At 30.6% G+C, this 51,545-nt stretch carries 49 protein-coding genes; 3 read left to right on the forward strand and 46 right to left on the reverse strand.

What is annotated here, in order from left to right; all coding sequences use genetic code 11:
• Positions 1–59: 59 nt before the first annotated feature.
• The 18 genes from rplS to pta form a co-directional block, all read right to left on the reverse strand.
• Positions 60–410, reverse strand: a complete 351-nt coding sequence (rplS, locus tag CLCHR_RS03530; RefSeq protein ID WP_079438305.1) for a 50S ribosomal protein L19 — start codon at positions 408–410, stop codon at positions 60–62.
• Between the two features lie 130 nt (positions 411–540).
• Positions 541–1,260: a tRNA (guanosine(37)-N1)-methyltransferase TrmD gene (gene trmD / locus CLCHR_RS03535; RefSeq protein WP_079438306.1), complete on the reverse strand. Its 720-nt coding sequence runs from the start codon at positions 1,258–1,260 to the stop codon at positions 541–543.
• Positions 1,250–1,747 (reverse strand): ribosome maturation factor RimM, encoded by a 498-nt coding sequence (gene rimM / locus CLCHR_RS03540; protein ID WP_079438307.1) that lies wholly within the window; start codon positions 1,745–1,747, stop codon positions 1,250–1,252. Before rimM ends, trmD begins: the two co-directional genes overlap by 11 nt.
• Positions 1,748–2,199: 452 nt before the next feature.
• Positions 2,200–2,427, reverse strand: coding sequence for a KH domain-containing protein (locus tag CLCHR_RS03545; RefSeq protein ID WP_008424797.1), 228 nt, complete (start codon positions 2,425–2,427; stop codon positions 2,200–2,202).
• A gap of 48 nt (positions 2,428–2,475) precedes the next feature.
• A complete protein-coding gene (gene rpsP, locus CLCHR_RS03550; RefSeq protein ID WP_079438308.1) occupies positions 2,476–2,721 on the reverse strand; it encodes a 30S ribosomal protein S16 in 246 nt (81 codons plus the stop codon).
• A 99-nt stretch (positions 2,722–2,820) separates the two neighbouring features.
• Complete coding sequence (ffh, locus tag CLCHR_RS03555; protein ID WP_079438309.1) at positions 2,821–4,173, reverse strand: signal recognition particle protein; 1,353 nt, start codon at positions 4,171–4,173, stop codon at positions 2,821–2,823.
• 13 nt (positions 4,174–4,186) lie between these two features.
• Positions 4,187–4,516: a putative DNA-binding protein gene (locus tag CLCHR_RS03560; RefSeq protein ID WP_079438310.1), complete on the reverse strand. Its 330-nt coding sequence runs from the start codon at positions 4,514–4,516 to the stop codon at positions 4,187–4,189.
• Between the two features lie 456 nt (positions 4,517–4,972).
• Complete coding sequence (ftsY, locus tag CLCHR_RS03565; RefSeq protein ID WP_079438311.1) at positions 4,973–5,881, reverse strand: signal recognition particle-docking protein FtsY; 909 nt, start codon at positions 5,879–5,881, stop codon at positions 4,973–4,975.
• A gap of 133 nt (positions 5,882–6,014) precedes the next feature.
• Positions 6,015–9,572 carry a chromosome segregation protein SMC gene (smc, locus tag CLCHR_RS03570; RefSeq protein ID WP_079438312.1) on the reverse strand — a complete coding sequence of 1,186 codons (3,558 nt, stop codon included), beginning with the start codon at positions 9,570–9,572 and terminating at the stop codon, positions 6,015–6,017.
• Positions 9,573–9,583: 11 nt separating this feature from the next.
• Positions 9,584–9,682 carry a DUF4044 domain-containing protein gene (locus CLCHR_RS25070; RefSeq protein ID WP_207652301.1) on the reverse strand — a complete coding sequence of 33 codons (99 nt, stop codon included), beginning with the start codon at positions 9,680–9,682 and terminating at the stop codon, positions 9,584–9,586.
• Positions 9,683–9,818: 136 nt separating this feature from the next.
• The gene (locus CLCHR_RS03575) at positions 9,819–10,847 is read right to left on the reverse strand and encodes an elongator complex protein 3 (RefSeq protein ID WP_079438313.1); all 1,029 of its coding nucleotides are present in this window, start codon (positions 10,845–10,847) and stop codon (positions 9,819–9,821) included.
• Positions 10,840–11,538 (reverse strand): ribonuclease III, encoded by a 699-nt coding sequence (gene rnc / locus CLCHR_RS03580; RefSeq protein ID WP_079438314.1) that lies wholly within the window; start codon positions 11,536–11,538, stop codon positions 10,840–10,842. The genes CLCHR_RS03575 and rnc overlap by 8 nt, the downstream gene beginning before the upstream one ends.
• A gap of 427 nt (positions 11,539–11,965) precedes the next feature.
• Complete coding sequence (gene acpP, locus CLCHR_RS03585; RefSeq protein ID WP_079438315.1) at positions 11,966–12,196, reverse strand: acyl carrier protein; 231 nt, start codon at positions 12,194–12,196, stop codon at positions 11,966–11,968.
• A gap of 80 nt (positions 12,197–12,276) precedes the next feature.
• The gene (gene plsX, locus CLCHR_RS03590; RefSeq protein ID WP_079438316.1) at positions 12,277–13,278 is read right to left on the reverse strand and encodes a phosphate acyltransferase PlsX; all 1,002 of its coding nucleotides are present in this window, start codon (positions 13,276–13,278) and stop codon (positions 12,277–12,279) included.
• A gap of 205 nt (positions 13,279–13,483) precedes the next feature.
• On the reverse strand, positions 13,484–13,666 hold the full coding sequence (gene rpmF, locus CLCHR_RS03595; RefSeq protein WP_079438317.1) for a 50S ribosomal protein L32: 183 nt from the start codon (positions 13,664–13,666) through the stop codon (positions 13,484–13,486).
• Positions 13,667–13,669: 3 nt separating this feature from the next.
• The gene (locus CLCHR_RS03600) at positions 13,670–14,176 is read right to left on the reverse strand and encodes a YceD family protein (RefSeq protein WP_079438318.1); all 507 of its coding nucleotides are present in this window, start codon (positions 14,174–14,176) and stop codon (positions 13,670–13,672) included.
• A 290-nt stretch (positions 14,177–14,466) separates the two neighbouring features.
• Positions 14,467–15,669, reverse strand: a complete 1,203-nt coding sequence (locus tag CLCHR_RS03605; protein WP_079438319.1) for an acetate kinase — start codon at positions 15,667–15,669, stop codon at positions 14,467–14,469.
• An 85-nt stretch (positions 15,670–15,754) separates the two neighbouring features.
• The gene (gene pta, locus CLCHR_RS03610; RefSeq protein ID WP_079438320.1) at positions 15,755–16,759 is read right to left on the reverse strand and encodes a phosphate acetyltransferase; all 1,005 of its coding nucleotides are present in this window, start codon (positions 16,757–16,759) and stop codon (positions 15,755–15,757) included.
• A 658-nt stretch (positions 16,760–17,417) separates the two neighbouring features.
• Between pta and CLCHR_RS03615 the strand changes: the two genes are divergently transcribed.
• Positions 17,418–18,623, forward strand: coding sequence for a nucleotidyltransferase (locus tag CLCHR_RS03615; RefSeq protein WP_079438321.1), 1,206 nt, complete (start codon positions 17,418–17,420; stop codon positions 18,621–18,623).
• 52 nt (positions 18,624–18,675) lie between these two features.
• On the forward strand, positions 18,676–19,857 hold the full coding sequence (gene ylbJ, locus CLCHR_RS03620) for a sporulation integral membrane protein YlbJ (RefSeq protein WP_079438322.1): 1,182 nt from the start codon (positions 18,676–18,678) through the stop codon (positions 19,855–19,857).
• Here the strand turns inward: ylbJ and CLCHR_RS03625 are convergent.
• The 6 genes from CLCHR_RS03625 to CLCHR_RS03650 form a co-directional block, all read right to left on the reverse strand.
• Positions 19,837–20,379, reverse strand: a complete 543-nt coding sequence (locus tag CLCHR_RS03625; RefSeq protein ID WP_079438323.1) for an ATPase — start codon at positions 20,377–20,379, stop codon at positions 19,837–19,839. The genes ylbJ and CLCHR_RS03625 overlap by 21 nt on opposite strands.
• An 11-nt stretch (positions 20,380–20,390) precedes the next feature.
• Positions 20,391–20,870: a pantetheine-phosphate adenylyltransferase gene (coaD, locus tag CLCHR_RS03630; protein WP_079438324.1), complete on the reverse strand. Its 480-nt coding sequence runs from the start codon at positions 20,868–20,870 to the stop codon at positions 20,391–20,393.
• A gap of 2 nt (positions 20,871–20,872) precedes the next feature.
• Positions 20,873–21,430, reverse strand: a complete 558-nt coding sequence (gene rsmD / locus CLCHR_RS03635; protein WP_079438325.1) for a 16S rRNA (guanine(966)-N(2))-methyltransferase RsmD — start codon at positions 21,428–21,430, stop codon at positions 20,873–20,875.
• A 301-nt stretch (positions 21,431–21,731) separates the two neighbouring features.
• A complete protein-coding gene (recG, locus tag CLCHR_RS03640; RefSeq protein ID WP_079438326.1) occupies positions 21,732–23,765 on the reverse strand; it encodes an ATP-dependent DNA helicase RecG in 2,034 nt (677 codons plus the stop codon).
• A gap of 773 nt (positions 23,766–24,538) precedes the next feature.
• A complete protein-coding gene (locus CLCHR_RS03645) occupies positions 24,539–26,182 on the reverse strand; it encodes a DAK2 domain-containing protein (RefSeq protein ID WP_079438327.1) in 1,644 nt (547 codons plus the stop codon).
• Positions 26,183–26,195: 13 nt separating this feature from the next.
• Complete coding sequence (locus CLCHR_RS03650; RefSeq protein ID WP_079438328.1) at positions 26,196–26,546, reverse strand: Asp23/Gls24 family envelope stress response protein; 351 nt, start codon at positions 26,544–26,546, stop codon at positions 26,196–26,198.
• Positions 26,547–26,813: 267 nt separating this feature from the next.
• On the opposite strand from CLCHR_RS03650, the gene rpmB reads away from it, so the two are divergent.
• On the forward strand, positions 26,814–27,005 hold the full coding sequence (gene rpmB / locus CLCHR_RS03655) for a 50S ribosomal protein L28 (RefSeq protein ID WP_079438329.1): 192 nt from the start codon (positions 26,814–26,816) through the stop codon (positions 27,003–27,005).
• A 407-nt stretch (positions 27,006–27,412) separates the two neighbouring features.
• On the opposite strand, the gene CLCHR_RS03660 is transcribed toward rpmB, so the two are convergent.
• The 22 genes from CLCHR_RS03660 to CLCHR_RS03765 form a co-directional block, all read right to left on the reverse strand.
• Positions 27,413–28,048, reverse strand: coding sequence for a thiamine diphosphokinase (locus tag CLCHR_RS03660; protein WP_079438330.1), 636 nt, complete (start codon positions 28,046–28,048; stop codon positions 27,413–27,415).
• 1 nt (position 28,049) lies between these two features.
• Positions 28,050–28,697, reverse strand: a complete 648-nt coding sequence (rpe, locus tag CLCHR_RS03665) for a ribulose-phosphate 3-epimerase (protein ID WP_079438331.1) — start codon at positions 28,695–28,697, stop codon at positions 28,050–28,052.
• Complete coding sequence (rsgA, locus tag CLCHR_RS03670) at positions 28,691–29,563, reverse strand: ribosome small subunit-dependent GTPase A (RefSeq protein ID WP_079438332.1); 873 nt, start codon at positions 29,561–29,563, stop codon at positions 28,691–28,693. Before rsgA ends, rpe begins: the two co-directional genes overlap by 7 nt.
• 136 nt (positions 29,564–29,699) lie before the next feature.
• Complete coding sequence (pknB, locus tag CLCHR_RS03675) at positions 29,700–31,613, reverse strand: Stk1 family PASTA domain-containing Ser/Thr kinase (protein WP_079438333.1); 1,914 nt, start codon at positions 31,611–31,613, stop codon at positions 29,700–29,702.
• Between the two features lies 1 nt (position 31,614).
• Positions 31,615–32,334: a Stp1/IreP family PP2C-type Ser/Thr phosphatase gene (locus CLCHR_RS03680; RefSeq protein ID WP_079438334.1), complete on the reverse strand. Its 720-nt coding sequence runs from the start codon at positions 32,332–32,334 to the stop codon at positions 31,615–31,617.
• On the reverse strand, positions 32,328–33,380 hold the full coding sequence (gene rlmN, locus CLCHR_RS03685) for a dual-specificity RNA methyltransferase RlmN (protein ID WP_079438335.1): 1,053 nt from the start codon (positions 33,378–33,380) through the stop codon (positions 32,328–32,330). Before rlmN ends, CLCHR_RS03680 begins: the two co-directional genes overlap by 7 nt.
• Positions 33,381–33,394: 14 nt before the next feature.
• Complete coding sequence (rsmB, locus tag CLCHR_RS03690; protein ID WP_079438336.1) at positions 33,395–34,711, reverse strand: 16S rRNA (cytosine(967)-C(5))-methyltransferase RsmB; 1,317 nt, start codon at positions 34,709–34,711, stop codon at positions 33,395–33,397.
• 12 nt (positions 34,712–34,723) lie between these two features.
• Positions 34,724–35,416 (reverse strand): zinc metallopeptidase, encoded by a 693-nt coding sequence (locus tag CLCHR_RS03695; RefSeq protein ID WP_079438337.1) that lies wholly within the window; start codon positions 35,414–35,416, stop codon positions 34,724–34,726.
• 15 nt (positions 35,417–35,431) lie between these two features.
• On the reverse strand, positions 35,432–36,358 hold the full coding sequence (gene fmt, locus CLCHR_RS03700) for a methionyl-tRNA formyltransferase (protein WP_079438338.1): 927 nt from the start codon (positions 36,356–36,358) through the stop codon (positions 35,432–35,434).
• Positions 36,359–36,389: 31 nt separating this feature from the next.
• Positions 36,390–36,833: a peptide deformylase gene (gene def, locus CLCHR_RS03705; protein ID WP_079438339.1), complete on the reverse strand. Its 444-nt coding sequence runs from the start codon at positions 36,831–36,833 to the stop codon at positions 36,390–36,392.
• A gap of 12 nt (positions 36,834–36,845) precedes the next feature.
• Positions 36,846–39,041 carry a primosomal protein N' gene (priA, locus tag CLCHR_RS03710; RefSeq protein WP_079438340.1) on the reverse strand — a complete coding sequence of 732 codons (2,196 nt, stop codon included), beginning with the start codon at positions 39,039–39,041 and terminating at the stop codon, positions 36,846–36,848.
• Positions 39,042–39,297: 256 nt separating this feature from the next.
• Positions 39,298–40,482, reverse strand: a complete 1,185-nt coding sequence (coaBC, locus tag CLCHR_RS03715) for a bifunctional phosphopantothenoylcysteine decarboxylase/phosphopantothenate--cysteine ligase CoaBC (RefSeq protein ID WP_079438341.1) — start codon at positions 40,480–40,482, stop codon at positions 39,298–39,300.
• A gap of 1 nt (position 40,483) precedes the next feature.
• Entirely contained in the window at positions 40,484–40,702 is a 219-nt protein-coding gene (gene rpoZ / locus CLCHR_RS03720) for a DNA-directed RNA polymerase subunit omega (protein WP_079438342.1), read from the reverse strand.
• Positions 40,683–41,321, reverse strand: a complete 639-nt coding sequence (gene gmk / locus CLCHR_RS03725; protein WP_079438343.1) for a guanylate kinase — start codon at positions 41,319–41,321, stop codon at positions 40,683–40,685. Before gmk ends, rpoZ begins: the two co-directional genes overlap by 20 nt.
• Positions 41,321–41,596, reverse strand: coding sequence for an extracellular matrix/biofilm regulator RemA (remA, locus tag CLCHR_RS03730; RefSeq protein ID WP_079438344.1), 276 nt, complete (start codon positions 41,594–41,596; stop codon positions 41,321–41,323). Before remA ends, gmk begins: the two co-directional genes overlap by 1 nt.
• A 14-nt stretch (positions 41,597–41,610) precedes the next feature.
• Positions 41,611–42,492, reverse strand: coding sequence for a YicC/YloC family endoribonuclease (locus CLCHR_RS03735; RefSeq protein ID WP_079438345.1), 882 nt, complete (start codon positions 42,490–42,492; stop codon positions 41,611–41,613).
• A 1,054-nt stretch (positions 42,493–43,546) separates the two neighbouring features.
• Positions 43,547–43,972, reverse strand: coding sequence for a PBECR3 domain-containing polyvalent protein (locus tag CLCHR_RS03740; RefSeq protein WP_079438346.1), 426 nt, complete (start codon positions 43,970–43,972; stop codon positions 43,547–43,549).
• A 202-nt stretch (positions 43,973–44,174) separates the two neighbouring features.
• Positions 44,175–45,653, reverse strand: coding sequence for a stage IV sporulation protein A (spoIVA, locus tag CLCHR_RS03745; protein ID WP_079438347.1), 1,479 nt, complete (start codon positions 45,651–45,653; stop codon positions 44,175–44,177).
• Between the two features lie 843 nt (positions 45,654–46,496).
• Positions 46,497–47,489 (reverse strand): NAD(P)H-dependent glycerol-3-phosphate dehydrogenase, encoded by a 993-nt coding sequence (locus tag CLCHR_RS03750; protein ID WP_079438348.1) that lies wholly within the window; start codon positions 47,487–47,489, stop codon positions 46,497–46,499.
• A gap of 2 nt (positions 47,490–47,491) precedes the next feature.
• Positions 47,492–48,808 (reverse strand): ribosome biogenesis GTPase Der, encoded by a 1,317-nt coding sequence (gene der, locus CLCHR_RS03755; protein WP_079438349.1) that lies wholly within the window; start codon positions 48,806–48,808, stop codon positions 47,492–47,494.
• Between the two features lie 56 nt (positions 48,809–48,864).
• Positions 48,865–50,199: a DUF512 domain-containing protein gene (locus CLCHR_RS03760; RefSeq protein ID WP_079438350.1), complete on the reverse strand. Its 1,335-nt coding sequence runs from the start codon at positions 50,197–50,199 to the stop codon at positions 48,865–48,867.
• A gap of 184 nt (positions 50,200–50,383) precedes the next feature.
• Complete coding sequence (locus CLCHR_RS03765) at positions 50,384–51,172, reverse strand: phage replisome organizer N-terminal domain-containing protein (protein WP_169896757.1); 789 nt, start codon at positions 51,170–51,172, stop codon at positions 50,384–50,386.
• Between the last annotated feature and the right edge of the window lie 373 nt (positions 51,173–51,545).

Here is a 51,545-nt window from a genome sequence, read left to right on the forward strand (position 1 = left end):
TATTTTTTTGAATATGCGTAAATATAAAAAAAGGACTGAAACAGTCCCCTTTTTAAATACTATCTAGTTAATAATTCTTTAACTTTAGCAGCCTTACCAACTCTATCTCTTAAGTAGTAAAGTTTAGCTCTTCTAACTTTACCTTTTCTTGTGATTTCAATTTTGTCGATGATTGGTGCATTCATTGGGAATGTTCTTTCAACTCCAGTTCCTAAAGCAACTCTTCTTACAGTGAAAGTTTCTCTTAAACCACCATTTTGTTTTTTGATAACAGTACCTTCGAACATTTGAATTCTTTCTTTGTTACCTTCTTGAATCTTTACGTATACCTTTATAGTATCACCGATTTTGAAGGCAGGTAAGTCAGTTCTAATTTGTTCAGCTTCTATAGCTCTTATTATTTCGTTCATTGTGCATTCCCTCCTTGTATAGATAATTTGACGTTCTTAACATATGTAAGTGACAGAGGAACGCCCGTACTAGCACAAATTTAATAATATCACATCTTTTTTTATATTTCAACAAAAATTATTGATTATTTTATTTCTGTGTATTATTCTTCAATAACTTTATATCTTCTTTAGTCAAAGTTATGTTTTTATATAAATCCAGCCTATTCTTTTTAGTTATTTCAAGAGACTTAAGCCTTCTCCATTTTCGTATATTTTCATGATGTCCAGATAGTAATATTTCAGGTACTTTATCCCCTTCAAATTCTTCTGGCCTAGTATACTGCGGATACTCTAAAAGTCCATTATAGAATGATTCCTCTATAAAGCTTTCTTCTTTTCCAAGAACACCAGGTATAAGCCTCAATATACAATCAATAACTGGAATTGCCGCCATCTCCCCTCCAGTTAACACAAAGTCCCCGAGAGAAATTTCCATATCTATATGTTTATACACTCTCTCGTCTATCCCCTCATAGTGACCACATAAAAATATAAGATTCTCTTCTTTTGAAAGTTCTTTTGCTGCCTCTTGATTAAATGTCTTTCCCCTTGGTCCTAGAAATACAACTTTCCCTTTATTGCTTTCCTTAACCTTCCTTATAGTGTCTACTATAGGCTGAGGTGCCATAACCATTCCAGCTCCTCCACCGTATGGATAGTCATCAACTTTCTTGTGCTTATTTAAAGTGTAATCTCTTATATTTAATACATCTATATCTATTATATTATTATCCCTTGCTCTACCTATAATACTATGATCAAAAATCGAAAACATTTCCGGGAATAATGTTAATATACTAATCTTCATCTTGCCATTCCCCTACAGGCTTTATAATGATTTTTTTTGATTCTATATCAACACTAAGAACTATATCTCTAAGAACTGGTATCAATAGTTCCTTAGGCTGTTTGATCCAATATACATCATTATTTGGAGTGCTTATAACATCAAAAACTCTTCCAAGTTCTTTCTCATTAGTATCAAATACCGTGCACTCTTTAAGGTCTGAAACATAATAAGTATCTGGTGGAAGACCTGGCTCATTATCACGAGATATTTCAATATACTTCTGTTTGTAAGTTTCAGCGTCATTCATAGAGTCTATACCTTCAATTTTTAATATAACTCTATCTTTTTGAAACTTAACTCCTAGGATTTCTTTTTCTACTCCATCAACCAATACAGTTTTTAGTTGCTTAAATTTATTAACATCTTCTGTTAATGGATAAACTTTAACTTCACCTTTGATTCCATGAGTATTTACAATCTGCCCAATTTTAAATAATATTCCCACTCTCTTCACCTCAATTGTATATATTTAATCTTAAAATAAAAACACATAAGATTAACATGACTCCACTTAAACATAATTTATTAAATATTTATGTATTAGAAATAATAAGCAAATAACATATAAAATATACATGATATCTGACATTATTTATTTTATATATTTTTCTTTCTATATTAAGATATACGAAATTTTTTTCATATATCAATAATCATTTTTATAATTCACACATTTTATATAAATAAAAGAATTTTGTTGCGCTAAAAAGTTCTTGATTACACTTTGCGCTTTTTTATATGCGAAATGAACTCAATTGTGCTAACGCACCTTTTAATATGTGCAGGATCTTAGTTGCGCTGCGCGCTTTTTTATATGTGAAGGATCTCAATTGTGCTAACGCACCTTTTAATATGTGCATATTTAAAAAAGAGTTAGGTTACCCTAACTCTAAATTTTTAGATGATTTCTACTATAACTCGTTTATTCTGTTTAACTGCTGCAGCTTTTATAACTGTTCTTATAGCCTTCGCAATTCTTCCTTGCTTACCTATAATCTTACCCATATCTTCTGGTGCAACTTTTAACTCAAGTATAATGGATTGCTCTCCATTAACTTCATTAACAGTAACTGCATCTGGGTTATCAACAAGGGATTTAGCCATAAATTCAACTAATTCCTTCATAAACGTCCACAATTAGTATGTACTAATTGTAGAATTCACCTCCAAAAATTACTTAGTAAGACCTGCATTATTGAAAAGTCTTTTAACTACGTCTGTTGGTTGTGCTCCATTAGATAACCATTCATTAGCTTTTTCTTCGTTGATCTTAACTTCAACTGGTTCAGTTAATGGATTGTAGTATCCAATTTCATCGATGAATTTACCATCTCTTGGTGATCTTGAATCTGCAACAACTATTCTATAGAAAGGAGCTTTATGAGCACCCATTCTTCTTAATCTGATTTTTACTGCCATTATTATTTCACCTCCTTCAAAGGATAATTATATATTTTAACTCTGACGCACATTCAAAAACAATAAGTAAATATACTAGTATATTTTTTATTGAATGTACTAGAAAGGTAACTTTCCAAACAGTCCGCCCTTCTTTGCTTGCTTTTGAAATGACTTCATTTGTTTCATGTTCTTTTTCATCATTTCATAGCCTTTCATGAGTTTATTAACTTCTTGTATGTTGGTCCCTGATCCTCTAGCTATTCTGCCTTTTCTTGACGGAGACTTCAATATAAGGCTCGGATTTCTTCTTTCTTTTGCTGTCATAGATTGAATAATCGCCTTAGTCCTATCAAGTGCTTCTGTCCCTTTATCAAAGTCAACTCCTTGAAGTTCCTTTGAATTTAAGCCAGGTATCATTTCCATTATTTTATTTAAAGGCCCTAACTTTTTCATTTGTTCCATAGCCATTAGGTAATCTTCAAAGTTAAATTCTTGATTTAACATTCTTTTACCTAAATCAGCAGCTTCCTTTTCATCAATAGCTTCCTGAGCTTTTTCAATAAGTGATAATACATCACCCATTCCCAAAATTCTTGAAGCCATTCTATCTGGATGGAAAACTTCAAAGTCATTCATTTTTTCACCGACACCAGCATATTTAATTGGTTTATTAATTATACTTTTAATTGAAAGTGCGGCTCCGCCTCTAGTATCACCATCTAATTTTGTTAATATTACACCACTTAAATCTAAGTCGTTATTAAAACTTTCTGCTACATTAACTGCATCTTGACCAGTCATAGAATCAACAACTAATAATATTTCTGATGGTTTTACATTTTCTTTTATCTCTTTTAATTCATGCATTAATTCTTCATCAATATGAAGTCTACCTGCTGTATCTATAATAACTACATTATTTCCATTATCTTTTGCGTGAGCTACTCCATTTTTAGCAATCTCAATTGGACTAACTTTATCGCCCATTGAAAATACCGGAATTTCAATCTGCTTTCCTACAACCTCTAATTGTTTTATAGCTGCTGGTCTATAGATATCACATGCTACCAATAATGGTTTTTTATTATCTTTTCTAAGATTTAATGCAAGTTTACCACACATGGTAGTTTTACCTGCCCCTTGTAATCCAACTAACATTATAACTGTAAGTCCTGAACTACTGTAGTTAAGTTTACTTTCACTTCCACCCATAAGATCAGTAAGTTCTTCATTAACTATTTTTATTACATGTTGACCTGGTGTTAAGCTTTCAAGAACTTCGCTTCCAACACACTTGGTACTAACAGATGAAATAAATGTTTTAACAACTTTATAGTTAACATCAGCTTCTAGTAAGGCAAGCTTTACTTCTCTCATGGCTTCTTTTATATCTTTTTCATTTAACTTTCCTTTACCTTTTAGTTTCCTGAAAGTCTCCTGTAATTTTTCGCCTAATCCTTCAAAAGCCATGGTTATATCCTCCTTATAAATTTTCTAGCTTTTCTTTATATTTTATAATATCCTCACCATCAATGGAATATTTATTCTTCAAGTGTTCTAAAAAATTCATAATTTCTTTTTCCCTATTAATACTCTTCTCAAGTAAGTGAAGCTTACTTTCATAGGATAGAAGCTGTTTATAACATCTTTTAATCAAATCGTGAATGGCTTGGCGACTTGTTTTATTAATTTCTGCTATTTCAGCTAAAGATAAATCATTATCATAATACCATTGCATGATTTCAACTTGTTTTTCTGTTAATAGCGAACCATAAAAATCCATCAACAATGAAATTTCAACTCTATCTTCCATTTTTAATCACCTTACCCACAAAAGAGATTTTAACAGGATTTTTTATAAGTGTCAAGTACTTTTACTTAACACTTGTAAAATTCTTATAAAGAAATTGCAACACTTTAAATCCACGCGTATTTTTTCAATATTTTATCAGTTCATTTTAATTTTTCACATTAATAAATAATACTCTCACCACTGATGTTTACTATAAATATTTATATATTTTCATATTTATCTACGAAAATATATATCTACAAAACTATTTTCACAGGAAACTATATATGTTCAAAAATATATTTATTTAAACATATTTTTATATGAATATACTTTTATTCAAACATATTTTTATTTAAATAAATTTAAATATTATTCTTCCTACAAATATTCAGAAATGGTGATATACAAATAAACGAAAAAGAAAAATTCCATCAGGAATTTTTCTATGTTTAAATTTCAACTTGTAGTTCTCAACTAAATTAAAGCTTCAGCAAAGCTTTCTGCATCAAATTCTTGAAGATCTTCTATACCTTCTCCAACACCTATGTATCTAACAGGAATTTTTAGGCTTTGCTTTATAGATAGAACCACCCCGCCTTTTGCCGTTCCATCTAATTTAGTTAATATAATTCCATCTATAGGGCATGCCTCCATGAATTGCTTTGCTTGTATGACAGCATTTTGACCTGTGGTAGCATCTAATACAAGTAATGTTTCTTTTTTGTATCCTACTAATTCCCTATCAATAATTCTGTTTATCTTTTCAAGCTCATTCATTAAATTCTTTTTATTATGAAGCCTTCCAGCTGTATCACATATTAATAAATCAACATTTCTAGCTTTAGATGCTTCTATTGCATCAAAAACTACTGCTGCTGGATCAGAACCTTCTTGATGTTTAACCATATCAACACCTGCTCTAGAACTCCAAACTTCAAGCTGATCTATTGCAGCTGCCCTAAACGTATCAGCTGCCGCCAACAATACTTTTTTACCACTTTCTTTATTTTTAGCAGCAAGCTTTCCAATAGATGTAGTTTTTCCAACCCCATTAACTCCAATTACAAGCATTACTCTTTTATCTTCTTCATTATGTTCATAAGAACCTTCAAGTAATAAATCTCTTATTACTTCTTTTAACGCCGGTTTAACTCCTTGAGGATCATTTATCTTTTCTTTACGAATTTTACTTCTTAATCTTTCTATAATATCGACTGTAGTATCCATCCCTATATCTGATACTATAAGTATTTCTTCTAATTCCTCATATAAATCTTCATCAATGGTTATTGCCAAATTCAGCGCTTCATTGATTTTATCAGTTAATCCATCCCTAGTTTTTGTTAACCCGTCTTTTAGTTTATTAAATAAATTTCCAAACAAATTCATTTCCTCCTAATTAAAATTTTCTGTTCAAGTGAAACTTGATTTAAGATGGGCGTTCCCATCTTAAATCTTAGTTGAACCAATCCAGGAACGTGCAGCCGTCAGCTCCTAAAGAGGAGCGTTACAGATGCTAGTTATCGGATAAGTCTACTGATACCACTTTTGATATTCCTTTTTCCTCCATAGTCACTCCATAAATAATATCACTAACTTCCATAGTACCCTTTCTGTGAGTGATAATTATAAATTGAGTATTTTGAGAAAACATCTTTAAAAATTCTGCATACCTATATACATTAGCATCATCTAGTGCCGCTTCTATTTCATCGAGTATACAAAACGGAGTTGGTTTCATTTTTAATATGGCAAAAAGAAGTGCTATTGCTGATAAAACTTTTTCTCCACCGGACATTAAGTTAATATTTTGAAGCCTTTTACCCGGCGGCTCAACATTTATATCTATATTTGCTGTAAGTTCATCACCCTCACCTAAAATAAGCTCTGCACTTCCACCTTTAAATAAATCTTTAAATGTTTCATTAAAGTTATAATTTAAAACCTTAAAATTCTCTTTGAATAAAATTTTCATTTCACTAGTCATTTCTTCAATAACACCAATTAATTCTTTTTTTGCATTTTCTAAGTCTTCTGCTTGAGTAGACATAAATTCATATTTTTCTTTTATCTCTTCATATTCCTCAATAGCAGCTAGATTTACTAATCCAAGTTTTGTTATCTTTCCTTTTGTAATACTAATTTCTTGCCTTAATGCCTCTTCATCAGTTACTGATTCACATATATCTAATGCTTCTGCATATGTTAATTCTAGTTCTTCATTAAGTTTTTTATAGATATGTTCCTTATCAGCTTCTTTTTTTGCTTTTACTATCTCTTTTTTGTTAACTTCCATTTCTTTAACACTAACTTCGTCTAAAATTCCACTTATTAGATTATCTTTATCTTTAAAATCTTGTTTTAATTTTTCTTTTAGTATTTCTTCATCTTTAAAATTTAATTCTAATTTATTAATTATAATAGTATTATCATTTATATTTTTATTTTTAACCTCTATATCTAAATTTAAACCTTCAATACTATTTCTGCTTTCAGCATTTTCCTTATTCAATAATTCATTTTTAACTTTAAAATCATGAATTTCTTTTTCCATTCTTGAAAATTCATTCTTTTTATTCTCAATAGCTTCATCTAACGTTGCCTTATTTATTTTCATTTCTGTGAGATTAGATTCACAATCATTTACTTCTTGTAATTTTGCTTTTATTAAATTTTCCAATTCGGTGCTTTTACTCTTATTAGATGTATTCTCATTTTCTATTGATTTTATTTCATTTTCTTTTATCATAAGCTTTTGTAAATACATCTCTTTTTCATTTACCGTTCTTTTAAGTTCCTCTTTCGCCATCTCAAGATTTCGCTTTAAAGTATCAGTATCGCTTTGTAATCCGTTCATTTCACTTTCTTTTTTAGTTAACTCAATGTTTCTTTCGTGAACTTCATCTCTTTGATTTAATATACTTTCATCTAAATTTTTAATTTCATTTTTAAGAGCTTGTACTGTATTAGCTAGTTCTTCACAATGCTTTTTCTTTTCGCTTATATTTTCTATTAATTCTTCTATTTCTCTTTTTCGGCCTAATACATTAGAATTTTTACCTTTTATGCTACCACCCGTTAAAGCTCCACCTGGATTGATAACTTCTCCTTCAAGGGTAACAATCTTGTAATTATATTTACCTATACGAGCTATATTAAGAGCCGAATCCATATTGCTACAGATTATTGTTCTTCCAAGGGCATAATCTATTATATTGCTATACTCTTTATTGTAAGAAATTATATCACTTGCAATACCTATATAACCATTAGCTGAAGTAATATTTCTATCTAACTCTAATTTTCTACCTTTTATTATGTTTAACGGTAAAAAAGTTGCTCTTCCTAAATTGTTTTTTTTCAAGTAACCAATTAATACCTTTGCTACTTCCTCATTTTTAGTAATCACATTAGAAATTGCTGCACCTAATGCTATCTCTATAGCTGTTTCATATCTTTTATCAACAGTAAAAATTTCTCCTAAAACTTTAGTATCATCTGCTTCAGCAATTCTTTCCTTGTGAATAGACTCCATTAATGATTTTACGGATCTATTATACCCTTCATAGTGCTTTTCTAAATTTTCAAGCATAGATCTATTTGCATCAAGTTTTGTTAAAACTCTATTTAATTCTCTTAATTCATTTTCTTTCTTTGTCAAATTTGCAGATAAAATACCTAATTTCTTCTTATCATCTATTATTTTTAAATTTAGAAGTTTGATCTTATCCTTCTTACTTTCAATATCATTACTTAAGTCTTTATATGTAGCTAAGTTAATTACTATATTATTCTCTAAAGATGATATAGATGAGTTTAAAGTCTCTTTTTTCTCTTCTCTAAGAGAAATATCCTTATTCAATATGGTTATTTCATTCTTTATATCTGAATTACTTCTTAATAATTCAAATTCACCTTCTCTTAAAGATTTTAGTTGTTCTTCAATCTTTTTAAGTTCCATTGAATTTTGTGTATTATATTCTTCTAGATTTAATATATCTTGGTTTTTTAATTTCTGTTCTTCTAACCTATTAGCTAATTCTTCTTTTAATACTATTTTATTTTCACTTATTTGATTTATTTTTATTGAAATATCATTCAACTCATAATTATTTCTATTAATTTTTTCTTCAAAACTCTTGATTCTCTCATGATAAAGCTGAATGCCTTTTTCATTTTCGCTTATTAATTCTTTTAGGCTATAATATTGTTCTTTGTCTTCTAAATTCTTTTTTTCTAATTTCTCTATTTCATTTTCTAATTCTTTAAGCTTTAATTTATCACTAGATATCTCTTTTCTCTTTTCTTCAATTTCCTTAGTTCTTGATTGTAAATCCTCGTTGAAGTTTTTTAATTCTTCTTCCATCTTGTTTATAGTATGAACTATAATTGACACTTCTTTTTTCTTTAAGTCTTTAGATAATTCATTAAATTCTAATGCTTTTTCTCTTTCAATCCTTAATGGTTCTATTCTATCTTTATAGGTTGATAGTATATCATTTATTCTAACTAAATTATCATCAGTATTACTTAATTTCTTTTCCGCTTCTTCTTTTCTATTTTTATATTTTACAATTCCAGCTGCCTCTTCTAAAAGAGATCTTCTATCTTCCGGTCTCCCACTTAGTATGGCCTCAATTTTACCTTGTCCAATTAATGAATAACCCTCTTTACCAATTCCAGTATCCACAAAAAGATTAGTTACATCTTTAAGTCTGCATTTTGAATTATTTATTAAATACTCAGATTCTCCTGATCTAAATATTCTTCTTGATACTGTTACTTCATTATATTCTGTCGCAAGCTTTTCATCACTATTATCAAGAGTTAATGAGACTTGTGCTAAACCAACAGGTTTTCTAAACTGAGTTCCTGCAAAGATTACGTCTTCCATCTTTCCGCCTCTTAAAACCTTAACACTCTGCTCTCCAAGAACCCATCTTACAGCATCAGAAATATTACTTTTTCCACTCCCATTAGGCCCTACAACAGCAGTAACACCTTTTCTAAATTTTAATTCTGTTTTATCCGCAAAGGATTTAAATCCTCGTATCTCTAGAGATTTTAAAAACATGTGCCCACTCCTTACAAATAAAGTATAGTAGGTATTAATCCTAAAATAAATATTATTATAATAAAAATCGCCATTGCAATTTTCATTTTTTCTCTATTCTTTTTCTTCATTTAAAACACTCCTTATTATATTTCAGTTTATAGTATACATAATTAAATATCAATAATGCATCTGAATAAATATCATATGGATAGACATTAATAACTATCTCAATTGCAGAATATTAAAAGCGAGAGTTTCCTCTCGCTAATATATTATATCTAAATTTCTATCTTTTAGACAGAGTTTTATTCGGCCTCTTTCAATAGTGTCATCTTGGCTCACTATTATAATTTTATTTTCTTCTTTCAACTTATTAAAGTATATTTTTTTATTGGCATAAAGTTTGCTTAAGTCCTTAGGATTTATATGAATCGCAGCACTTTTCTCTTCTCTCATGTTTTCTAATATCATATCTACTAGCAAACTTCCCTCAACTAATTCTCTAAAGGATGGATGAAATGGACCTGCCACTATATCTTTTCCCTCGTTTATACTTTCAGTTGGCTGAAGCCCGATTCTTATTACATTAATCCCATTTCTTCTATACATATCATACATAACTTTACTTACGTTTACTGCTTCTTCTAGCGAGTATGGGATGTATTTATTAGAAATGTACATTTTCTCCATTGGTGTATCTTTTATTACAAGCGATGGATATATTCTGCAGATATCAGGCTTAATCTTAATTGATTCTTTAGTCGTGTTGATGTCTTTTTCATACGTATCCCCTGGCAATCCCGGCATTATTTGATGCCCTAAAACGAATCCGTATTCTTTTATCAATCTGGATGCCACTATAACATCATTTACATTATGTCCTCTGCCAGCTTCTTTCAACACTTCTTCATCTAACGATTGAACTCCTAGCTCTATTATATCCACTCCATACTCTTTAAGATAACTTAGTATATAATCATTAATATAATCTGGTCTTGTAGAAAGTCTTATGTTATTAATAAGTTTTCTATCTTTAAAATCCTTAGCAACCTTTAAAAGTTCTCTTTGTTTCTCTTCTCTTATACCAGTAAATGTTCCACCAAAGAACGAAACTTCAATAGTAGCCTCTTTATTTACTATAGTGCTTAAGTAATCATCAATAGTATTTTCTACAGTTTCGGCTGTAACTTCCTCCTCAGCCCCTGTTATCCTATCCTGATTACAAAACACACAATTATGAGGGCATCCTTCATGTGGTACAAATATAGGTATAATATAATAATTTTTACTCATGTACACCTTCCAACATATCTAAAGCTTGCTTAGCAGCATTTTGTTCTGCCTCTTTTTTGCTATATCCAGAACCTTCACCCATAAACTTTTTATCTATAATTACGTTAGTAAAAAATTTTCTTCTATGTGGCGGGCCTTCATATCTTGTCAATTCGTATTGAATCGCAACCTCTCCATCTTTTTGAAGCAGCTCTTGAAGCTTAGTCTTAAAATCTAACACTATCTCATTATTTATAGCCTTTTTTATTACTTCTTCAAAATGAAGTAGTATAAAATCCCTTACAAACCCAATTCCCTTGTCTAAATAAACTGCAGCAATTACAGCTTCAACCGCATCCGCTTGTATAGAAATTCTTTCTCTTCCTCCAGTTAATTCTTCACCTTTACTCATTCTAATATAATTACCAAGGTTTATTTTTTTAGCTATTTCATAAAGAGAATTTTCACAAACTATTAAACTTCTTATTTTTGTTAACTCCCCTTCACTTTTATGTTTATAGTTATTAAATAAATATTCTGTAATACATAGTTGTAAAACCGAATCGCCTAGAAATTCAAGCCTTTCATTATACTCAGCATCCTTGAATTGATTCCCAAACGAACTATGTGTAAGCGCTGTTTTTAGCAAAGTAGGATTATTAAAACAAACTCCTAAGTTTTCTTCTATTTCTTTAAGTGTATATCTATTCATCTATTCCACTCCTCGAAGTTTATTCTTCAACTTGCTAAACACCTAATATAACAAATTCAAGAATAAACTAATTAATATTATGTCATAACCTTATTAGCATCTCATAATATGCTAGCCTGAGAACAGTCTAATACTATATATTTTCATTGCAGTATATCATCAAGATATTATTTTAATCAACTTCAGCCGAAATATAAAACATTACTGAAAATGTAATGCCTGCAATTTTTTATCCGATAGCTAGCATCCGTAACACTCCCACGCACTGTGTGAAAGCGACTATGCCAAATATAAAATTTGGAATATCTGCTTTTCTTCAAGTGGGGGATAACGGCTGCACACTCCTGGACTAGGTACCCCTTGAGGGTATAAGTTCAACTAAGATTCACTTGATAAAATATAAAATCCCGCAAAATGCGGGATTATTTTATTCTTCGTGATGAGCTTTTACGTAATTGACAACATCTCCAACTGTTTTAAAGTTTTCAACATCTTCGTCTGGTATTTCAAGATCTAGTTCATCTTCTAGAGCCATTATAAGCTCAACTATATCTAACGAGTCCGCATTTAAATCTTCAATAAATGACGCTTCCATAACAACGCTTCCTACATCGATACTTAATTTATCAGCAATAATTGCTTGGATCTTTTCAAACATTTGTTTCACCTCCCAAGTTCTACATTTAGATAATATTATATATTGTTAAAATCGTCAATATTAGTTTCAATAAATTTTAATTAATTTTCTATAGAAAATTCATTTCTTATATCTTCTAATACATTATTTTCATAAAAAAGTTTAGTTTGTTTAATAGAATTCTTAAAAGCTTTCGCATCTGAACTTCCATGAGCCTTTATACATATTCCATCAACACCTAGGAATGGTGCTCCTCCAACTTCTTTATAATCAAATTTCTTCATTATACTTTTAAGCACAGGTTTTAACAGTAGGATTCCTAATTTAGAAATAACTGATGACTTGAGTATTTCGTCTTTTATTATTCCTAAAATACTTGATGCTGAACCTTCATACATTTTCAAGGCAGTATTCCCTACAAACCCATCACTAACCAAAATATTAGTGTCACCAGTGGGTATATCTCTAGGCTCTATGTTCCCTTTAAAATTAATTGAAACTTCTGCTTTTAAAAGCTTAAAAGCAGCCTTTGTAAGCTCATTTCCCTTTTCTTCTTCCTCACCAATATTTATTAGACCTATACTTGGACTTTCCACATTGAAAACCTTTTGATAATATATCTTCCCCAATTTTGCAAATTGCACTAAAAATGCCGGTTTGCAATCAACATTAGCACCAACATCTACTATCATAAAGTTTCCACGTCTACCTGGCATTATAGGTGCAAGCGCTGGTCTTTCCACCCCTTTTACTCTGCCTATTATCAAAGTACATCCCGCTAAGAACGCTCCCGTGCTGCCTCCAGATATTATTGCATCACAAGTACCTTCTTTAACTAAATTTAAAGCCTTAACTATGCTAGAATCTTTCTTTTTTCTCAATGCCATTACAGGGTGCTCACTTGGTGATATAACTTCTTTAGCGTCAACTACTGTAATTCTATCCTTTGGGTACGTATACTTACCTAACTCCAAGTCTATAATTTCTTTTGGACCTGCAATAAATAATTCAACATCATCATACTCACTCAAAGCCTGAATCGCTCCATCTACTACGGCTGCTGGTGCATTGTCTCCCCCCATGCCGTCTATTGCTATCTTCATCCTAATCCCTCTTTCATCCATGTTATAAAATCGAACTCATAGAGCATTTCCAATTTAATATTATCACCTTAAGCATAATTTTAATAGTATATATTAATTACAAAAAACTAGTTTCTATATAAATATATTATTTTATTCGTCATATTTTATATTATAAAAATATTCTTTTACATATAAATAAAAGAAAGTCCTAAAGACTTTCTTTTTATTTTGCAGAAGCTACAACTTCCTTACCTTTATAAAAACCACAGACTTTACATACTCTATGAGCAAGTTTCATTTCGTGGCATTGTGGACATTCAACTATGCCAGGTAAACTAGCTTTAAAAGTTTGAGATCTTCTTGCTCTTACTTTTGATTTTCCTGATTTTCTTGCTGGACAACCCATTCCTTACACCTCCTTATTATCAAACAAACCTCTTAAGGCTTCAAAACGTATATCTACATCTTCTTTCTGACATGAACATGAATCATAATTTAAATTACATCCACATTCCTGACACAGCCCTTTACAGTCGTTCTTGCAAACTCTTTTGATAGGTAAAGTTGAAATTATACTCGTTTCAACTATTTCCGTGATGTTTAAAACATCATCCATTACAACAATAGCCTCATCATTTTCACTGTTTCTATTTGTTGTAAACCTTTCTTCTATATCAATATCTATTGGATAGATAAAGGTATCTAAGCATCTTGAACATATCATTTCTAAATCAGCTTTAATTTTAGCATTTAATACTAATATATCACTATCAGATGAAATAGCCCCAACAACTTCGCAGAAACCTAAAGATTTAATAGTATCTCCTTCAAAGTCAAATGCAGGTATCTCAAATGTGTAATCAATTTTCTTGCCTCTATCTTTGCCTGAAACAATATCAGAAATTTGTACTTTCATAAAACTCCAGGATTATAACATAACAAATTTATTGTAAATTGTACATTACTCTCCCTTTTCACTCCTTAGCACATATATTTATAAAACAAACACAACTAATTATATAAATTGAGTGAAAAAAAGTCAAGGTATTTATATTAAATTACTTTTTAGATAATGAATAAAGAATAAATTGAGACAAAATTCATTTTGCGCCATACATATGAGCATGTTTTTAATAATGAAATTTATCTAAACATGCCGCTCATAATATGACGCAAAAAATACTGCTAAAATAATAATTCAATTAATTATTTAACTAAATCTAAAGTTTCCTTAGCAATCATTAATTCTTCATTTGTTGGTATTACAAATACTTTTACTTTTGAAGACTCTTTAGAAATTTCCATACCATCTCCAATATTATGACTGCTATTTTTCTCTAAATCTATTTCTATCCCTAAGAACTCCATATTAGTTAAAGCTCTTTCTCTTATTTCTGGAGCATGCTCACCAATTCCAGCAGTAAACACAATTGTATCTACACCGCCCATTACCGCTGCATAAGCACCTATTTGTTTTTTAACTTGATATCCAAATATATCCATAGCTAGTAATGCTCTAGGATTATTATCATTTTCAACAGCACTTCTAATATCTCTAAAGTCTGTTCCTATACCTGATACCCCTAAAACTCCTGATTTTTTATTCAACAAACTATCAACTTCATCTATTGAGTATCCTTTTTCCTTAACTAGGTAAGTAACTATTGCTGGATCAATGCTTCCTGATCTTGATCCCATTATAACACCATCTAAAGGAGTGAATCCCATTGTAGTATCTACAGATTCTCCACCATTAACCGCTGTAATACTTACACCATTACCTATATGACAAGTTATAGTCTTTATATCTTTTACATTTTTATTCACAAATTTTGCAACTTCACCTGATACATACATATGAGATGTTCCGTGGAACCCATATCTTCTTATATGATCTTCTCTATAAAGTTCATATGGAAGTGGATACATGAATGCTTTTTCAGGCATAGTTTGATGGAATGCAGTATCAAATACAGCCACCATAGGAGTTTTTGGCATAAGAGCCTTACATGCATTTATTCCAATTATATTTGGTGGGTTATGAAGTGGTGCTAATTTTGAAAATTCTTCAAGTGCTTTGATTACTTCTTCATCAATTACCACTGAAGTTGCGTATTTTTCTCCACCATGAACAACTCTATGTCCAACTGCTGATATTTCATCCATTGATTTTATAATTCCATGTTTTTCATCAACTAAGCTTTTTAATACAAGCTCAATTGCATCTTGATGATCCTTAAGCGGTGTTTCAACCACATATTTATCTTTTCCTTCAACTTTTTGAGTTAATATTGATCCACTTATTCCAATTCTTTCAACAAGACCTTGAGCTAAAGACTCCTCATTACTCATATCGATAAGTTGGTACTTTAGCGATGAACTTCCGCAATTTATAACTAATACTTTCATAATCTCTTCTCCTTCAACATTTCCAATTTTTTGAACTTAATGTTCATTAATTTTTCAAAACTTCAAAATTCTCTATGACATTTAATTATTTATTATTTGTTTGAGCTTGCACTGCTGTAAGCGCAACAACATTTACAATGTCATCAGAACTGCATCCTCTTGATAAATCGTTGATTGGCTTTGCAAATCCTTGGCAAACAGGACCGATTGCTTCTGCATTTGCAAATCTTTGAACTAATTTATACCCAATATTTCCTGCTTGTAAGTCTGGGAATACTAGAACATTAGCTCTTCCAGCAACTGTACTATCTGGTGCCTTTTGATCTGCTACTTTTTTTACTATAGCAGCATCTAATTGAAGCTCTCCATCTATATATAAATCCGGTCTCATTTCTTTTGCTTTTTGAGTAGCATTTCTTACCTTATCAACCAATTCATTGTCTGCGCTTCCCATTGTAGAAAAGGATAACATAGCAACTCTAGGCTCCATATTACATAGCTTCTTTGCTGTTTCTGCTGTTGCAATTGCAATTGCTGCTAATTCATCTTCATTTGGGTTTGGATTAACTGCACAGTCAGAGAATATAAGTGTTCCTTCTTCCCCGTATGTCGATCCTGGAACTTGCATTATAAAGAAACTCGAAACAACAGATACTCCTGGTGCTGTTTTTATTATCTGCAATCCTGGTCTTAACAAATCTCCAGTTGTGTGCACAGCTCCTGATACCATTCCATCTGCGTCATCTAGCTTAACCATCATCGTACCAAAATATAGAGGATCTCTAACTATTTTATCTGCCTTTTCCATTGTCACGCCTTTTGTTTTTCTTAATTCATAAAAAGCCGAAATGTACTTATTTAGATTTTCTGATTCATCTGGATCTATTATTTGAACTCCTGATAAATTTACATCTAATTCTTTTGCCTTATTATATATTTCATCTTTGTTACCTATTAAAATTGGATATGCTAATCCTAAATTGTGTATTTTTTCTGCTGCCGCAATATTTCGTTCTTCATTTCCTTCCGGAAGAACAATTTTCTTTTTATCCGCTTGTGCTGCAGTCCATATTTTTTTCATAAGGTCCATTTATTTATCTCCTCTCTATATCCTATCTCTAATACTACTATACTCCTTTATTAGTCCTTTTTTCAACACAATTTCGCCATAAAATAGAAGTCTTTAGATTTGAAATAATCCAAATTGTCTGACAATAATATCGTAAAATACTCATATGCTAAAAGTATATTTTTTAACAATTAAAAATTATATAAAATTTCTATAACGATACTTTTGAAATACTAATTGAATATCATTATATATCTTTAAATCTTTTAGAATAAACAATTTATCGGCCACACATTATAATATTAAAATCAATATTTCCTAGTTAAAACTATAGAAAATATCTAATTAAACCTATTTGCTCACTATATCAATTCACTTTTTTGGATATAATATAATTAATCAAAATTTCGTTTTTTTCTTAATTTTCTGATTCTTTTTAAAACGCTTGCTAAGTTCAGTAAAATCAGCAAAGTATTTTTTTTAACAATAAATTATTTATTATCTTAATTATGGTAATCATAAATATATTTTGAATATTTTTCAACTAATAGATAATAATACCCTATTTTTGATATGTTATACTATCCTTAGATTAGTTACCAAAACTTATTATATTTTACACAGATTTATTGATATACGTCTGTTGTATATAAGAATTGAATTTTTATAAAACAAGGGGATGATTTATATAATTACAGGAATAATTACAGAATATAATCCATTTCATAAAGGGCATGAGTATCATCTTCAAAAAGCAAAATCAGATACAAATGCAGATGGCATAGTTTGCGTGATGAGTGGCAACTTTATGCAAAGGGGAATTCCAGCTATTATAGATAAATGGAAGCGGGCAGAAATGGCTGTTAGAAATGGAGTTGATTTAGTTTTAGAACTCCCTCTAGTTTATTCTATTTCCTCTGCTGAACACTTTGCCTTTGGAAGTGTATCTCTCCTCAACTCTCTAGGCATAGTAGACTGTCTATATTTTGGAAGTGAGACAGGAAATATAAATATTTTAGATGATATTGCTAAAACTCTAGTATCTGAACCTTTAGAATATAAAGCTCTTCTAAAGAACAACTTAGATTTAGGACTACCTTTTCATCTAAGCCGAGCAAATGCACTTAATCTTTATCTCAATTCTCATAATTTATCAGATGTATTATCTAATTCAAATAATATCTTAGGAATTGAATATATAAAAGCATTAATAACCTTAAGAAGCTCAATTATACCCAAGACTCTTAGAAGAGAAGGATCATCTTATAACGATGAAAATTTAAGCACAACCTTTTCTTCAGCTACTTCCATTAGAAAGCACCTTAAAGAAAAGTCATTAAACGAATTAATTAGTGTTCTTCCTAAAGCTAGTTATGATATTTTGCATAGCTTGATATCTTCAGATTATAACTTTGTATTTGGAGAAGATATATTTAAATATATTAAGTATAAGTTACTAACAGACAACAGAGCACTAGTAAATTTACCTGACGTTTCAGAAGGATTAGAGAATAAAATATTAAAAGAAGTTATATCTTCTAACTCCTTAGATGAGTTGATATTAAATTCAAAAAGCAAGAGATACACTTATACTAGAATTAGTAGAATTCTCCTACAAAGCTTCTTAAATCTTGAGAATTTTAATTTGCTTAACTTATCTAAATCGCCTGCTCCTTACGCAAGAGTGCTTGCCTTTAATTCTGTGGGAAGAAGCATGTTAAAAGATATAAAGAATAAAAATAACATTGAAATAATAACAAAGGTTCCTAGAAATAATTTAAGTGATCACATGAAAATTGATATTTTAGGAACTAAAGCCTACTCACTTTTAAATTCTAAAGTGAATCCTATGGACGATTACTTAAAAAGTCCCATTATAATATAGTAATATTTTACATAACCATGAGAATATAAATATTATTGATTGGAGTGATTTCATGATGTATATTATTTTTTTGTGGTTATTAATAATTTGTTTAATCATCGCATTAATAAAACAACTTAATATAAAAAAGAATGTTGTTATAAGTGTATTAATTTCTATATTTATTGTTATTTTTGTTGTAAATATAAATGAATGCATTGCAGCTACTATAGATGGGAGTAAGCTTTGGTATAAATCAATACTACCAACAACTTTCCCATTTGTGGTAATTTGCAATTTATTAATCTATTATGATGGAATAAATCTTTACTCTAAATTTCTAGGTCCTTTAATTTGTAAACCACTAGGACTCTCAAAAAATTGTTCTTTTCCTATTGTAGCTAGTATCTTATGTGGCTATCCTTTAGGTGCAAAGTATTGTGTTGATTTATATTCTCTAGGATATATTGATAGAAGTGAGTATGAGAGACTTTTGAATATAGCGTCCAATGTTGGTCCACTTTTTTTAATTGGCTCTGTGGCAGGCACCTTACTCGGCAGTACTTCCTTAGGCTACATTTTATTGGCTGGCAGCTATTTACCACTTATATTTATAGGTTATATAACGAAAAAAAAGAGAACTCAAATAAAAGTAAGTTCTCAGCCTTGTCCTAAATCTAACAATATTAATTTTGGTTCTGCAATAAAAGATGCAGTTCAAAATGGAATAAATACCACATTATCTGTTGGTGGGTTTATAATAATTTTTTCAGTTGTAATATCTCTCATCAGAAACAATAATTATGTTAACATCATTTTTAGCCAATTGGAAAAAGTATTAAATTTATCCTCTGGAACATTATATTCTATATTTTTAGGAAGCATTGAGATGACAAATGGCTGTAATATAATTTCAAAATCGTCCCTTTCTCTTCCACTAAAATTAAGTATAATTAGCTTCTTATGTTCTTTCTCAGGATTAGCTGTAATTGCTCAAGTTAGTTCTTTTATAAGTGATACTAAAATTCGCTACAGTAAATACATAATTTTAAAATTCATCCAAGGAATTTTAAGTTTTATTGTAACTTATATATTGATAATGATACTACCTGCAAGCATATATACTTCTAATTTGAAAATAAATTATTCTTTAGATGCATATGCATATTTCTATCCAGCATTAATAATAAGTGTAATAACTTTACTCTTATTTATCGCTAATAAGTTATTGAAATTATTTTTTCATACTTCGTAATTCTTTGATGTTATCTTTTATAACATCGCATGTTCCAGTAAGATTTTTATCTATTTCCTTTGCAACTAGTTCAAAGCTTTCTTGAAGATTTTTTATTAATTTAATTTTATGTTCTTCTAGTTCCTCATCTAGTTGAGTTAGTATTTCATCTGAATAATCTCTAGAACCTAATCTTATAGCCTTAGCATCTCTCTGTGCTGTGGCTATTATTTCTTGAGCTCTTATTTTAGCCTCTTTTACTATATCATGATTTTCAACATTTTGTCGCATCATATTCATAGTTTCTTTTCTTACAGAATCATATTCCTTTTTAGCCTCATTTAATATTCGTTCTCTCTCGTTCATAACCCATTCTGCCTTCTTAAATTGATCCGGCATATAATTTATAATTTGATCAATAACCTCAACGAGTTCTCTTTTATCAACCATAATTTTCCCACTCATTGGTACTTTGGGCGAATTCTCCACTAAATCTTGTAAATACTCTAATAATTCTATAATATTTACATCCATTTTTTCCATAAAAACACTCCTTAGATATTTATTCTAGATATTATATCTGAGACAATTTCATTTGGAACAAGCCCCTCTATATTTCCGCCAAACTTTGCCACTTGCTTAACACACGAAGAACTTATATGTAAATTTTTAGCAGCCGACATCATGCAGACAGTTTCAATATTTTCATCCAGCTCGTTATTCATAAATGCCATTTGTAACTCATATTCAAAATCGAGAGTCGTTCTTAATCCTTTTAAAATTACATTCGAATCACATTCTTTTAGGAAGTTCACCAAAAGTCCATCAAAACTTCTTACCTCAACATTTTGTATATCCTTTGTAACCTTTTTAATTAATTCAACTCTTTCATCACTTCTAAAAAGATATTGTTTATCAACGTTAACTAACACCGCAACAATAACTTTATCAAAAACCTTTGCACCTCTTCTAATAATATCGAGATGTCCATTTGTTATTGGATCAAAACTACCAGGGTATACCGCAATTCTCATTATTATTTCTCCTCGTACTTATAATAGCAAACTGTTGTATTTCCATACTTCTTACTCTTTGTTAACTTTATATCTAAATACCCTTCATAAATTTCCTCAATCGTATCGATCTTAGTAACTATTATTCCATCATTCTTTAACATTTCATTTTCACTAATAATTTTCATAGCTTCTGGAATCATTTCTTTGCAGTAAGGTGGATCAATAAACATTATGTCAAACTTTTTCCCCTTACTTGCTAAATTTTTAAGCCCTGTATAGGCATCAATATTCATTGGAAAACAAAAATCTTGGAATTTAAGATTTTCTACGTTTTGCTTTAACAAAGGAAAAGTTACAGAACTTTTATCAAATAAATATACTTCACTTGCACCTCTGCTAGCCGATTCCAATCCTAAACTTCCTGTCCCTGCAAAAACATCTACAACAACTGCCTCTGGTATATATGATTGAATTGTGCTAAACATAGCTTCCTTAACTCTATCTAAAGTTGGTCTTGTTTCCATTGTAGCTGGAGGTATCAATTTATGTCCTCTTGCTTTTCCTGCTATTATCCTCAAAATTTTCTCCTCCTAAAATAAGCATATCATGATCTTGGTTGCACTTCGTGCTCTTTTCATTTGTGAAATGATCCTAATTGCACTTCGTGCTTTTTTCAAATGTGAAATGAACTCAGTTGCACTGCGTGCTTTTTTAATCTGTGAAATGATCTTGGTTGCACTTCGTGCTCTTTTCATCTGTGAAATGATCTTAATTGCACTGCGTGCTTTTTTCAAATGTGAAATGATCCTTATTGCACTTCGTGCTCTTTTCATTTGTGTATATTTAATATATTAACACATCTATGCATAATATTTCAAATTAATTAAAACAAATATATTTACTGCTCTTTTCGAGATTTTTACTAAGTTCATTTACTATTTCTTTGTTAGCATCATATTCATTCTGTAAAATATTACTTGCTTCTAGCTTTGCACATCGCAAAATTTTTATGTCATCATAAAGATTCGCTAACACAAACCCTTCATCGCCACTTTGTTTTTTACCAAACATTTCACCTGCACCTCTAAGTTCTAAATCTTTCTCTGATATTAAGAACCCATCACTACATTCTGTCATTATCTGCATTCTCTTTTTAGTTACATTACTCTTAGCTTTAGCTATAAGTATGCAATAAGATGAATACTGTCCCCTTCCCACTCTTCCTCTTAATTGATGGAGTTGTGAAAGCCCAAACCTTTCTGCATTTTCTATTATCATTACAGACGCATTTGGAACATTTACGCCCACTTCAATTACGGTTGTTGAAATTAAAACATTAACCTCGTTATTTTTAAACCTTTTAATTATATCATCTTTTTCTATCCCCTTCATTTTTCCATGAAGGATTTCAACTTTTAAATTTCTAAAAATTCCATTTGTAAGATTATTGTATACTGTTTCTACCGATTTTAATTCTTCCTTATCATCTTCTTCAATAAGAGGACAAACAATATACACTTGTCTCCCCTTCTTTATTTCATCATCTGCCAGATCATAAGCTATATCTCTTTTATCCTCTAAATAAAATCTTGTATCTATCTTTTTCCTTCCCGGTGGCAACTCATCAATTATAGATACATCTAAATCCGAATAAAGATATAAAGCTAAAGTTCTTGGAATTGGAGTAGCTGTCATAACCAGGCAATCTGCCCTTTTACCTTTATTTATAAGCTTAGTTCTTTGCTCAACACCAAATCTATGCTGCTCATCAGTAACTATTAAGCCTAACTTACCAAATTCTACATCATCTTGAAAAAGTGCATGAGTACCTATTACCAACATAGGCTCTAGAGTTCTAATCTTCTCCTTAATCCTTTGCTTTTCTTTCGTAGAAGTCGAACCTGTTAATATTTCTACGTCTATATCAAATTCATTAAAAACTTTTTTAGCTTCTTCAAAGTGCTGATTTGCAAGGATTTCTGTTGGAGCCATAAATGCACACTGGTAACCATTTTTAATTACATTAAAAATAGCTATTAATGCTATTATGGTTTTACCACTTCCAACATCCCCTTGAATCAACCTATTCATAGAAAAATCCGATTTTTGATCTCTTAAGATTTCACGTATAACTCTTGTTTGAGCATTAGTTAGCGGGAATGGCAATTTTTCTTTAAACGCCGTGAGTTCATCTACCCATTCAAAAAATATTCCATTCTTATTTTTCTTAATCTTATATTTTAAAAGTAGTAGTTTTAATGAATATGTAAATAATTCTTGAAATTTCAATCTGGTTACAGCTTTATCCAACATTTCACGATTATCAGGAAAATGTATACTTCTTATTGCATCATTTAATGAAATCAAAGAATATTTATCTAATATCTTTTGTGGTAGATTTTCTTTAACATCCATATTTGATAAAATTTCATTTACTAATTTTTCAAGTAATTTACTACTCAAATCACCTTTTAAAGGATATTTAGGTATGATTTCACTAGACAGAGCTTCTTCACAGGTAACCACTGGATTTACTATCTCTAAAGTATTCCCTATTCTTTTGAATTTACCCATCAAATTATATACTTGACCTATTTTAAAAGAGTTCCTTATATATCTTTGATTAAACCATTTTCCAGATACTTTGTATCCACCATAATTAAAGTCTATGGTTGTTAGTAGTTTTCCTGTTCTAGTCTTAATATCACTCCTAAACTTTACAACTTCACACTTTAAAATTTGTTTATCTTCACCTGTTATATTTTCAAATTCTGCATTACTATCTACAAATTCATAATCTCTTGGAAAATACAATAATATATCTAGTACGTTAAAAATTCCACATTTATTTAATTTCTCAGTAGCCTTAGGGCCTACCCCCTTTAATGCAGAAATACTACTATATATATCCACTCATCTTCCTCCTTCCAAAATAAAAATCTCATTTAAAACAACTTCAATACTCAATGTAAAGGTATTGTGAAGCACTTAAAGTGAAGCAATGAACAACCGAAATAGAATACATATATGTTCCTCAGGACTGTGAAAAATTTCACTGGGAATATCTAAATAGAAAGTTGCACCACTTCTGCATGTTCCTGTGACAAGCACAGGACAAGCAAAAGTGGAACAACTTCCTATTAAGATATTCTAGCAGCTTATTTTTCAATGCCTGACTCCACATATATGTATTCTATTTCTTTGTTTTGCTATCACTTTAATTATTTCACATATACATACCAAAGAATATATGAGTATTGTATGATAAATATGTAAACTGTATGAAAAGTCTTGAATATCCATTCATTAAAAGTATTGTAACCAAAGATATATAAAAATACTTGTATAACTATATCGCTATTTAAGCTTACTATTAAACAAAGAAATGGAATATATGTTTTTGCGCAGTGTTCATAAGGAGATTTTGCTGGTCGTGATTCTTAGAATATAAGTTGTTCCAAATGTGCTTGTTCAAAAGCGTAGTCTTTGAAGCAAGCACTTTGGATGCAACTTATGTTCTTAGAATCACCCAGTAAAATCTTCTAAGAACCGAAGCAAACACATATATTCCATTTCGGTTGCTTAGAAGTAAACTGTAAATAACCCCTTAATACAAGTATTTTCATATTTCGGATGCTTCACAATACCTTTACATCATGCATTTATAAATTGTATTGTTACTTAATTTACTCTACTGACATTAAGAAATAATAAAGAGGTTGATTTCCTTTATAGAACTGAATGTCTAACTCTTCATATTTTTCTCCTAATTCATCTTCAAACACTTTAGCTTCTTCATCACTTACTTCTTCACCATAATATACCGTAATTAGTTCACTTTCATCATCTATCATATCATTCAGAACTTTGCCAGCAACATCTTTCTTATCTTCGCCTACTTCTTTTATCTTGCCTTCAACAAGTCCTAACATATTTCCTTCTTTAATAGCTATTCCATCAATTTCAGTATCACGAACTGCATAAGTAACTGAGCCCGTTTTAACTTCTTGAATAGTATTTTTTAAATTATTAAAATTCTCCTGAACTTCAGAGTCACAATTAAACATAGTCGCACATGCTATCCCTTGAGGAATAGTTGTAGTAGGTACAACCAATATATCTTTATCAGATATTTCCGCTGCTTGATTGGCAGCCATAATTATATTCTTATTGTTCGGCATAATAAAAATATGCTTAGAGTTTATTTTATCAATAGCATCTAAAAAATCTTGAGTAGATGGATTCATTGTTTGACCACCTTCAATAACATAATCAATCCCTAAATCCTTGAAAATATTTGATATTCCATCGCCCATTGCAACTGTTATGAACCCATATTTCTTTTCTTCTTCAACATTCTCATATTCGTTATCAATACTATTTGCTTCTTTATCTTTTGCATTAATTAAAAGTTCCCTGTGTTCTTCTCTCATATTATCAATTTTAATTTTTGATAATTCTCCTAAAGCTACTGCTTTTGATAGTACTAATCCTGGATCATTTGTATGTATATGAACTTTGATAACATCATCATATCCAACAACAATCATTGAATCACCAAGATTCTCTATTTCACGTTGGAAATCCTTTGCACCTTTGGCATCTCCAAGTATTATAAACTCTGTGCAATATCCAAACTTAATATCTATTTCCTCTGTAGCCTCAGCAAGTGTATTATTTGATGAACCTACTGTTATATCTTTCAATTCTGCTTTTATTCCATTTTTTAAAGCTTCAAACATACCTAGTAGTATAATATAAAGCCCCATTCCACCAGAATCAACAACTTTAGCTTTCTTTAATGCTGGTAATAGCTCAGGAGTTCTATCTAGCATTTCTTTTGCTTTTACTGTTACTTCTTCCATAAATGCCACTATATCTTTTTTATCAGATGATATTGCCGCCTCTGAAGCTGCCCTTATAACTGAAAGTATAGTTCCCTCTGTTGGTCTCATTACTGCTTTATATGCCGATTTAGATCCTTCAAAGAAACCAATAGCAAACTCTGTAGCATCTACTTCTTTCTTTCCCTCTAAGCCTTTAGAAATACCTCTAAGTATTTGAGAAAGTATAACACCAGAATTCCCTCTAGCTCCCATCAATGCTCCCTTTGCCAGCTTTTTAGACATTTCACCTATGGAATCAGTCTCCATATTTTCTATTTCTTTTACCGCTGCTTTAAATGTCATAGACATATTAGTACCAGTATCTCCATCAGGAACTGGAAAGACATTAAGTGCATTCACAAAGTCACATTGTTCCAGCAATTTATTGCTGGCATTAACAACCATGTTATAAAAATCACGGCCATTGATTTTTGTATATTCCATTCAGTTTAACCTCCTAAACTCTTACCGCTTGCACATTTACTGTTATAGACGATACCTTAAGGCCGGTATAGTTTTCAACACTATATCGAACTTTTTGAATTATATTATTTGATATAACAGATATCTTTGTTCCATATTCAACCATAACAAATAATTCTATTTGTAACTTATTTTCACCTGTTAATTGTATCTTTACACCTTTACTAAAGTTTTCTATACCTATAAGCTCCCAAAAACCCTCACTAGCATTTTTAGAAACCATCCCCACTACTCCATAGCATTCCATTGTAGATAATCCAACAATCTTAGCTAGAACTTCCTCTGAATAATTTATATCACCAATTTCATTTGAAAATCCAACCATCCATATTCCTCCTAAAATCTTATATCTCATCTTATATTCTATATTAGAACAATATTTTATTCAAGTAAGAACATTTTACATTAAAAAAATACGAAGTACAATTAATAACTTAAATAAAAAAACATATGTTTTTCTTTCTTAAACTCTTAATTAATATTTTTTAACTAATAACTAATAATTTATCTTGCCTATTATATTTTCCTATGATATAATTTACACTGTCCTATTGAAGATGATTATCTTTGGAATATAAGGAGGTGTTTTCTAATGGCAAGAAGATGCGAAATTTGTGATAAAGGTGTTATAGCTGGAGTAAGCTATAGTCATTCACATCGTCAATCAAAGAGAACTTGGGCTCCTAACATAAAGAAAGTAAAAGCTTTAGTTAACGGAACACCAAAAACTGTTCATGTATGTACAAGATGCCTTAGATCTGGAAAGGTTCAAAGAGCAATATAGTTCATAATAAAGAATGCAATTGTTATCCCAATTGCATTTTTTATTTTTAGCTACAAAAAATAATAAACCATTATATTTGCATAAAATATGCGTTATATCTTGGTTTATTATTTTTTTAATTATGACTTAGAGCTATTTAGACATCACAAAAATAGCCGAAGATGTCTTATGTACTCTATTTTTTTCTAAAAAACTTTATTATATTAGATAAAAATTTTGGTAATTTAAAAGCTATTATTTTCATTATATAGTCCTCCCAATCATTAATAAAATAAAACAAATATTTTAAAATTAATTTCGCCTTATTATATTAATATTCAGTTACACACTAAAATGTTCCAATTTTTAAACATTTTCAGAAAATAACTTTAATAACGGTACCAATATTAATTTTTATCATATTATATTTAGTCAATAGAATGTAGAATTAACAATTCTCCCTCTTCATAACTAATATCTATTGGAGTATCAACAAACTCGTTGCATATAGCTCTCGGATCTAACAAACTCATAGTATAGCCATTCAAACTATATTTAGCACCACTAATATTAAGGTTAACTACCTTATCACTTAATGCATGAAAAGAAATATTCTCTCCACACTTTCCAAGTAACCTCATATTATTTTCTCCAAGATAAATCCTGTTATTATCATCAATTATTTCTATCGCTACGCCCTTCTTTTTAGCATTTAAAAGAAGACCTATATTCCCTAATGCATGATCCATTCTAGACCCAAGCGCTCCAAATAAGTATATTTTAGTAGCACCTCTCCTAACAGCCTCAATTACAGCTATTTCTGTATCAGTGTAATCTTTCTCTGGGGGAAATTCTAAAACCTCTTTAACCTGCAATCTTATATTATCTAAAATTTCTTTTTTAGCCGAATCAAAATCTCCCAAAAGCAAATCTGGTACAATTTTATAATTATAAAGACATTCACTTCCCTTGTCAGCTGCTATTATCAAATCAATATCCTTTAAATATTCTCTTAATAATTTTTCTGAGGGCGGATTCCCACCACTTACGATTACTACATTCAACTTATTCACCCCTTAAGGCTCTTATATTATCACTAATTTCTCCTCCATTAAATACAGCAGAACCAGCAACAATTACGTTTGCACCAGCTTCTATAACCTCTCTTACATTAGTCTTATCTACTCCTCCATCTACCTCTATCAAAAGTGATGGGTTAACCTTATTACTTAATTCCTTTATTTCTTTAATTTTATCAAGGCAGTATGGTATAAATTTTTGTCCTCCAAATCCTGGATTCACAGACATTATTAAAACCATATCTAAGTTCGGTATTAAATCTTTTAACACACTTGTTGGCGTTCCTGGATTTAATGAAATAGCTGCTTTCTTTCCTTTAGATTTAATATAGTTAATTGTTCTATCTATGTGTCTATCTGCTTCATAATGAACTGTAATTATATCAGCTCCTGCTTCTATAAAATCATCTATGTAATTACCTGGGTTATTTATCATTAAGTGTACATCAAACATTTTATCTGTTCTATTCCTTATTGATTTTATCACTGGAAATCCGAAAGATATATTTGGAACAAAAGATCCATCCATCACATCTATATGAATAAAATCTGCTCCTCCATTATCTATCCTTTCTATATCTTCTCCTAATTTTGAAAAATCCGCCGATAATATCGATGGTGCAATCTTTACCATTTATTTTTTTCCTCCTCCATTATTTCCTCTAAAGTTTTTATATAAAAATCATATCTATATCGATTAATTGTTTCATTCTCCACTGCTTCTTTTACTGCGCAGTTTGGCTCTTTAAAATGTAGACATCCCCTAAATTTACAATTATCATTATACTCTGTAAACTCAGGAAAACAATATTTCAAGGAGTTCTTATCCATTAAATCTTTAATTTCTAGTGTTGAGAATCCAGGTGTATCTACAATATATCCATCTGCTACTTCAATAAGTTCGCTGTGCCTTGTGGTATGCTTACCTCTTCCAATTTTCTCACTAACTTTGCCTGTTTCCATATGCTCTTTGTTAGACAGCTTATTAATTAAGGTTGATTTTCCAGCTCCAGACGGTCCACAGAAAACTGTTGTATTTCCCTTAATCTTTTCTACTAATCTCTCTATTCCAACTCCAGCCTTGGCATTTATATAAAGAACCTCGTAACCTATGTCATTTATTCTCTTCTTAATCTCTTCACGCTCTTCTTCAGATACTAAATCAATTTTATTTAAGCAAACTATAACTTCAATATCATTATACTCGCATAAAATTAAAAACTTATTTAATAAGTCAAAGTTTATATCTGGATTTTTAACAGCAAAAACAATAAACGCAAGGGAAACATTTGCTACTGTTGGTCTAACTAATGTAGACTTTCTCTCGTGTATTTCTTCTATAACTCCTTTTCCATGTTCCATTTGAATTGTAACATTATCTCCCACCATAGGTTTTATATCTTTATGTCTGAACTTCCCTCTAGCCTTACATTCTATCAAACCTTCTTCGGTCTTAATGTAGTAAAATCCCCCTATGCCTTTTATTATCTTTCCATTCATACTTTTCCTCCACAACTTTATAATTTATACTATTATCTATATATAATTAATTCTATCCTAAAAATCCTTAATTAGTAACTAAATATATTATAAAAGGGGAGGTTTTTTTTATCAACCTCCCCTTTTATTTTTTTAACTAATGATTTTGGTTTGACGTTTTATTTGGTGTTGTATTGTTTTGATTGGTAGTTACATCATCCCATGGTCCTGTTGGAGTTGTTCCTGTAGTCGGAGCTGTTCCTCCTGGGCCTGGAGTAGTTCCTGGGGTCTTATCTGGTGTAGTAGTTCCACCTGGTTTAGTATTTCCTGGTGTAGGTGTAGTTGGCTCTTGTTTAGCAACATACTTTCCTATTGTAATTGTAACCGAAGTACCTTGCTCTACCTTACTTCCTTCAATAGATTGAGCTAATACTATGCCATTTTCACTTTCATTCTGAGTCTCTTGTGTAACTATAGCTACTTTTAATTTAGCATCTTCCAATTTACCTTTTGCTGCATCAGAATCTAATCCCTTTACGCTAGGTACTGTTGTAAGCTTAATTTCCGGTCCTTTACTAACAACTACTGTAATCTTATCATCTGTTGTAATTTCAGTATCTTTCTTCGGACTTTGGCTTATTATCTGTCCTTTTGGAACATTATCACTAAATGACTCACTTTGATCACTAATCTTAAGACCTAAAGAATTCAAAATAGTCTTAGCTGCGTCTATATCGTAGTATTGTACATCTGGCATTTTAAGCTTTGTTGCCCCTCCACTTACAATAACTCTGACCTCGCTATTTTCCTTAACCATGCTTCCTGCTTCTTTATTCATCTTAATAACTGTTCCTTGAGGCTCATCGCTAGCTTCTGTTCCACCTTCAACTAAAACTAACTTCAACGCTTCAAGTTCCTTCTTTGCATCATCTAAATTCTTTCCTACAACGTTAGGCACTTGAACTTCCTTAGTGCTAGGTGCAGAAGAACTAAACATCTTAAATGCTGTTACTCCTATGCCTACTAATATACAAAGCAAAACTGCACCAATTATTATCTTCATTATTCTGCCTTTATTTATTCCGCCTACTTTTTCATCATCGTCTTCATAATAATAATCATCATCTTCGTCATCATATTCATCATCTTTTTTCTGTTTATTAGTCGATTCATCTTGCTTTGGAATATGACTTGTTACAGCTGACATTATTATTGTGTGGTCATTATCCTCTTCTTTATCTATCTTAGCATTCGGATCATCTTTAATTTTCTGAAGATCCGCGATCATTTCTTTAGCACTTTCATATCTTTTAACAGGATCTTTTTGCATTGATTTTAGGATTAACTGATTTAAACTATCAGGTACTTTGGAATTAAGATTTTTAGGTGGCACAACCTCTTCTTGAAGATGTTTTAACGCTATAGTTACAGCGCTATCTGCTTGAAATGGAAGTGTTCCTGTAACCATTTCGTATAACACAACTCCTAAAGAATATAAATCAGTCCTGCAATCAATAAAACTTCCTTTGGCTTGTTCTGGAGAAAGATAATGAGCTGATCCCATTATTGTACTAGTATTAGTAATAGTTTCAGAAGTTGTAGATTTTGCTATTCCAAAATCCGTTACTTTCATTACTCCATCTTCTGTCACTAAAATATTCTGTGGCTTTACATCTCTATGAATTATATTATTTCTATGAGCACAATCTAAAGCTTTAGCTATCTGAATAGCAACTGATATTGCTGTCTCATAATTCATCTTACCAACTTGCTTTATAATATCCTTCAAAGTTTTTCCCTTAACATATTCCATTACAATGTAATTTATGTCATCCTGAGTTCCTACATCAAGAATATTTACTATATTGTTGTCAGATAAAGTTGCTATGGCAGTCGCTTCCCCTTTGAACTTTTCCACAATGTCAGGATTGTTGCAAAATTCTTTTTTAAGTACTTTAACCGCAACAAACCTATTCAATTTGTTACACCTTGCTTTAAATACTTCTGACATACCACCTTCCCCTATTTTTTCTAACAACTCGTATCTGTTTCCAAGTACAATTCCATCCATACTACATATCTCCTCCAAACAACAATACTGTTATATTATCCCTGCCACCTTTTTCTTTTGCCAAATATACTAATCTGTTAGCCATATTTACATAGTTCTCTTCTTCGATGACAACTTGTAGAATTTCTTCCTTAGTTAGTTCATTAGTCAATCCATCTGAACATAATATAAATAAATCACATTCACTATTTTCTATTTCAAATACATCTACACTTACACTATCGCTGGTTCCCAATGCTCTAGTAATGATATTCTTCTTAGGATGATTTTCTGCCTCTTTTTCGCTTATGCTTCCAATATCGACCAATTCCTGTACCAGGGAATGATCCTTAGTTATCTTTCTAATATGATTATTTTTTATTGCAAAACAGCAACTATCACCTACATTCGCAACATGAATGAAATCTTTAGTCATAAAACAAGCTGTAACTGTTGTACCCATCCCACTTAGTTTTTCATTAGTATTAGAAAAATTAAATATATCTCTGTTAACTTTTTCTATAGCTTCTACAATTAATTCGTCAACATTAGTCGAAGAATATTTTTCATCTATATAATTAACAATTCTCTTTGCAGCCATTTCGCTGGCAACTTCTCCTGCGTTATGTCCACCCATTCCATCTGCTACTACATATATTTTAAATTCATCCTTTTCTAAATACGAAGCAAAATCTTCATTTAATGTACGTTTTAATCCCACATCACTAACTAAGCCTACCATTTCATTCTCCCCTCTATTTTTTGGGTCTTTATGTAACTTCTTCTAAGTTGTCCACATGCTGCATTGATGTCACTTCCCATTTCACGTCTTATAGTAACTTCTATCCCATGACTTTTTAATATTTCTGAAAAATCATCAATAGTTTTCTTTGAAGATCTTTTAAATGTATTTTCTTTAATTTCATTAACAGGTATTAAATTCACATGACAAAGCATTCCTTTTAACAATTTTCCAAGTGCCTTTGCATCTTCCCTGCCATCATTTACATCTTTTACTAATGCATATTCAAATGTAATTCTTCTATTTGTCTTACTAATATAATATTTGCAAGACTTCATTATTTCTTCAATGCTGTATTTATTGGCTATAGGCATAATTTCTTTTCTCTTTTCATCACTAAATGCGTGTAATGAAATCGCAAGAGTTATACTTAGCTTTTTATCGGCTAATTCATATATCTTTGGAACAAGCCCACAAGTAGACAATGTGATGTGTCTCTGTCCTATATTTAAGCCATAATCTGCCGAAACTAACTCTAGAAATTTTATAACATTATCGTAATTATCAAGGGGCTCTCCACTTCCCATAAGCACTATATTTGATATTCTCTCATTAATATAATTTTGCACCACTAAAACCTGTGCCAATATTTCAGCCGTTGTTAAATTTCTAACTCTACCTTCAATAGTTGATGCGCAAAATTTGCAACCCATTGCACATCCTATTTGAGTTGATATGCATATGGAGTTGCCATGTTTATATCTCATAAGTACTGATTCTATTAAATTCCCATCTTCAAACCCTAATAAAAACTTTTCCGTTCCATCAATATCAGACTTATAGACCTCAATTATAGTTGGTAAACTAATTGTAAAATTCTCTTTTAATTTTGATATTAATGGTTTAGGAATATTTTTCATATTATCGAATTCATTAATTCCCTTATAAACCCAAGATAATATTTGTGTACTCCTAAATGCACTCTCATTGTTTTCCTTCATCCAGGTTTTTAGTTCTTCTAAAGTATAATCTAGTAAATTATTCATTTATTCACCTACTATTACTTTTTTTCTAATTTTGCCACAAAAAAGCCATCCATATTTTCATTCGGCAGAATAGTTAAAGAACCGTCTCTATTATATACTAAGTTATCTTGCTTACCGATAAAGATTTTTTTCACGCTGCAATCTTTATGTCTACTAACAAACCACTCAATATTCTCTTCATTTTCTTCTTTGTTTAATGTACAAGTTGAATATATCATTATTCCATCTTCCTTTAGATACATCCATGCGCTTTCCATTATATCTCTTTGAACTTTTATAACTTCTCTCAAATCATTTCTTGTTTTATTCCATTTTATTTCTGGTTTCTTTCTTATAATTCCAAGTCCCGAACAAGGAACATCTATTAAAATTCTATCACTAGATGCTATTAAATCTGGATTTAATTTAGTTGCATCACTTGTATTAACTTCAACATTTGTTATGCCTAATCTCTCGCAGTTTTCTTTTATTAATCCAAGCTTAGACTCATGAAGATCATACGCTAATACTTTTCCTGTATTCTGAAGTATTTCAGCTATATGAGTAGTTTTTCCACCTGGCGCACTACACAAATCTAAAACTGTCATTCCTTCTTCTAATTCTAATAAAGGTGCTATAATCATTGCACTTTCATCTTGAACTGTAATCTTTCCTTCTTGGAATAAAGGATTATTTTCTATTGATTTACCACCTTTTATGCAAATCGCTTCCGGACAAATAGAGCCTTCTTCAACTTCATATTCAAGTTCTTCTAACTTTTCAAAAACGTCATCGTAATCTGCTTTGATTTCATTTACTCTAACACTTACCTGTGGAATTGAATTCAATCCTGACATTATCTTCTTTGATAGATTTTCTCCATATTGTTTGATTAGAAGTCTTATCATCCAAGGTTCAAACGAAAATTTATATGCATACTCGTCAATCTTATTCCCTTCAACTTCTATATCATCTGGATTCTTAGTGAAATTTCTTAGTATCCCATTTACTAATTTTGAGTCATTTTCCGAAATTTCTTTCGCCTCTTCTACTGCCTCATTACACGCAGCATAACTTGGTATTTTATCTAAGAAATTCATTTGATATATCGCTACTCTTAATATATTTAAAATATCCTTATTCATTAGTTTAATGTCTTTTACAAAGTTAGAAATTATAATATCAAGAGTCTTTTTTCTTCTTAAAACTCCATATACAATTTCAGTAAGTAGAGCCTTATCTTTATCGCTAAGTTCAACTTCATTTAATTCTTTTGATAGTATTATATTAGAATATGCTCCTTCGTTAAGTACTCTACCTAATATTTTTACTGCTAATTTTCTACAATTCATATGCTACCTCATCTATTCATCTCTACTGTTGCTTATCGCAATCAGCCTTATTAATTGTGATACTGCCATTAATGTTGCTGCTACATAAGTCATAGCCGCCGCATTTAAAACCTTTTGTGCTTTCTTTGTTTCGTCTCCATATAGGATTCCTCTTGATTTTAATATATTTAATGCTCTTGTGGATGCATCAAATTCAACTGGTAATGTTATTAATTGAAAGATCACTACACCCGAAAATAATAATATTCCTAAAGTAGTCAAACCTTTAAATCCTAAAAACATTCCTGCTAAGAATAGTATCCAAGAAAGGCTTGAGCCAACATTTACAACGGGAACTATAGAATTTCTTACAACCAATGGTGTATATTTTTCTTTATGCTGAATTGCATGCCCAACTTCATGAGCTGCTATTCCTGCTGAAGATATTGTTCCACCTGCATATACATCTGGCGATAACCTTAATACCCTGTTTGCTGGGTCATAATGATCACCAAGTTTAGTATTTACAACTTCTATTCTAATATCAAAAAGCCCTGCTTCATCTAACATCATTCTAGCTATTTGCTGTCCCGTATAACCATTCATTGTTCTTACTTCACTATATTTGTTATAGGTACTGCTAATTTTGGTCTGCGCCCAGAATGAGATTATTATAGCTGGAATTAATAATATCATAGTTGGATCAAAAAACGGATAAAAATGCATTAATACATCCCTCCATTACTGTAGAATTATATTGTTCTCTATTTCATGCCCATTTATATATTGTTCTATTGATAAAGGCTTACCATTTGGAAATTGTACTTTCTTAATGAGTAATACTCCATCTTCACATGAAACCTTAACACCATTTTTACTAACTTCTATGATTGTTCCAGGTTCTTTTAAATTCTTTTCTTCTAATGCCTCAGTTTCGTATATCTTCATTCTTTCGCCCTTATAATTAGTATAGGCAATAGGCCAAGGATTTAATCCTCTTACTAAATCATGAATTTCCTTTGAACTTTTATTCCAATCTATACAGGCAATATTTTTATCGAGTGGTTTTGCATAGAAAGTTTTATCCCCCTGTTTTTCAGGAGTTATACTTCCATTTACAAGCCCTTCTATACTTTTAAGCAGCAGATCTGATCCTCTTACCTTTAATATATCATATAATTCTCCTGCAGTCATATTATCAGTAATTTCAACTTCATCTTTAAGAAGCATATCTCCTGTATCTATACCTACATCCATAAGCATAGTGGTATTTCCTGAAACTTTTTCGCCATTTATTACTGCCCATTGGATTGGTGCAGCTCCTCTATACATTGGTAATAATGATCCATGAAGATTTATACACCCATATTTAGGTATATCTAATACTTCTTTAGATAATATTTGCCCAAAAGCTATTACAATTATAAAATCTGGTTTTAATTCTTTTAACTTTTGGATTAATTCTGCATCATCTTTAAGCTTTATAGGTTGATATACTTGAATTTCATGCTTTAGCGCTTCTTCTTTAACGGCTGAATATGCCATTTTTTTGCCTCTGCCTTTAGGCTTATCTGGCTGTGTCAGCACTGCAGTGACTTCATACATTTCAATTAGTTTTCTTAAAGATGGAACCGCAAAATCAGGAGTACCCATAAATACTATATTCACTCTGTTCTTCCTCCTGTCAAAATTTATTTTCTTAAGACTTCTTAACTCTATCAATGAATAAAGTACCATTTAAGTGGTCATATTCATGTAGAATAGCTCTTGCAAGCAATTCTTCCCCTTCTATTTCAAATTCCTCTCCTTTTTCATTAAGTGCTCTTGCTCTAACATAGTTAGGTCTCATAACTTCCTTAGTTTCACCAGGTAAGCTTAGACACCCTTCTTCATCAATTTGAGAACCACTTGTTTCTATTATTTCAGGGTTTATAAAAACTAGTGGACCTTCTCCAATATCTATAACAAATAGTCTTTTTAATACTCCAACTTGTGGAGCTGCAAGACCAACACCATCTGCATCATACATTGTTTCTTTCATATCCTCAATTAAAGTCAATACTCTTTCATCTATTTGATCAACTTCTCTGCACTTCTTTCTTAATACGTCATCTCCATATTTTCTAATAGTTCTTAATGCCATGTTCTATTCCCCCTATGTCATATTATTTGGATTAATATCTATACTAACCCTTACTTCATTATATACACTCTTATTTAATAGATAAAGTGTATCTTTTACTTTTTCACTAAACTCATCGTCAAAATTACCTTTTATTATTATCTGCCATCTATAATTATCCTTTAATTTTGTAATAATACAAGGAACTGGCCCGAGCATAGTAAAATCTTCTAATACTAATTTTTTCAAATTTCCTTCTAAAGTATACATAAACTTTACTAGTTTTTCTTCATATTTTGAAGAACCTAAGATTAATAATATTTTACCAAAAGGCGGATTGCCCATCAACCTTCTGATATTTATTTCTTCTCTAAACAAAGATTCATAATCTTCTTCCTTTGCATACTTTAAGCTATAGTGATGAGGAGTATAACTTTGAACAATTACTTTCCCTTCATCTTCTCCTCTACCAGCTCGGCCTGCAACTTGCGTTATTATTTGATAGGTTCTTTCTGCAGCCCTGTAATCCGGCATATTTAAAGACATATCCGCCGCCAAAACTCCAACCAATGTAACGTTTTTAAAATCCAATCCTTTTGATACCATTTGAGTTCCTATTAAAATATCAGCTTCTCCACTTTTAAAAGAGTTATATATTGACTCATGAGCATTTTTATGACGTGTGGTATCCACATCCATTCGTAATACTTTAGCATTTGGAAAATACTTTTTCACTTCCAATTCAACTCTTTCTGTTCCCGCTCCAAAGAACTTTACATATTTACTATTGCATTCAGGGCATACTTTACTGACCTTCTCAGCTCTTCCACAATAGTGGCAGATTAGATATCCATTTTTATGATACGTCATGGATACATCGCATTCTGGGCATTTAAATACATATCCGCAGCTTCTGCATGAAATAAAAGTTGAATAACCCCTTCTATTTAAAAATAAAATCACCTGTTTTTTATCTCGCAGAGTATTTTCAAGCTCATTTAAAAGCTGTCTGCTAAACAAAGAGAGATTCTTATTTTTTAATTCTTCTCTCATATCAACTATCTGCATATGGGGCATTTTTTTTCCATTAACTCTTTTATGCATTTCAATTAATGTATATTCATCTTTAAGCGCCTTATAATAGCTTTCTACGCTAGGAGTTGCCGATCCTAATATAAGTTTACATCCTTTTAGCTCGCATATAAATTCACTTACTTCTCTAGTATGATATTTAGGATTATGTTCTGACTTATATGTGTTTTCATGTTCTTCATCAATTATAATAAGACCAAGATTTTGTAACGGCAAGAACAGTGCACTTCGTGCTCCAATAACAAGCTTAGCTTTTCCTTCTTTAATTCTATACCATTCATCAAATCTTTCACCATCACTCAATTTGCTATGAAACAATGCTACATCTTCACCAAAACGTCCCTTAAACCTTTCAATCATTTGAGGAGTTAACGATATTTCTGGTACTAAAACTATAGAACTTTTTCCTTGATTCAGCATTTCTTCAACTAATCTAATATATATTTCTGTTTTTCCTGACCCTGTTACACCTTTTATAAGATACTTTAATTTTGCCTCATTTAAAATAGTATCTAAACATTCTCTTTGTTCATCAGTTAATAACTTATTATAATCATTATCATATCTGCGGGTATTATATCTAAAAACTACTTGTTCCTCAACTTTTAATATTTCTTTTTCTATAAGCTTATTTAAACAATATAAAGAAAATTCTTTGTCATTAACAATTTCTGATTTAGTGTAAATTCCATTATTATTAATTATGAAATTATATAAATTTATGTAACTTTCTTTTTTAAGTTCATCCTCTTTCACTTCTTTGTTAATAACTATAACTTTTTTCTTCTTATTTTTTGATCCTTTCATTATTCCAACTGGGATCATTAAACGAACTGCATCGATGTATTTACAAAGATATTTTCTTCTTAAGAATTGAATAACTTGAATATCTTCTACAGTTAACATAGCCTCATCATCGCATAACTTTAAAATTTCTTTTACTTTATAATCAAGCTTTATTGAATCCTCCTGCAATAATGAAAATACAAAACCTTCTATGGGTTTATTCCTCTGGCCAAAAGGAACGTTAACCCTAAATCCAACTCCTATATTCTCCATAAGTTCATAAGGTACTTTATATGTAAATAGTCTATCTATTTCTAGCGCTTCACTATTTATAATTATTTCAGCATACATACTTTTCTTTAACCACCTTACGTCCAAATTTAGTTTGTGTCTAGCCACTGTAACACCCAGGATAACAGTGGCACTCCCTAGACTAGGTACCCCTTGAGGTTATAAGTTCAACCAAGATTCAGATTGAGATCAAACTCCACCCGAATCAAGTTTCACTTGATATCAAGAACACTCAAACATGAAATAATAAGTATACCACAATATTAAAACATTTATCTTAAATATATTCATATATCAAATAAAAGAAGCGCAAATTCTAGCGCTTCTCAAGTATAATGTCAAATAAATTGCTTGCAATCTTTTCTTTGCTCATTTTATCTAAATATATTTCCTTACCACTTTTAGACAAAACTATTACTTTATTATCTTCTGAGGCAAACCCAGTATCATTTGCAGTTATATCATTTGCTACAATATAATCCAAGTTTTTTCTTTGTAGCTTAGATATTGCATTTTCTTTTAAATCTTGACTTTCAGCGGCAAAACCAACTAGTATCTGCTTATCCTTTTTTTCTCCAAGTTCCATTAATATATCGCTATCTCTTGTAAATTCTATACACAAATCATTGTCACCTTTTTTTATTTTTTGTGTACTATAATTTTTAGGTTTATAATCAGCAACAGCAGCAGATTTAATTACTATATCCGCATGATCATATACTTCCATAATTGCTTTTTTCATTTCTTCATTAGTTGAAACTTTAACAATATTAATATTCTTTGGAACTTCTATAGATGTAGGCCCAGATATTAGTGTTACATTAGCGCCTCTATTTCTTGCTTCTTTTGCAATAGCATAGCCCATTTTCCCAGTTGATCTATTTGTGATAAATCTAACTGGATCTACTGGTGCTATAGTTGGACCAGCAGTTACTACCACATTTTTATTCACTAAATCTTTCTTGTCATTTAACTCCATTAAAACCCTATCTACTATAACTTCAGGACTTTCTAATTTTCCTTTTCCAGTAGTTCCACAGGCAAGCCTGCCTTCTGCTGGCTCTATAAATTCATATCCAAAAGACTTTAGCTTTTTAATATTATCTTGTACTATAGGGTTGTCATACATGTTTGTATTCATAGCTGGAGCAAAAATAACTTTTGCTTTAGTTGCCATTATCGTAGTTGAAAGCATATCATCAGCTATTCCATTTGCAATCTTTCCAATAATGTTTGCGGTAGCAGGTGCTACTAAAAATAAATCTGCTTTTTCTGCTAAGCTGATGTGTTGAATCTCCCAAGCCTTTGGTTCTGCAAACATATCATATGTAACCATATTTTGACTTAATGATTGAAAAGAAAGTGGAGTTACAAATTTAGTAGCTGATTCAGTCATAATAACATCAACATTGATGTCCTTCTTTTTAAGCAGACTTACAATTTCTAATGCTTTATATACTGCAATTCCTCCACTTACACCCAGTACTAAATTCCTTTTCATTTTATCTATTACCTTCTTCTATAATTTCATATTCAACTGCATTTTGATCTACTTCATTAATTGCAATTGTTAAAGGTTTTTTTGAATTTACATAAATTTGAGGTTCAGAACCTTCAATTATTTGTCTAGCTCTTTTTGATGTTAAAATTACTAAAGAATATCTATCATGCACCTTTTCTAATAAATCTACCACTGATGGATTAATCATAGAGTTGTTCATGTATTATTCCCTCCTTCGAATCTAATATACTATCTTTTATTCTATCTACTCTGCATTTTTCAGCTGCTATTATAGCTTCTAATTTCTCAACAGCTATTTCTACTTTATCATTTACAACAGCATAATTATATTTAGAAACAAAATTTATTTCCTTATATGCTGATTTAAATCTTTTCATTAGAGATTCTTTAGTTTCACTTCCTCTATTTATAATTCTCTGCTTTAATTCTTGCATAGATGGTGGAAGTATAAATATAAAGACTCCCTCTTCTGTATTTTCTTTAACTTTTAATGCTCCTTGTATATCAATTTCTAAAATAACATCCACTCCATTTTCTAACATTTCTTCAACGTTAGATTTTGGAGTTCCATAATAATTATCATAGACTTCTGCATACTCTAGAAAATCATTAGAATTTATCTTTTCCTTAAAGTCTTCTTTTGTCATGAAATAGTAATTAACCCCTTCAACTTCTCCTTTTCTCGGATCCCTTGTAGTTGCGGATACTGATAAAGATACCTCTCTATTTCTTTCCAAAAAACTTTTGCATATTGTACCTTTTCCGGCTCCTGATGGTCCTGATATAACTATTAATAGTCCTCTCCCTTTTTTATTCATTATTCATCATCCTCATCAACTGCTGCCACATCGTCTTTTGTTGATAATCTATGTGCAACTGTCTCTGGTTGAACTGCTGACAAAATAACATGATCACTGTCTGTTATTATTACAGCTCTAGTTCTTCTTCCATAAGTTGCATCTATTAGCATTCCTCTATCTCTTGCTTCTTGAATAATTCTTTTAATAGGTGCTGATTCAGGACTAACTATTGCGACTAATCTGTTTGCAGAAACTATGTTCCCAAAACCTATGTTTATTAATTTTATTCCCATTTTTTCCCTCCTAATTATTCAATATTTTGAACTTGTTCCCTGATCTTTTCTATTGTGTTTTTTACATCTATAACTTTATTAGTTATATTTATATCTGTAGATTTAGAGGCAATAGTATTAGCTTCTCTGTTCATTTCTTGAATAATAAAATCCAACTTTCTTCCCACAGGTTCATCTAATTCTAAAGTATTCGTCATTTGACTCAAATGACTTCTAAGTCTAGTTATTTCTTCATCTACAGCTGCCTTATCCGAAAGAATTGCCACCTCTTGAGCTATTCTACTCTCATCGATATCTACACCTGATAATAGTTCACTTAATCTCTCTTCAAGTTTCTTTTTATAACTCTTTGGAATAGCATCTGATAATTTCTCAATTTCTATAACATAACGTTCTATGGCGTTAACTTTTAGAAGAATATCTGATTTTAACTTTTCTCCCTCTACAATTCTCATTTCTTCCATCAAATTAAGAGATGATTTTATCAAAGAAGAAACTTCTTCAAAAATATCGTCTAAATTTTCCTCTGGTTCATCCAGTGTAATCACATCAGGTAATCTTGCTATTTTAGTTACTGATATATCATCTATAACATTTAATTCCTTCTGAATTTGCTTAAATGATTCATAGTAGTCCTTAGCCAACTTCATATTAACCTTAACTTTCCCTACTGTATTTCCATAATTTTTATAATTAATAAAAACATCAACTTTTCCTCTGCTTAGCTTTTTACTAATTATACTACGTATCTTTTCTTCTAAAGCAAGCATTGTTCTTGGCATTCTAATATTTATATCTAAATATCTATGATTTACACTTTTCATTTCTATAGAAAAAGAGAGTTCTTTTCCTTCATCACTTTGTGCTCTTCCAAAGCTAGTCATGCTCTTTATCAATGCTACACCTCCTTTTAATATTATAAAGTTCCCAAATCCAATAAAATAATCATAATAAATATAGTATCTCATGTCAATGATTTGTTCACAAATTGTTAACATTTATCAAAGTAGAATATTGTGCAATACCCGAAATGTAAAAATACTTGCAGTAAGAGGTTAATTTAAGTTCAGTGCTAAATAACCGAAAGTGAATATATGTGTTTACTCCGGTTCCTTGAAGATTTTGCTGGATGATTCTAAGAATATAAGTTGTGCCCAAAGTGCTTGCTTCAAGGACTAAGCCTTGAACAAGCACATTTGGAACAACTTATATTCTAAGAATCATAGCCAGCAAAATCTTCTAATGAACGCTTCGCAAAAACATATATTCACTTTCTTTGTTTAGCAGAAAACTTGAAGTAAGACTATATTTAGGCAAGTATTTTTATATTTCTTCGATTAGAAATACCTTTAATCAAGTATTACACTTACAGCTCTTAATTTAAAGTATTTTACAATTATATATGAAACTCAAAATCAGCCTATATTATAAATATATGGAATATGTCATAAATTAAGAGTATTTTTTATCTAAGCATTGCATTAGATCATATAACTGTAGACATTTCTTAAATAAATGTTATACCATCCTTTCTATATTATGTATGCTTGAAATACTTAAAGTAATAGCAAAACAAAGAAAGAGAATACATATATGTGGAGTCAGGCATTGAAAAATGAGCTACTGTTATGTCTTAATGGGAGGTTGTTCCGTTTACGCTTGTCCATAATAAATTTTGGAGCAAGCATAAATGGGTACAACCTCCCATTTAGACATACCCAGCGAAATTTTTCACAGACTGCGGAACATATATGTATTCTCTTTCGGTTGTTCATTGCTTACTTTAAGTGCTACTTTCGTGCACAAAAAAATCACCTTACTCTAATTATAAGGTGATAGATAAAACAAATTATTTTTTGGCAGGTCGGCGTATCCTGCATCTCTGTTTACTAAATATTAGCGTATGAGGAGCCTTTTCTCACCTCAAAAAATAAAATTTCTAACTCTATTTCATAATACTTTTTCTTTTAATACTGTTTCCTCAACTTTTATTAATCTTCCCCTATAAATTCGCGCATTCATTTTTGATAGGGTTATAGGGTACATTGTTGCAACATATATATATTGATCCTCTAAATCAACTTCCAATCCCAAAAGTAATATAATGTTGTCAATCTTTTTTACTAATTCGAGAGAGCCGCCAGTTCCTCTCCTATTATCTAGACCAACATACTCAGGTTCTTTTATTACTTTCTCTATTATATCTAATATATTATCCTTCATTTTTTTGGTGAATTGTCTACCATGTCTTTTTTTTATATGGTTTATAACACCCGGAGAGGCATAAACAATCCTTGGCAAATCAAGCTCTAAGAGCTCACTTATAAAAACTTTTAGTTTTCCAACTTTCTTATAAGCCCTATACTCTCTCTTCATAATACCCCTCATTTATATCCTTTCTTTTATTATATCCCAATGCTATGTATTTTTCCACATATATAATGAAAAATCTGATATAAAGAAAGTGTTGATTACAATATATAATACACGGAAATATGTAGTAATTACATTCCAAACTGCCTATTTACAATATATAATCAACACTTTATTAAAATATAATATTTTATACTTAACTAGTTTAAAGTATTATGCAGATCAATCCACCATTACCTTCATTAATTATTTTTTGTAATGTTTTTTGAATCTTAACTTGGACATCTTCTGGCATTTTATATAATTTATTTTGTAGCCCTTCTCTTACTAATACTTCTAAAGATTTTCCAAACATATTACTTTGCCAAAGAAGAGTTGGATCTGTCTCAAACTGCTCTAATAGTCCCTTTACAAGTTCCTCTGATTCTTTTTCAGACCCCATTATAGGGCTTATTTCAGTCTTGATATCACATTTTATAAAATGTAAGCTTGGAGCACTAGCTTTTAATTTCACTCCATATTTATTACCTTGTTTAACAATTTCAGGTTCTTCAAATTTCATCTCAGCAAGTTGTGGAGCTACTAATCCATACCCACTTTCTCTTACCTCTTCTAAAGCATCTTTTACTTTATCATATTCGCATTTTGCATGGGTTAAATCTTTTATTATTCCTAGCAAATCACTTTCAGAACCAACTTCTAAGTCGCATATTTCACTAAGAACTTTATAAAAAATTCCATCCTTTGGTTTCATTAATATTTGTGCTGTTCCGCTACCTAAATCTACTTCTTTTATTGAGGCATTCCCCATAAATTGTTCATCTTCAAGATTATTTAAACAATATTTTATATCCCTAACCTTAGAGACATCTTGACTCATGTTCATAATTATGTTGAAGAAATCTTTTTTCAGCCAATGGCTGCCCTCTAATTTTTCAAGCCATTCAGGCATGTCAATATTGACTTCTTTTATTGGGAATTCTTTAAGTACATGTTTAAATATATCTTCTATATCTTGTTCTCCCATATTGGAAACATCCATCACTTGTACTGTTACATTATATTTATCTTCTAATTCTTTTCTTAATGTTTTTGCTTCTTGAGAATTAGGCTTACTTGTATTAAGAACAACAATAAATGGCTTATTTAAAGTTTGTAATTCGGATATGACCCTTTCTTCAGCATCTACATAATCATTCCTGTCTATCCCTGTTATACTTCCATCTGTTGTTATTACAAGACCGATTGTTGAATGATCCTTTATAACCTTTCTCGTTCCAATTTCAGCAGCATCCTCAAAAGGTATTTCATAATCATACCATGGTGTATGAACCATTTTACTTTCTTCTCCATCTAAGTATCCTAGAGCTCCTTTTACTATATATCCTACACAATCAACCATTCTTACCTTGAATTTTATTTCATCTCCTAAATTTATTTCAACTGCTTCATTTGGTACAAACTTAGGTTCTGTTGTATGAATATTTTTTCCCGACCCACTTTGTGGTAATTCATCTTTTGCTCTTTCCTTCTTATAAGTATTATCAATTTTAGGTATTACCATGAGATCCATAAACTTTTTTATGAATGTAGATTTTCCTGTTCTTACCGGCCCTACAACACCCACGTATATGTCCCCTTGAGTTCTTTCTGCTATATCTTTGTATATGTTAAAATTATCCACGTAGTTCCCTCCTATATTCTTTTTACCAATATATATATATTCATCCTAATTTTAAAATATACCCATATAAAAAAAAGCAGCTATGCTGCAATTAAGAACTTTTTTTGAAAACTCCCCAAAGTAGCTATGCTACAATCAAAAACTTTTAAAAAAAGCAGCTATGCTGCAATTAAGAACTTTTTTGCAAACTCCCCAAAATAGCTATACTACAATCAAGATTTTTTTGCAAACTCCCCCAAAGTAGCTATACTTCAATCAAGATTTTTTAAAACTCCCTCAAAGTAGCTACACTACAACCAAGAACTTTTTATTTATATATATAATACGGAAATTAGCACTCATATCACCATTATAAGGTATTAAAATACTCATATTTATATTATTCTTTCTCTCAACAACAAAAAACTTATCTAGATCCTTTCCTAATCATATATATGATCACTATCTATTTTCTTTACAATTCTTATTGACTTTATTATTTTATCAAGTTTAAGTAATCATTTCATTACTATACCACATTTTTATAGCTTCTATTGCTGTATTCGTGGCTTATTCTTTCATACCATTTTGGAGAATGCGATATGCTGTTACTTATGGTATACTTCACCCTTCATTATCCTAAACCAAATTTTAAATTCTACTGCTTTGTCTACCATCATAAACAACCATCTATTATATACATAATAACGCACTGCTATATTAAAAACTCTCTTAGAATAAAAAAAGATAGACTATCTCTTTTAAAATAATCTATCTTTATTATACAATATGATTTTTATGTTTTTTCTATACACTACTCATTTTCTTTTGTGATTCAATTAACCACCCACTTAAATGCAGATATTAAAACAATTCACTTTTTTTATCTCTATTCATAAGCTCATCTACTATGGATTTAGCATTTTTGCTTTCAAACAGTCCCTTATAGAGTCCGTCTGTTATCGGCATTGATATACCAATCTTTTCTTTTAGTTGATAAAAAGCCCTACATGCTTTTACCCCTTCAACTACCATGCCTATTTCTTTCAATGCTTCTTCAAGGGACATTCCTTTTCCTATTAATAATCCAGCTCTTCTATTCCTTGAATGCATAGATGTACACGTTACTATTAAATCCCCCATACCAGTTAACCCATAAAAGGTTTCTGCTCTTCCTCCGAGGGCTATTCCCACTCTAGAAATTTCCTTCATACCTCTAGTTAGAAGTGCAGCTTTTGTATTATCTCCATAACCAAGTCCATCAATAACTCCTGCCGCTAATGCAATGACATTTTTAACAGCACCGCCAACCTCAACTCCAATAATGTCATCATTAGTATATACTCTAAAGTACGGAGTCATAAATAAGTCTTGAACTGTAGCAGCAAAGTGCATATCTTTAGATGTACTCACAATGGTTGTCGGCAACTTCATAACAACTTCCTCTGCATGGCTTGGTCCTGATAAGATTACAACTGGATTTTCTAACTCCTCTTCAATTACAACAGAAAGTCTCTTATCGCTATCTTCCTCAATTCCTTTTGCAATTGATATTATAGGGATACTCGCAGGTATTCTCCCTTTAAGTGCTATACACATTTTTCTAATAACATGTGATGGTACCGCTAATACTATATAATCAGTACCATCTATTGCTTCCTCAATACTATTAAATGCAGTTACCCCTTTAGGAAATCTTAAATCTTTCATATACTTTTCATTTGTTCTTTTAAGATTTATTTCATTAACAACATTTTCGTCCCTATCGTAAATACTAACAATATGATTTTTTTCTGCAAGTAAAACAGCTAAGGCACTTCCAAAGCTTCCTCCTCCTAAAAAAGTAATCTTACTCATAATTATTCCTTTCTTTGTCTATATTCAATCTGGATACCAGTTCCTTTAAAATCAAAACTATCTCTTAATTGATTTTCCAAATATCTTTCATATGAGAAATGTCTTGCACTTTCATCATTTACGAAGAAAACAAACTTAGGCGGCTTAGTCGCAACTTGAGTCGCATAATAAATTTTCATTCTCTTAATTCCAACAACTGGTGGTTCCTTCATAAGAACAGCTTTACTTATAACATCATTTAATATTCCTGTTGAAATTCTCTTATTGTAGTTATCATAGCAGTACTTAGCAACTTGAAGTACCTTATGAGTTCTTTGACCTGTTAGGGCTGATATAAATAGATATTCAGCATAACTTAAGAATTTTAGGTTTCCTTGTAATTCTTTTTTAAACTTATCTAATGTTTTACCGTCCTTTTCAACCAAATCCCATTTATTAACGATAACCATAATAGCTTTTCTCAATTCATGAGCATAACCTATTATTTTTTCATCTTGCTCTGTAATACCTTCTGTTGCATCAATCATAAGTATGCATACATCCGCTCTTTCAATAGCAGTATAAGTTCTTATAACACTATATCTTTCAATTTCTTCTTTTACTTTACTCTTTCTTCTAAGTCCAGCAGTATCAACTAAGATAAATTTACCTTCTGCCGTTTCCAAATGACTATCTATTGAATCTCTTGTAGTTCCTGGAATATCAGAAACTATTACTCTTTCTTCTCCAAGCAATTTATTAATTAAAGAAGACTTTCCTACATTAGGTTTACCAATCATAGCTATTCTGATATATTCATCCTCATCAGCATCGTAAACTGATTTATCAAAATATTTAACTACTTCATCAAGCATATCACCAAGACCTAGTCCTTGACCTGCCGATATTGTTACAGGATCACCTATTCCTAAATTATAAAATTCATATGCATTGTTTTCATCTTTTAAATTATCGACTTTATTAACAACTAAAACTACTGGTTTCTTACTCTTTCTAAGCATAGTAGCAACTTCACTGTCTGCGGCAGTTAATCCTTCCTTACCGTCAACTATAAAAATTATTACATCTGCTGTTTCAATTGCAATATTCGCTTGTCTTCTCATTTGTTTTATTATGATATCATTATTTTCTGGTTCAATACCACCTGTATCTATCATAGTAAAATTATAACTTAACCATTCAGCCTCTGCATACACCCTATCCCTTGTAACTCCTGGTGTATCTTGAACTATTGAAATTCTTTTCCCTGCTAATTTATTAAATAACGTTGACTTCCCAACATTTGGTCTTCCAACTATGGCAACTATCGGTTTACCCATTAAAATTCCTCCTTGTATTTATGCACATTCAAAAAATGACGAGTCAGCATGCTAGTCTATTTTATTTCATATGCCTTATTAAGTTTTTCGATTAGATCTTCTCCTGTATAATCAACTACTATTACCTTAACATCTAAAGCTGATTCAATATCTTTAATCTTAGTATCATCTAACATTATTTGTTCTGACGAATCTGCTAGTTCATACCCTTTTCTAAACATATTGTTGGACATAATTAAATACTTAGTATTTATTATTCCCTTCATTTGATTTATTATATCAGTTCCAGTTAAAAGTCCTGCTATAGTAATTGTTTCTCCAAAAAAATTATTTATTATTTTATGTACATCAAGCTGTATATTAGGATTTTTGTTCTTAATTTTATTACTAGCTTCTAATAGCTCATTATACGCCAGCTCTCCTGTAACAATAGAAAAGCTTCCCTTCATACTTGCATCTAAATCATCTAAAGTATTATCTATTGCGTCTCTAAAGCATCTAACCATCCCTATACCGTCTTCTATTTGATGATAGTCATCATAAAACTCTTGATCTGGGATTTCTTTTTCTGCAACTAAATAAAACTCATCAGATAATCTGACGAAGGGCTTCCCTGTCTCTTTAACATATTTTTCTTGAAGTTTCTTAACACTTTCAATTTCTTTTGCTGATTCTTCTTTTGTATAAGTATTAACATGTTTAAGATTATCCCTAAACTTAGTTATACCTATTGGTACTACCGCCAAATCTGAAACACTTGGATATAATGTATATAAATCTGTAATAGTCCTTTTAAGTTCATCTCCATTATTTATTCCTGGAACTGAAACTATTTGTGCATTCATTGTAATGCCTGCAGCTGCAAGTTTTTTCATTCTTTCAAAAACATTACCTGCAAACCTGTTGTTAAGCATTTGAACTCTTAGCTCTGGATTTGTTGTATGGACAGATACATTAATAGGACTTATGTGATATTGTATTATTCTATCAATATCTTCATCCTTCATATTAGTTAATGTAACAAAATTCCCTTGAAGAAACGATAATCTTGAATCATCATCCTTAAAATACAGTGTTTCTCTCATTCCCTTTGGAAGCTGATCAATAAAACAAAATATACATTTATTGCTGCATGATTTTGCTTTATCCATTATACCGCCGCCAAATTCTATGCCTAAATCCTCACCATATTCTTTTTCAACTTCAATTTCCCATACTTCACCATTACTTTTTTCTACCTCTAAAATGATTTCTTCATCTGCTGATAAAAATTTGTAATCTATAATATCATTTACTTTCTTATCATTAATAGATAGTAGAACATCATCTACTTCAATGCCGACTTCTTCAGCAATACCATTTGGGATTACTTTTGTTATAATATTTTTCATGTTATCACTCCCAATTATAACATACTTATCCTTGTTATATTACATTAATACCTTAGTTAAGTCAATAAATTCATGCTATAGCAAGTCAGATAAGTAATTAGCCTTGTAATTTAACTTGCATCTATAATTTAAAAACTGAACGGCTCAATGCCTTATTACCATATTTAAAGACGTCTACCTTACATCAATCAAAAGCGAAACTTGTGAGAACGCATTCACCTGGATTTAATTTATATTCTCCTTCACTAAAATTTGATATAAAGTTATCATCTTTTTCTTCAAACAATTCAACAATATCAGACGAGCTGTCTTTTTTCTTCTTTTTCTTTACACAATTAATTCTATTAACTTCTAAAATCATAGGCTTACTATTTTCCGATCTATTCTTATCCTTGTTAAAACTCAGATTATCTTCTGTTTTACATATCTCCATATTAGTAACCTTTAAATCTTCAGTAATTTCATCTTTCTTTTCTACTGCTTCATGATTATTTGTAATTATTAGTTCATTTAATATTTTTCCTTTCGATTCTTCATCTACAATGTTTCTACTAATATCTTTAGTTTCCCCTTTAAAATCTTCTTTTATTTGAGTTTCATTACTTTTCGAGCTACTTTCTTGATTTATAATTTTATCCTTTTCCTTAACCTTAATATTTTGATGCTTTGCAAAATTTTTCACTTTATAAATTTTTCCTTCAATAAATTCAAGCATCTCCAATTCCATTAATATATTAAAAGCTAACTTAACTTGATTAATATCTCTATTGAACTCTATTGCTAAGGTTTCTAGCGAGTAAGGAATAGTTTTAGAAAGATATAATTCCCCTTCTAAATTAACTTTTCCAGCTAAAATAACCACCCTACTCCAAATATAATGAAGAAGGTCTCTCTCAGGCTTTGTATCTATAATTTTAAACTTAGTATCATCATACATATCTACTCTAAATTTAATGTATTTTCTTTCTCTCATCTTCATCATCCCCCTTAATATTTATATGCTAACAAGTTAATCCACAAAATGTTCTTGTATGCAGAAAAGTTCCATTATTGTAGCATTGCTACTTTTTTTATAAGCGCATAGCTGCTCTTTCTAATGTGTGCATTTTACAATGTTCTCATCTAATTTGTTCTTTCCAAAAATTTATGTCTCATATAGTATATACGGTTTACATAACAATATATAAATACTTTTATCAAAATAATTTTCTATTATAAAGCAACATGTTCTTTAAACAACCCCACATTAAAGACAACTTTTTCAAAAAATACATAAACAAAATCCTCTAATGCCGTATAATCTCTACAACATTAGAGGATTTTTAGTATATAATAATGAAGAATTT

Source organism: Clostridium chromiireducens (assembly GCF_002029255.1).
GTDB lineage: Bacteria > Bacillota > Clostridia > Clostridiales > Clostridiaceae > Clostridium > Clostridium chromiireducens.

Coding starts and splice junctions, on each gene's coding strand:
- acpP (WP_079438315.1), bottom strand. CDS start 12,196: ATGTTTGAAAAGATCCAAGCAATTATTGCTGATAAATTAAGTATCGAT.
- priA (WP_079438340.1), bottom strand. CDS start 39,041: ATGTATGCTGAAATAATTATAAATAGTGAAGCGCTAGAAATAGATAGA.
- CLCHR_RS03625 (WP_079438323.1), bottom strand. CDS start 20,379: ATGGAAAAAATGGATGTAAATATTATAGAATTATTAGAGTATTTACAA.
- rsgA (WP_079438332.1), bottom strand. CDS start 29,563: ATGAATGGAAAGATAATAAAAGGCATAGGGGGATTTTACTACATTAAG.
- CLCHR_RS03575 (WP_079438313.1), bottom strand. CDS start 10,847: ATGAGTAAAAATTATTATATTATACCTATATTTGTACCACATGAAGGA.
- plsX (WP_079438316.1), bottom strand. CDS start 13,278: ATGAAGATAGCAATAGACGGCATGGGGGGAGACAATGCACCAGCAGCC.
- CLCHR_RS03645 (WP_079438327.1), bottom strand. CDS start 26,182: ATGGAATATACAAAAATCAATGGCCGTGATTTTTATAACATGGTTGTT.
- CLCHR_RS03600 (WP_079438318.1), bottom strand. CDS start 14,176: ATGAAAGTACAAATTTCTGATATTGTTTCAGGCAAAGATAGAGGCAAG.
- rpmB (WP_079438329.1), top strand. CDS start 26,814: ATGGCAAGAAGATGCGAAATTTGTGATAAAGGTGTTATAGCTGGAGTA.
- CLCHR_RS03605 (WP_079438319.1), bottom strand. CDS start 15,669: ATGAAAGTATTAGTTATAAATTGCGGAAGTTCATCGCTAAAGTACCAA.
- def (WP_079438339.1), bottom strand. CDS start 36,833: ATGGCATTAAGAACTATTAGAAAATATGGAGATGACGTATTAAGAAAG.
- rpmF (WP_079438317.1), bottom strand. CDS start 13,666: ATGGGTTGTCCAGCAAGAAAATCAGGAAAATCAAAAGTAAGAGCAAGA.
- pknB (WP_079438333.1), bottom strand. CDS start 31,613: ATGGATGGAATTGTACTTGGAAACAGATACGAGTTGTTAGAAAAAATA.
- CLCHR_RS03750 (WP_079438348.1), bottom strand. CDS start 47,489: ATGAGTAAGATTACTTTTTTAGGAGGAGGAAGCTTTGGAAGTGCCTTA.
- rpsP (WP_079438308.1), bottom strand. CDS start 2,721: ATGGCAGTAAAAATCAGATTAAGAAGAATGGGTGCTCATAAAGCTCCT.
- CLCHR_RS03695 (WP_079438337.1), bottom strand. CDS start 35,416: ATGCATTTTTATCCGTTTTTTGATCCAACTATGATATTATTAATTCCA.
- coaBC (WP_079438341.1), bottom strand. CDS start 40,482: ATGAAAAGGAATTTAGTACTGGGTGTAAGTGGAGGAATTGCAGTATAT.
- CLCHR_RS03650 (WP_079438328.1), bottom strand. CDS start 26,546: ATGGTTGGATTTTCAAATGAAATTGGTGATATAAATTATTCAGAGGAA.
- rnc (WP_079438314.1), bottom strand. CDS start 11,538: ATGAATAGATATACACTTAAAGAAATAGAAGAAAACTTAGGAGTTTGT.
- smc (WP_079438312.1), bottom strand. CDS start 9,572: ATGTTTTTAAAATCTCTAGAGATACGAGGATTTAAATCCTTTGCGGAT.
- CLCHR_RS03545 (WP_008424797.1), bottom strand. CDS start 2,427: ATGAAGGAATTAGTTGAATTTATGGCTAAATCCCTTGTTGATAACCCA.
- CLCHR_RS03560 (WP_079438310.1), bottom strand. CDS start 4,516: ATGGAAGATAGAGTTGAAATTTCATTGTTGATGGATTTTTATGGTTCG.
- remA (WP_079438344.1), bottom strand. CDS start 41,596: ATGGGAATAAAATTAATAAACATAGGTTTTGGGAACATAGTTTCTGCA.
- rlmN (WP_079438335.1), bottom strand. CDS start 33,380: ATGAATAATTTACTAGATTATACTTTAGAAGAACTAAAAACCTGGATG.
- CLCHR_RS25070 (WP_207652301.1), bottom strand. CDS start 9,682: ATGAAGAAAAAGAATAGAGAAAAAATGAAAATTGCAATGGCGATTTTT.
- rpoZ (WP_079438342.1), bottom strand. CDS start 40,702: ATGAACAACTCTATGATTAATCCATCAGTGGTAGATTTATTAGAAAAG.
- CLCHR_RS03760 (WP_079438350.1), bottom strand. CDS start 50,199: ATGAAAAATATTATAACAAAAGTAATCCCAAATGGTATTGCTGAAGAA.
- trmD (WP_079438306.1), bottom strand. CDS start 1,260: ATGAAGATTAGTATATTAACATTATTCCCGGAAATGTTTTCGATTTTT.
- pta (WP_079438320.1), bottom strand. CDS start 16,759: ATGGACCTTATGAAAAAAATATGGACTGCAGCACAAGCGGATAAAAAG.
- CLCHR_RS03765 (WP_169896757.1), bottom strand. CDS start 51,172: ATGAGAGAAAGAAAATACATTAAATTTAGAGTAGATATGTATGATGAT.
- ylbJ (WP_079438322.1), top strand. CDS start 18,676: ATGATGTATATTATTTTTTTGTGGTTATTAATAATTTGTTTAATCATC.
- der (WP_079438349.1), bottom strand. CDS start 48,808: ATGGGTAAACCGATAGTTGCCATAGTTGGAAGACCAAATGTTGGGAAG.
- rsmB (WP_079438336.1), bottom strand. CDS start 34,711: ATGAATTGTAGAAAATTAGCAGTAAAAATATTAGGTAGAGTACTTAAC.
- CLCHR_RS03680 (WP_079438334.1), bottom strand. CDS start 32,334: ATGGTAGGCTTAGTTAGTGATGTGGGATTAAAACGTACATTAAATGAA.
- gmk (WP_079438343.1), bottom strand. CDS start 41,321: ATGAATAAAAAAGGGAGAGGACTATTAATAGTTATATCAGGACCATCA.
- CLCHR_RS03740 (WP_079438346.1), bottom strand. CDS start 43,972: ATGAAGAGAGAGTATAGGGCTTATAAGAAAGTTGGAAAACTAAAAGTT.
- rplS (WP_079438305.1), bottom strand. CDS start 410: ATGAACGAAATAATAAGAGCTATAGAAGCTGAACAAATTAGAACTGAC.
- coaD (WP_079438324.1), bottom strand. CDS start 20,870: ATGAGAATTGCGGTATACCCTGGTAGTTTTGATCCAATAACAAATGGA.
- ffh (WP_079438309.1), bottom strand. CDS start 4,173: ATGGCTTTTGAAGGATTAGGCGAAAAATTACAGGAGACTTTCAGGAAA.
- CLCHR_RS03615 (WP_079438321.1), top strand. CDS start 17,418: ATGATTTATATAATTACAGGAATAATTACAGAATATAATCCATTTCAT.
- rpe (WP_079438331.1), bottom strand. CDS start 28,697: ATGGTAAAGATTGCACCATCGATATTATCGGCGGATTTTTCAAAATTA.